General features: G+C 71.8%; 45 protein-coding genes and 3 tRNA genes (1 of these 48 only partly in view). 27 read left to right on the forward strand and 21 right to left on the reverse strand.

The window, feature by feature from the left end; genetic code table 11:
* Positions 1-444: 444 nt before the first annotated feature.
* Positions 445-1,917 (forward strand): MDR family MFS transporter, encoded by a 1,473-nt coding sequence (locus ACFCZN_RS01630; RefSeq protein ID WP_430555688.1) that lies wholly within the window; start codon positions 445-447, stop codon positions 1,915-1,917.
* A gap of 84 nt (positions 1,918-2,001) precedes the next feature.
* Here ACFCZN_RS01630 and ACFCZN_RS01635 read toward each other — a convergent pair whose 3' ends face one another.
* Both ACFCZN_RS01635 and ACFCZN_RS01640 read right to left on the reverse strand, forming a co-directional pair.
* On the reverse strand, positions 2,002-3,357 hold the full coding sequence (locus ACFCZN_RS01635) for an MFS transporter (RefSeq protein ID WP_430555604.1): 1,356 nt from the start codon (positions 3,355-3,357) through the stop codon (positions 2,002-2,004).
* A 94-nt stretch (positions 3,358-3,451) separates the two neighbouring features.
* Entirely contained in the window at positions 3,452-4,954 is a 1,503-nt protein-coding gene (locus tag ACFCZN_RS01640; protein ID WP_429762823.1) for a CCA tRNA nucleotidyltransferase, read from the reverse strand.
* An 82-nt stretch (positions 4,955-5,036) separates the two neighbouring features.
* On the opposite strand from ACFCZN_RS01640, the gene ACFCZN_RS01645 reads away from it, so the two are divergent.
* The 6 genes from ACFCZN_RS01645 to trxA all read left to right on the forward strand — a co-directional run bounded on the left by ACFCZN_RS01645 (position 5,037) and on the right by trxA (position 13,494).
* Positions 5,037-5,687, forward strand: a complete 651-nt coding sequence (locus tag ACFCZN_RS01645) for an NUDIX hydrolase (RefSeq protein WP_429762822.1) — start codon at positions 5,037-5,039, stop codon at positions 5,685-5,687.
* Positions 5,688-5,697: 10 nt separating this feature from the next.
* Complete coding sequence (locus tag ACFCZN_RS01650) at positions 5,698-8,079, forward strand: DUF6049 family protein (RefSeq protein ID WP_430555605.1); 2,382 nt, start codon at positions 5,698-5,700, stop codon at positions 8,077-8,079.
* Complete coding sequence (murJ, locus tag ACFCZN_RS01655) at positions 8,076-9,905, forward strand: murein biosynthesis integral membrane protein MurJ (protein WP_430555606.1); 1,830 nt, start codon at positions 8,076-8,078, stop codon at positions 9,903-9,905. The genes ACFCZN_RS01650 and murJ overlap by 4 nt, the downstream gene beginning before the upstream one ends.
* A gap of 148 nt (positions 9,906-10,053) precedes the next feature.
* Positions 10,054-11,982 carry a hypothetical protein gene (locus ACFCZN_RS01660; RefSeq protein ID WP_430555607.1) on the forward strand — a complete coding sequence of 643 codons (1,929 nt, stop codon included), beginning with the start codon at positions 10,054-10,056 and terminating at the stop codon, positions 11,980-11,982.
* A gap of 107 nt (positions 11,983-12,089) precedes the next feature.
* A complete protein-coding gene (gene trxB, locus ACFCZN_RS01665) occupies positions 12,090-13,130 on the forward strand; it encodes a thioredoxin-disulfide reductase (RefSeq protein ID WP_430555608.1) in 1,041 nt (346 codons plus the stop codon).
* 31 nt (positions 13,131-13,161) lie between these two features.
* Positions 13,162-13,494, forward strand: a complete 333-nt coding sequence (gene trxA, locus ACFCZN_RS01670) for a thioredoxin (protein WP_429762817.1) — start codon at positions 13,162-13,164, stop codon at positions 13,492-13,494.
* A 2,531-nt stretch (positions 13,495-16,025) separates the two neighbouring features.
* Here trxA and ACFCZN_RS01675 read toward each other — a convergent pair.
* From ACFCZN_RS01675 to rpmH, 8 genes are all read right to left on the reverse strand, one after another.
* Positions 16,026-17,444, reverse strand: a complete 1,419-nt coding sequence (locus ACFCZN_RS01675; RefSeq protein WP_430555609.1) for a ParB/RepB/Spo0J family partition protein — start codon at positions 17,442-17,444, stop codon at positions 16,026-16,028.
* A 163-nt stretch (positions 17,445-17,607) separates the two neighbouring features.
* Positions 17,608-18,549, reverse strand: coding sequence for a ParA family protein (locus tag ACFCZN_RS01680; protein ID WP_429763209.1), 942 nt, complete (start codon positions 18,547-18,549; stop codon positions 17,608-17,610).
* Between the two features lie 294 nt (positions 18,550-18,843).
* Positions 18,844-19,509, reverse strand: coding sequence for a 16S rRNA (guanine(527)-N(7))-methyltransferase RsmG (rsmG, locus tag ACFCZN_RS01685; RefSeq protein ID WP_430555610.1), 666 nt, complete (start codon positions 19,507-19,509; stop codon positions 18,844-18,846).
* 76 nt (positions 19,510-19,585) lie between these two features.
* On the reverse strand, positions 19,586-20,116 hold the full coding sequence (locus tag ACFCZN_RS01690) for a protein jag (protein ID WP_429762814.1): 531 nt from the start codon (positions 20,114-20,116) through the stop codon (positions 19,586-19,588).
* Positions 20,117-20,139: 23 nt separating this feature from the next.
* The gene (gene yidC / locus ACFCZN_RS01695; protein WP_430544843.1) at positions 20,140-21,075 is read right to left on the reverse strand and encodes a membrane protein insertase YidC; all 936 of its coding nucleotides are present in this window, start codon (positions 21,073-21,075) and stop codon (positions 20,140-20,142) included.
* Between the two features lie 57 nt (positions 21,076-21,132).
* Positions 21,133-21,456: a membrane protein insertion efficiency factor YidD gene (gene yidD / locus ACFCZN_RS01700; RefSeq protein WP_429762812.1), complete on the reverse strand. Its 324-nt coding sequence runs from the start codon at positions 21,454-21,456 to the stop codon at positions 21,133-21,135.
* Entirely contained in the window at positions 21,453-21,842 is a 390-nt protein-coding gene (gene rnpA, locus ACFCZN_RS01705; RefSeq protein WP_430555611.1) for a ribonuclease P protein component, read from the reverse strand. Before rnpA ends, yidD begins: the two co-directional genes overlap by 4 nt.
* Before the next feature lie 3 nt (positions 21,843-21,845).
* Positions 21,846-21,983 carry a 50S ribosomal protein L34 gene (rpmH, locus tag ACFCZN_RS01710; RefSeq protein WP_013840089.1) on the reverse strand — a complete coding sequence of 46 codons (138 nt, stop codon included), beginning with the start codon at positions 21,981-21,983 and terminating at the stop codon, positions 21,846-21,848.
* Between the two features lie 406 nt (positions 21,984-22,389).
* On the opposite strand from rpmH, the gene dnaA reads away from it, so the two are divergent.
* The 5 genes from dnaA to ACFCZN_RS01735 all read left to right on the forward strand — a co-directional run bounded on the left by dnaA (position 22,390) and on the right by ACFCZN_RS01735 (position 28,347).
* A complete protein-coding gene (dnaA, locus tag ACFCZN_RS01715; RefSeq protein ID WP_429762809.1) occupies positions 22,390-23,805 on the forward strand; it encodes a chromosomal replication initiator protein DnaA in 1,416 nt (471 codons plus the stop codon).
* A gap of 650 nt (positions 23,806-24,455) precedes the next feature.
* Positions 24,456-25,589 carry a DNA polymerase III subunit beta gene (dnaN, locus tag ACFCZN_RS01720; protein WP_430555612.1) on the forward strand — a complete coding sequence of 378 codons (1,134 nt, stop codon included), beginning with the start codon at positions 24,456-24,458 and terminating at the stop codon, positions 25,587-25,589.
* Between the two features lie 43 nt (positions 25,590-25,632).
* The gene (gnd, locus tag ACFCZN_RS01725) at positions 25,633-26,526 is read left to right on the forward strand and encodes a phosphogluconate dehydrogenase (NAD(+)-dependent, decarboxylating) (RefSeq protein ID WP_429762807.1); all 894 of its coding nucleotides are present in this window, start codon (positions 25,633-25,635) and stop codon (positions 26,524-26,526) included.
* Positions 26,527-26,558: 32 nt separating this feature from the next.
* Positions 26,559-27,749, forward strand: a complete 1,191-nt coding sequence (gene recF, locus ACFCZN_RS01730) for a DNA replication/repair protein RecF (RefSeq protein WP_429762806.1) — start codon at positions 26,559-26,561, stop codon at positions 27,747-27,749.
* A 103-nt stretch (positions 27,750-27,852) separates the two neighbouring features.
* Positions 27,853-28,347 carry a DUF721 domain-containing protein gene (locus ACFCZN_RS01735; protein WP_429763208.1) on the forward strand — a complete coding sequence of 165 codons (495 nt, stop codon included), beginning with the start codon at positions 27,853-27,855 and terminating at the stop codon, positions 28,345-28,347.
* A 78-nt stretch (positions 28,348-28,425) separates the two neighbouring features.
* Here ACFCZN_RS01735 and ACFCZN_RS01740 read toward each other — a convergent pair whose 3' ends face one another.
* Entirely contained in the window at positions 28,426-29,979 is a 1,554-nt protein-coding gene (locus ACFCZN_RS01740; protein ID WP_430555613.1) for an LPXTG cell wall anchor domain-containing protein, read from the reverse strand.
* Positions 29,980-30,422: 443 nt separating this feature from the next.
* Between ACFCZN_RS01740 and gyrB the strand changes: the two genes are divergently transcribed.
* The 7 genes from gyrB to ACFCZN_RS01775 all read left to right on the forward strand — a co-directional run bounded on the left by gyrB (position 30,423) and on the right by ACFCZN_RS01775 (position 37,113).
* Positions 30,423-32,534 carry a DNA topoisomerase (ATP-hydrolyzing) subunit B gene (gyrB, locus tag ACFCZN_RS01745; RefSeq protein WP_430555614.1) on the forward strand — a complete coding sequence of 704 codons (2,112 nt, stop codon included), beginning with the start codon at positions 30,423-30,425 and terminating at the stop codon, positions 32,532-32,534.
* Positions 32,535-32,649: 115 nt separating this feature from the next.
* Positions 32,650-35,271 carry a DNA gyrase subunit A gene (gene gyrA, locus ACFCZN_RS01750; protein WP_430555615.1) on the forward strand — a complete coding sequence of 874 codons (2,622 nt, stop codon included), beginning with the start codon at positions 32,650-32,652 and terminating at the stop codon, positions 35,269-35,271.
* A complete protein-coding gene (locus tag ACFCZN_RS01755; protein ID WP_430555616.1) occupies positions 35,271-36,122 on the forward strand; it encodes a DUF3566 domain-containing protein in 852 nt (283 codons plus the stop codon). The genes gyrA and ACFCZN_RS01755 overlap by 1 nt, the downstream gene beginning before the upstream one ends.
* A 116-nt stretch (positions 36,123-36,238) precedes the next feature.
* Positions 36,239-36,312 (forward strand) — tRNA-Ile (locus ACFCZN_RS01760).
* Between the two features lie 63 nt (positions 36,313-36,375).
* Positions 36,376-36,495: a DLW-39 family protein gene (locus tag ACFCZN_RS01765; RefSeq protein ID WP_217700772.1), complete on the forward strand. Its 120-nt coding sequence runs from the start codon at positions 36,376-36,378 to the stop codon at positions 36,493-36,495.
* A 30-nt stretch (positions 36,496-36,525) separates the two neighbouring features.
* Positions 36,526-36,601: transfer RNA gene (locus ACFCZN_RS01770), tRNA-Ala, on the forward strand.
* 143 nt (positions 36,602-36,744) lie between these two features.
* Positions 36,745-37,113 (forward strand): YciI family protein, encoded by a 369-nt coding sequence (locus ACFCZN_RS01775; RefSeq protein ID WP_430555617.1) that lies wholly within the window; start codon positions 36,745-36,747, stop codon positions 37,111-37,113.
* Between the two features lie 83 nt (positions 37,114-37,196).
* Here ACFCZN_RS01775 and ACFCZN_RS01780 read toward each other — a convergent pair whose 3' ends face one another.
* The gene (locus tag ACFCZN_RS01780; protein ID WP_429762800.1) at positions 37,197-38,219 is read right to left on the reverse strand and encodes a hypothetical protein; all 1,023 of its coding nucleotides are present in this window, start codon (positions 38,217-38,219) and stop codon (positions 37,197-37,199) included.
* Positions 38,220-38,312: 93 nt separating this feature from the next.
* Between ACFCZN_RS01780 and ACFCZN_RS01785 the strand changes: the two genes are divergently transcribed.
* Both ACFCZN_RS01785 and ACFCZN_RS01790 read left to right on the forward strand, forming a co-directional pair.
* Positions 38,313-38,852 (forward strand): peptidylprolyl isomerase, encoded by a 540-nt coding sequence (locus ACFCZN_RS01785; RefSeq protein WP_429762799.1) that lies wholly within the window; start codon positions 38,313-38,315, stop codon positions 38,850-38,852.
* A 321-nt stretch (positions 38,853-39,173) separates the two neighbouring features.
* On the forward strand, positions 39,174-39,857 hold the full coding sequence (locus ACFCZN_RS01790) for a rhomboid family intramembrane serine protease (RefSeq protein WP_429762798.1): 684 nt from the start codon (positions 39,174-39,176) through the stop codon (positions 39,855-39,857).
* Positions 39,858-39,917: 60 nt separating this feature from the next.
* Here the strand turns inward: ACFCZN_RS01790 and ACFCZN_RS01795 are convergent, their stop codons facing one another.
* Positions 39,918-40,178, reverse strand: a complete 261-nt coding sequence (locus ACFCZN_RS01795) for a cell division protein CrgA (RefSeq protein ID WP_429762797.1) — start codon at positions 40,176-40,178, stop codon at positions 39,918-39,920.
* 129 nt (positions 40,179-40,307) lie between these two features.
* On the opposite strand from ACFCZN_RS01795, the gene ACFCZN_RS01800 reads away from it, so the two are divergent.
* Positions 40,308-41,039 carry a DUF881 domain-containing protein gene (locus ACFCZN_RS01800; protein ID WP_429762796.1) on the forward strand — a complete coding sequence of 244 codons (732 nt, stop codon included), beginning with the start codon at positions 40,308-40,310 and terminating at the stop codon, positions 41,037-41,039.
* Positions 41,040-41,140: 101 nt separating this feature from the next.
* Positions 41,141-41,821 carry an aminodeoxychorismate/anthranilate synthase component II gene (locus ACFCZN_RS01805; protein ID WP_430555618.1) on the forward strand — a complete coding sequence of 227 codons (681 nt, stop codon included), beginning with the start codon at positions 41,141-41,143 and terminating at the stop codon, positions 41,819-41,821.
* Between the two features lie 64 nt (positions 41,822-41,885).
* On the opposite strand, the gene pknB is transcribed toward ACFCZN_RS01805, so the two are convergent.
* From pknB to ACFCZN_RS01840, 7 genes are read right to left on the reverse strand one after another with little or no spacing between them, the layout of a single operon-like run.
* A complete protein-coding gene (pknB, locus tag ACFCZN_RS01810) occupies positions 41,886-43,895 on the reverse strand; it encodes a Stk1 family PASTA domain-containing Ser/Thr kinase (RefSeq protein ID WP_430555619.1) in 2,010 nt (669 codons plus the stop codon).
* The gene (locus ACFCZN_RS01815; protein ID WP_430555620.1) at positions 43,896-45,422 is read right to left on the reverse strand and encodes a serine/threonine-protein kinase; all 1,527 of its coding nucleotides are present in this window, start codon (positions 45,420-45,422) and stop codon (positions 43,896-43,898) included.
* A complete protein-coding gene (locus tag ACFCZN_RS01820; RefSeq protein ID WP_430555621.1) occupies positions 45,419-46,882 on the reverse strand; it encodes a peptidoglycan D,D-transpeptidase FtsI family protein in 1,464 nt (487 codons plus the stop codon). Before ACFCZN_RS01820 ends, ACFCZN_RS01815 begins: the two co-directional genes overlap by 4 nt.
* On the reverse strand, positions 46,879-48,453 hold the full coding sequence (locus ACFCZN_RS01825) for an FtsW/RodA/SpoVE family cell cycle protein (protein ID WP_430555622.1): 1,575 nt from the start codon (positions 48,451-48,453) through the stop codon (positions 46,879-46,881). Before ACFCZN_RS01825 ends, ACFCZN_RS01820 begins: the two co-directional genes overlap by 4 nt.
* The gene (locus ACFCZN_RS01830; RefSeq protein ID WP_430555623.1) at positions 48,450-49,841 is read right to left on the reverse strand and encodes a Stp1/IreP family PP2C-type Ser/Thr phosphatase; all 1,392 of its coding nucleotides are present in this window, start codon (positions 49,839-49,841) and stop codon (positions 48,450-48,452) included. Before ACFCZN_RS01830 ends, ACFCZN_RS01825 begins: the two co-directional genes overlap by 4 nt.
* A gap of 7 nt (positions 49,842-49,848) precedes the next feature.
* A complete protein-coding gene (locus ACFCZN_RS01835; protein WP_430555624.1) occupies positions 49,849-50,349 on the reverse strand; it encodes an FHA domain-containing protein in 501 nt (166 codons plus the stop codon).
* Between the two features lie 10 nt (positions 50,350-50,359).
* On the reverse strand, positions 50,360-51,079 hold the full coding sequence (locus ACFCZN_RS01840) for an FhaA domain-containing protein (protein WP_429762788.1): 720 nt from the start codon (positions 51,077-51,079) through the stop codon (positions 50,360-50,362).
* Positions 51,080-51,333: 254 nt separating this feature from the next.
* On the opposite strand from ACFCZN_RS01840, the gene ACFCZN_RS01845 reads away from it, so the two are divergent.
* Both ACFCZN_RS01845 and ACFCZN_RS01850 read left to right on the forward strand, forming a co-directional pair.
* Positions 51,334-51,417, forward strand: a tRNA-Leu gene (locus ACFCZN_RS01845).
* 1,095 nt (positions 51,418-52,512) lie between these two features.
* Positions 52,513-53,289, forward strand: coding sequence for a hypothetical protein (locus ACFCZN_RS01850; protein WP_429762787.1), 777 nt, complete (start codon positions 52,513-52,515; stop codon positions 53,287-53,289).
* Positions 53,290-53,471: 182 nt separating this feature from the next.
* Here the strand turns inward: ACFCZN_RS01850 and ACFCZN_RS01855 are convergent, their stop codons facing one another.
* Entirely contained in the window at positions 53,472-54,029 is a 558-nt protein-coding gene (locus ACFCZN_RS01855; RefSeq protein ID WP_430555625.1) for a small multidrug efflux protein, read from the reverse strand.
* 188 nt (positions 54,030-54,217) lie between these two features.
* Here ACFCZN_RS01855 and ACFCZN_RS01860 point away from each other — a divergent pair, with 188 nt between their 5' ends.
* Positions 54,218-55,072 (forward strand): DUF3800 domain-containing protein, encoded by an 855-nt coding sequence (locus ACFCZN_RS01860; RefSeq protein WP_430555626.1) that lies wholly within the window; start codon positions 54,218-54,220, stop codon positions 55,070-55,072.
* 213 nt (positions 55,073-55,285) lie between these two features.
* Positions 55,286-57,671 carry the 5' portion of a polysaccharide lyase family 1 protein gene (locus ACFCZN_RS01865; RefSeq protein WP_430555627.1) on the forward strand. 326 nt of this gene lie beyond the right edge of the window, so only the first 2,386 of its 2,712 coding nucleotides appear in the window; it begins with the start codon at positions 55,286-55,288; its stop codon lies off the right edge, out of view.

The raw sequence follows: 57,671 nt of genomic DNA on the forward strand, positions 1-57,671 counted from the left end.
CGCGGATCGTGAACCGACGGTTCACGACCGTTCCCGGACCGGTCGTTGTTCCGGCCCCTGCCCGAGCCGCAGGCTGAGTTCCCGCGCTCGTCCTGACCCGCTCTCGCGACGACCGACGAGTTCCGACCGAAAATCAGGTCGTCACGGGAAGCGGGAATATCGCAGGATGGTTCGTGGTCGTACACAGTACGGTCTCGCCCGTCCGGTGACCGCACGATGATCGCACCGGGGTGACCTCCGGACCACGACCGACCACGACGACGTGCCGCGCCCACCGGCGTCGGCCCTCCCCTGCCCTCCGCCGGGTTCCCCGGCACGACGCGAGCGGAGCACAGAGTGCCAGCCCCCCGACCGACAGACACCACCGTCACACCCGACGCGCAGACCCCGGAGGCCACCCTGACGACTCCCGCCACCGCATCTCCCGGCACGGCCGACACGACGCTGCCCGCCCGCGGCATCGTCATCGACGAGGCGGTGCCCCAGCGCCTCACGCGCCAGCAGTTCACCGTCATCGCGCTGCTGCTGGGCTCCGCGTTCGTCGTCATCCTCAACGAGACGACGATGAGCGTGGCCCTGGCCCCGCTCATGACCGACCTCGGCATCACGGCGAGCACCGGCCAGTGGCTGACCACCGCGTTCATGCTCACGATGTCGGTCATCATCCCGGCCACCGGGTTCCTGCTGCAGCGGCTCGGCACCCGCGGCGCCTACCTGCTCGCGATGTCGCTGTTCAGCGCGGGCACTCTCCTCGCGGCGCTCTCCCCCGGCTTCGGGTGGCTGCTGGGCGGCCGCATCGTGCAGGCGTCGGGCACCGCGATCATGATGCCGCTGCTCATGACCACGATCATGACGGTCGTGCCGCCGGCGATCCGCGGCAAGGTGATGGGCAACATCTCCATCGTCATGGCGGCCGCGCCGGCGCTCGGCCCGGCCATCTCGGGCATCATCCTCGACGCGCTGAGTTGGCGCTGGGTCTTCGGCATCGTGCTCCCGATCGCCCTGCTCGCGCTGGTCATGGGCTTCTTGTACGTCCGGGACGTCGCCGACCGTACACACTCGCGCCTCGACCCGCTGTCGCTGTTCCTCGCGGCCGTGGCGTTCGGCGGACTCGTGTACGGCCTGTCCAGCATCGGCGAGGCCGCGCGGCACGCCCCGCCCGTCGCGCCGTGGATCCCGATCGTCGTCGGTGTCGCGGTGCTCGGCCTCTTCGCGTGGCGCCAGCTCCTCCTGGCCCGCGACGACCGCGCGCTGCTCGACCTGAGCGTGTTCCGGTTCCGCGGGTTCTCGGTCGGCCTCGCCATCATGGCGGTCGGCATGCTCGCGATGTTCGGCTCGCTGATCCTGCTGCCGCTGTTCCTGCAGGACGCGATGGGCCTCGAGCCGCTGGCCACCGGCCTCATCGTGCTCCCGGGCGGCCTGCTCATGGGCCTGCTCGGCCCGACGGTCGGCCGCCTGTACGACCGGGTGGGCCCGCGCCCGCTGGTCACGCCGGGCCTGGTCGTCGTGACGATCGCGCTGGCCCTGTTCACGCAGGTGCACGCGGACTCGTCGCCCTGGTACATCCTGGCGCTGCACGTGACGCTCAGCCTCGGCCTCGCGTTCATGTTCACGCCGCTGTTCACCTCGGCGCTGTCGTCGCTCACCCCGCCCCTGTACTCGCACGGGTCGGCCGCGATCGGCACGGTGCAGCAGCTCGCCGGCGCGGCCGGCACCGCGATGTTCGTCGCGGTGATGACGACGCGGTCCGTCGCCCTCCTGGAGGACGGCGCGACGGCGCAGGTCGCGCTGGCGGAGGGCGTCGGCGACGCGTTCGTCTGGGGCGCGGCGATCATGCTCGTCGCGGTGGGGCTGTCGCTCCTGCTGCGGCGCGTGCCCGCCTCCCCCGAGGGCGAGGGCATGCCGGCGGCGCACTGACCGGTCGGCCCCGTCACGGGCCGGGGGCGCCGCCACGGGCGGTCACCGTCGCACGACGGTGGCCGCCCGACGTCGTCCCCGACGTCAGGGCGCGACGGCAGGAGAGGCGACGCCGTCGCGCGCCGCGACCTTGAAGGCGGGCGCCAGTGCGATCACGCCGAGTGCCAGCAGCGCGGGGACCGCGAAGGCGAGCCGCAGGCTCAGCAGCTCGGCGACGCCACCGATCAGGCCCGCCCCCACGACGAACCCCACGTAGTTGAAGAGGTTCACGCGCGCGACCGCGACACCCGTCCCCTCGGGGTCGAGCCGGCCCGCCACCGAGAACGCCAGCGGCACCACGACGCTCAGCCCGAGCCCGGTGAGCCCGAAGCCGACGACGGCGACCCACGGCCCGGGGGCGAGCGTCACGGCGGCGAGGCCGGCCGCCCCCACGATCCCGCCGACGGCCACGGGCGCCACCGGCCCGAACCGGTTGACCTGCCGGTCCGCCGCGAGCCGCCCCAGGAGCTGGCACCCGAGGTAGGCGGCAAGCCCCAGCGGCGCGACGTTCGCCGCCGCGCCCAGCGCGTCCTGGATGTACTTGGTGGACCAGTTCGACGTCGCCGAGTCCGCGACGTACACGATCGTCACGGCGAGCCCGACGAGGACCAGCGGGCCCCACGGCGGGCGGGCGGCGCGCGACGCGCCGGCGTCGGCCCGCTCCCGGCCCGCCGGCCCCGCCGGCTCGGGCACGCCGGTCACCGTGCGCAGCGGGGGTTCCGCCGTCACCACGCCTGGTACCGCCTCCCGCGCGTCCGGGCGCGGCGCGCCGTCCTCGGACGCCGCGGCCGTCGCCACGAGGTCGACGGCGACGCCCACGGCGGCGACGAGCCCCAGCCCGGCGGCGAGCGACCAGCCCAGCGAGTGCGCCAGCACGGCGGCCAGGGACCCGAGGATGCCGCCCACGCTCCACGCGCCGTGGAAGGAGTTGAGCAGGCTGCGGCCGTACCGCTGCTCCACCTCCACGCCCTGCATGTTCATGCTCGCGTCGACCAGGCCGAGCAGCAGCCCCACCGCCGCGACCACGGGGTAGAGGATCGTGACGGTCGGCGCCAGGCCCGCACCCAGGACGGCGAGCGCCACGAGCGGCCCGCACACGTGCAGCAGGCGGGCGCTGCCGACCCGCGGGGCGAGCGCACCGGCGAGCACGCTGCCGACGCCGGCCACGACCGGCACCAGCAGCAGGATCAGCGTCAGCGTGCCGTCCGAGATGCCCAGGTCGTGCTGCAGCGTCGGCACCTGCGCGAGCAGTCCGGCGAAGCACATGCCCTGCACCAGGTAGAACGCCGTCACCACGAGGCGCGCCCGCCGGTCGCGCGCCCCCGCGTCGCCGCCCGCTCCGCTCACGCCACCGGCCGTCCCGCCCGGCGCACCACCCGCCGTCATACCGGAACCGCTCATGCCCAGCCTCCGCTCGTCGCGCTCCGGGGCTCGCCGTCGGGCCCGCGCGCAAGCGTGAGGATAGACCCGCGGCCGTCCCCCGAGGGAGGATCGGTCAGGCCTCGCGGGCCGCCCACCAGGCGCGCAGCTCCTGCTCCGCGCGCTCCGCGCCGAGCGGGCCGTGCTCCATCCGCAGCGCGAGCAGGTGCTTGTACGCCTGCCCGACGGCGGGCCCGGGCGCGATGCCGAGGATCGCCATGATCTGCGAGCCGTCCAGGTCCGGGCGGATCGCGTCGATCTCCTCCTGCTCGCGCAGGGCGGCGATGCGGTGCTCGAGGTCGGTGTACGAGTCGGCGAGTCGCTGCGCCTTGCGCTTGTTCCTCGTGGTGGAGTCGGCGCGCGTGAGCCGGTGCAGCCGCTCCAGCAGCGGGCCGGCGTCGGTGACGTAGCGACGCACCGCCGAGTCCGTCCACTGCCCCTCGCCGTAGCCGTGGAAGCGCAGGTGCAGCTCCACCAGGCGGGCGACGTCCTTGACCACCTGCTTCTCGTACTTCAGGGCGCGCAGCCGCTTGGCCACCAGCTTGGCGCCGACGACCTCGTGGTGGTGGAAGCTCACGCCCCCGCCCGGCTCGAAGCGTCGCGTGGCCGGCTTGCCGACGTCGTGGAGCAGCGAGGCGAGCCGCAGCACCAGGTCGGGCGCGGGCACGGGGCCGTCCGGCCCGGTCTCCTGCGCGATCGCCTGCTCCAGCACCGTCAGCGAGTGCTGGTAGACGTCCTTGTGGCGGTGGTGCTCGTCGATCTCCAGCCGCAGCGCGGGCAGCTCGGGCAGCACGTGGTCGGCCAGGCCGGTGTCGACCAGCACCTCGAGGCCGGCGCGGGGCCGGTCGCTCAGCAGCAACTTGGAGATCTCCGCCTGCACCCGCTCGGCGGAGACGATGTCGATCCGGCCCGCCATGTCGACGATCGCCTGCCGGGTCGCGGGCTCGACGTCGAAGCCGAGCTGGCCGGCGAACCGCGCCGCGCGCATCATGCGCAGCGGGTCGTCGTCGAACGACCGCTCCGGCGCGATGGGGGTGCGCAGCACGCCGCGGGCCAGGTCGGACAGCCCGTCGAACGGGTCGACGAACGTGAGGTCCGGCAGCCGCACCGCCATCGCGTTCACCGTGAAGTCGCGCCGCGACAGGTCGCCGTCGAGCGTGTCCCCGAAGGCGACGACGGGCTTGCGCGAGGCGGGGTCGTACTCGTCGCTGCGGTACGTGGTGACCTCGACGACGACGTCGCCCGTCGCGGCCGCGGTCCCGGGGCCCGACCCGCCCCCGGTGCGCGCGAACCGCCGCGCGCCGATCGTGCCGAACTCCTTGCCGATGTCCCAGTGGGCGTCGCCCCAGCGGGCCAGCAGGGCCTGCGTCTCGTCGGGCGAGGCCGACGTCGCGAAGTCCAGGTCGTTGCTGGCGCGGCCGAGGAAGGCGTCCCGGACGGGCCCGCCGACCAGGGCGAGCTCGTGCCCGGCGGCGCGGAACACCTCGCCCAGCTCGACGGCCGCGGGGGCCATCTCGGTCAGCACGGCGAGGGCGCGGCGCAGCAGCGCGGCAGGGGCCTGGGGTTCAGGGGTCGACACGGCGTCCCATCCTCCCAGATCCCGCGCGTCGGCGCCCCGGCGGCTGGGCCGGCGGGGTGTCTCCACTCGGTAGGGTGGGCGCATGTCATCCCCGGCCCCGGTTCCCGGCCCGCGGCGCCGGCGCCCGGCCGCGCCGGTCCCCGTGCCACCGGGAGGACACCCCCTCAAGGTCGACCCCGCGCGCCTCGCCGGGCCGCGCGGCACCGCGACGCCCGCCGTCGTGGGCGTCGCCCCGTCGGGCACGACGACGCACCTGCCGGTCAACGAGGAGACGTCGGCGGGCGGGCTCGTCGTCCAGGTCGCCGCCGCCGGTCCCGAGGCCGCCGTCATCGTGCGGCGCAACCGCGGCGGGCGCCTCGAGTGGTGCCTGCCCAAGGGGCACCTCGAGGGCGAGGAGACGCCGGAGCAGGCGGCCGTCCGCGAGATCCACGAGGAGACGGGCATCCTCGGCACGATCCGCACCCGCCTGGGCGTCATCGACTACTGGTTCAGCGGAGAGGACCACCGCGTCCACAAGGTGGTGCACCACTTCCTCCTGCGCGCGGAGGGCGGCACCATCACCGCGGAGGGCGACCCCGACGGCGAGGCGGAGGACGCCCTCTGGGTCCCGGTCGAGCAGCTGACGGAGCGGCTCTCCTACCCCAACGAGCAGCGGCTCGCCGTCGTCGCGCAGCAGGTGCTGCGCCGCACGCCCGAGGTGCTCGGGCACCCCGGTCTCGGAGCGGTCGAGTGAGGCCCGCCGCGTGACCACGTCCCGACCCTCGGGTGCCGGAGCCGCACCCGCGCCCCCGCCCGCCCGGGCGGCCCGCCTCGTCACGGCGCTGACGCTGCTCGCCGGGCTGCTCCTGGCAGGTGCGCTCGTCGCGCTGCCCGGCGCGTCGGCGTCGGCCGTCACCTCGCCGTCCCTCCTGCCCGCCGCCCGCGACGGGAAGGCGACGGTCGAGCTCGTGAGCTCCGCGCCCACGCTCGCCTCCCCGGGCTCCACCGTGACGCTCGTCCTCCGGGTCACCAACGGCACCGACGCGGCGCTCGACGGCACCCAGCTCGACCTCGGCGTCTCGTGGCGCCCGGTCACCTCGCGCGAGGACCTGGCTGCCTGGGCCGACGACGACGGCACCAGCACCGCAGGGCTGCGCCAGGATGCCGAGCCCGTCGACCGCCTCGCGCCCGGGGACAGCGCGCAGGTCACGATGGAGCTCGACGTCGACACCCTCGGCCTCAGCGCGGAGAACCCCTGGGGGCCCCGGGAGATGTCCGTCGCGCTCACCCGCGGCGGGTCCACGCTCGACGTCGTCCACACCTTCCTCCTGTTCGCGCCGGAGGGCGACGCGCCGGACCCGGTCTCGGTGAGCGTCGCCGCCCCTGTCACAGGCCCGGCCGTCGACCCGCTGGACCCGGACGGCTACGACCTGGAGCTCGGCACGGCGACCGCGACCGGTGGACGGCTGAACCGCCTGCTCGACGCCGCGTCGGTCACCGGCACGTCTCCCGGAATGTCGCTCGCCGTCGACCCGGCCCTCGTGTCGGCCGCGGCCGGGGCGGACGACGACGACGCCCAGGCGTGGGCGACCCGGCTCACGGGTGCGCCGGTCACGGGCGACGCCGACGCCACCGACGCCACCGACGCGGGCACCTCGGCGAGCCTGGCGAGCACCGCAGGCACCGCAGGCACCGCCGGCGCCGCGGCGACCGGCGAGCCCGCCGACGTCGCCGTCCTGCCCGGCTACGACCCCGACCTCGCGGCGGTCGCGCACGCCGACCCGTCCCGGGCGGACGTCGCGGCCGCGACCGGCGGGGAGGCCGCGCTCGGGGCGGCCTGGCAGCGGCCCGAGGGCTGGGACCTCACCGTCGCCTGGCCGGAGGGTCGGCCCGACGCCGCCACCCTCGCCGCCGGACGCGAAGCGCCCGTCGACCAGGTGGTGGTGGCCGACGGGCTCGCGCCCGCCGACGGGGCCGCCGCCTCAGCCCGCACCGCCGTCGAGACGCCGTCGGGCAAGGTGTCCGCGCTGGTCGCCGACGAGGGACTGTCGTCGGCGTTCGCCGCCCTCACCGACGGTGACGACGCCCCGTCGGCCGCCGAGGCGTCCGCCCGCGTGCTCGCCGACGCCGCGCTCGTCGCGCTCCAGCAGCAGGACTCCGGGCAGCAGGACCTGCACCTGCTCGCCGCGCTCCCGCGGAGCTGGTCGCCCGACCCGGCCCTGGTGGGCACGGTGCTCGGCGACCTCCACGACGCGTCGTGGGCCGACGTCGTGCCGCTGTCCGAGACCGTCGCCGCCCCCGCCTCCCGCGCGCCGCGCGCCGACCCCGCACGAGGCGAGCGGGCCGGTCGGTCCAAGGGCGAGCTGGCGCCCTCCTCCGTCCGCCGGCTCCTCGACTCCCACCGCGACCTCGCCGCGTTCTCCACCGTGGCCAGCGACCCCGTCGAGCTGAGCGGCGACACCGACCAGGCGCTCGTCGCCCCCCTCGCCGTCGCCGCCCGCACCGAACCCGACGCCCGCGACAACGCCGTCGACCTCGCCGTGGAGCAGTCCGACGCCCTCCAGCGGGGCATCGGCGTCGCGGACCGGTCCAACGTCACGCTCGTCAGCGACACCGGCAGGCTGCCCGTCACCGTCTCCAACGACCTGCCCGTGGACGCCACGGTCACGGTGGTGCTCCGGCCCGACGCGTCCCGGCTGGTCGTCGAGTCTCGGCCGACCGTCGTCGTGCCCGCCGGCACGTCGTCCAACGTGCACGTCCCCGTGCGCGCCATCGGCTCCGGCGACGTCACCGTGCAGGTCGAGGTGCTCGCACCGAGCGGCACGGTCGTCGCGGGGCCCACGAGCTTCTCCCTCCGCGTCCGCGCCGGCTGGGAGACCGCGGGCACCGCCGTCGTCGCCGCCCTGGTCGCCCTCCTCTTCATCGGGGGCATCTGGCGTACGGTGCGTCGGGGGCGGTCCTCGGCGCGGACCACCGACGAGGGCGTCGCGGACGCCGCCGCCGACCCCCAGGGCCCCGACGCCGCCGCACCCGACGACAGTCCGCCACGCGACCCGCACGACGACGACCCGACCGACCCGGGCGGCGGCGGCATCCCTGCCGCCCGCACGCCGCCCGCCCAGGCCACGGAGACCGACCCCTCATGACTTCGACGTCCGCCTTCCCTGACGACGGCCGGCCCGACCTGCCCGGCGAGGGCGACGCGACCGACCCCGCGAGCCCGACCGGCGCACCCGGGGCGAGCTGGCACCCGGTCGGCGACCCCGGCGGTGCCCGCGCCGGTCAGGACGACGGCACCGGCAGCGCCGGCAGCGCCGACGAAGGCGCCGCCGGTGGCGTGCGGCGCACCAGCCTGGGCCGCGGCTCAGTCGTGATGACGCTGGGGACCGTCGCGTCCCGTGCCTCCGGGCTGATCCGCGCGATGCTGCTGGTCGCGTGCGTCGGCGCCGTCGGTACGGTCGCCAACGCGTTCGACATCGCAAACAAGCTCCCGAACATGCTGTTCGCGCTCATCTCGGCCGGCGTCCTCCAGGCTGTGCTCATCCCGCAGATCCTGCGGGCGATGAACGCCCACAACGCCCGCGAGCGGCTCGACAAGCTCCTCACCCTCTCCGGCCTCGGGCTGCTGCTGCTCACGGCGGTGCTGGTCGTCGCTGCCCCGCTCATCATCTGGCTCTCGACGCTCAGCGGTGCCTGGGACGCCGACGCGCGCCACCTCGCCGTCGTCTTCGCGTACTGGTGCATCCCCCAGGTCTTCTTCTACGGCCTGTACATGCTGCTCGGTCAGGTGCTCAACGCGCAGGGACGCTTCGGCGCCTACGGCGTCGCCCCGGTCGCGAACAACATCGTCTCCCTGATCGGCTTCGGGGCTTTCATCGCCATGTGGGGCACCGCCCCGTCCCGCGGCATCTCCGACCTGTCGACCTGGTCGACGGCGCAGACGGCGGTGCTCGCCGGCACGGCGACCCTGGGTATCGCAGCCCAGGCCCTGGTGCTCGTGTTCGCACTGCGACGCACCGGCTTCCAGTGGCGGTTCCGCCTCGGCCTGCGGGGCATCGGGCTCCGTGCTGCCGGGACGGTCGTCGGCTGGACCATCGGCGCCGTCGCCCTGGAGCAGGTCGGCGTCCTGTTCCTCACCAACGTCCTCGGCGCCGCCGGACAGACCGGCACGGACCTCGACGAGGTGTTCGCCGGCAACGCCGCGTACACCAACGCGATGACGATCTACCTGCTGCCCCACTCCCTGGTGGTCGTCTCCATCGTCACGGTCCTGTTCCCCCGCATGACGGCGGCCGTCCAGGCCGGCGATCTCCCCGGAGTGCGCCGCGACATGTCGCTCGGCATGCGGTCCGCGGGCGTCTTCTCGGTGTTCTCCGCCGTCGCGCTCATCGTCCTCGCCGTCCCGCTCACGGCGTCCCTGCTGCCGTCGCTCGACGCGGAAGGGGTCGGCGCCGTCGCGCCGATCATCCAGGCGATGTCGATCGGCATCGTCGCCCTCGGGGCGACGGTGCTGGTCCGCCGCATGTACTTCGCGTTCGAGGACGGCCGCAGCATCTTCGGCATCCAGGTCATCGCGACCGTCTCGATGGTCGTCGTCCTGTGGGGCGCGACCCGCTTGCTGCCGCCCCAGTGGTGGGCCGTCGCCGCCGGCGGGGCGTACGCGCTGTCGACGTGGATCTCGCTGCTGCTGCGCGTGCGCGGCATGCGCCGCAAGCTCCAGGGCATGGACGGCCGGCGCGTCCTCCAGCTCTATGTCCGCGCCCTGGTCGGCGCACTGATCGCCGCCCTCCTGGGGTGGCTGACCGTCCGCCTCCTCGACGGCTACGACGTCACGTCGTGGGGCCACTCCGTGCTGGTCACGGCCATCGCAGGCATCGTGATGGTGGTCGGCTACGTGCTCGCGCTGAAGGTCCTGCACGTGCGCGAGCTCGACGACGCGCTGGCCCCCGTCCTTCGGCGGCTCAAGCGATGACGACGGTCGCGTGCCCGGCTCGCGGGGGTTCCGTGAGGGCCCTGCGGGCACGCCCGCCAGGCGCGACCTCGCGGGCACCGGCCCGCCCGTACCATGGTCCGATGGACCGGAGGACCCTCTCCCCCCGCACCCCCACCGAGGAGCACAGGTGAGCACCGCCCATCCCGGGACCGTCATGGTCGATCGCTATCGGCTCGTGCAGCTCGCGGCCACCGACCTCGCCGCAGCCGAGTCGTGGGAAGCGCACGACCAGATCCTGGACCGTCCCGTCCGGGTGACGTTCGTCGACGGCCCGTACGCGTCCGCAGCGCTCGACGCCGCGCGCCGGGCCGCGCTCGTCGCCGACCCGCGGCTCTCCCGCGTGCTCGACGTCGGCAGCACCGACCTCGGCACGGGCCAGCGCAGCTACATCATCTCCGAGCCGTACCGGGGGTCGTCCCTCACGGAGGTCGTCTCCGGCGGCCTGGTCGACGCCCAGCAGGCGCGTGCCGTCGTCGGCGAGGCTGCCGCGGCGCTCGAGGCCGCCGGGCAGCGCGGCGTGCACCACCTGGCGCTGCGCCCCGAGGCCGTACGGATCGACGGCCACCGCGTCGTCGTCACCGGGCTCGGCATCGACGCCGCGCTCGCCGGGGTCGACGGCGGGCGGGATCACATCACGGGCGCCGGCGCGGCAGCCGCGGACGCCCGCGACCTCGTCGCCCTCGCCTACTACGCGCTCACCGCCCGCTGGCCGGGCGACTCGCTCGACGAGCCGTGGATCGCCCCTGACGCCGTGCGCCCGCTGCCCGCGCAGCGCGACGAGCGCGGCGTCGTCCCGGTGTCGACGCTGGTGCCGCACGTCGACGCCGAGCTCGACTCCCTGGTACGGCGGACCTTCGGCTCCGACTCTCCCGACGCACCCACCACGCCCGGCGACGTCGTCGCCGCACTGGCGCCGTGGGGCGAGGTCTCCGTCGTCGCGGCGCTCCCGCAGTTCGTGCAGCCGTCGACCGAGCCGCCGGTGCGCTCCTCCGTCATGGGCGCGGTCGGGGCGGGTGCCGCCCTGCCGGGGACGCCGCCGCCCGCCCCGCCCGTCCGCCGGCCGGCCAGCGGTCGCATCGCCCGCTCCGCCGCCGTCGGCGGTGCCGCCGGTGCGGCGGCCGGCGTCGCGGCACCGCAGTCCACGCAGGCGATCCCGCCGGCCACGGCCACCGCGGCTCAGGCTCCCGTGCCGCCCGTGCAGGCGACGGCTGCGATGGCCCCCGTCCAGCAGCAGCCCGCCCCCGCGCAGCAGCCCGCAGCGGCGTACGGCGCCGCCCCCGCGGCCGCCTACGGCAGCCAGGCCTACCCCACCGCACAGGGCGCCCCGGTCCAGCAGCCGACCGCGCACGCCCCCGTGCCTCCGCCGCCAGGGGGCGGCGAGCCCCGCACGGACACCGGCGGCTTCGCGTCGTCGCCGGCGCCCAAGCGTCGCGGCGTGAACCCGACGCCGATCGTGCTCGGGCTCGTCGTCGTACTCGTGCTCGCGGGCGCCCTGTGGGCCGTCTCCAAGGTGATGTCGCCGTCGCCGCCGCCCGTGGCGGAGAGCCCGGTGGCCAGCGAGGACGCGGGCGGCGGCGCCGCGGCCGAGGAGCCCACGGACGACGAGTCCAGCGAACCGTCGGAGACCCCCGAGGTCCGGCCCGTCATCTCGTCGGGCGACCAGCTCGACCCCGAGGGCGACGGCCAGCACCCCGAGGCGGTGGACCTCGCCTACGACGGCGACCCGTCGACGTTCTGGTACACCCAGTGGTTCAACGGTCCGGACTTCGCCGGGCTGCGCAGCGGCCTCGGCTACGTCATCGAGCTCGAGGAGCCGGCACCGGTCACGTCGATCACGCTGAACACCAACTCCGAGGGTGGCCACGTCGAGGTCCGCGCGACCTCGCGGGACAAGCCGACCGACGGCCCGGTGCTCGCCGAGGGGTCGTTCAGCTCGGAGACGACGCTCGACCTCAAGGAGGAGACCGTCGCCGACTCCTTCGTCATCTGGGTCACCGAGCTCCCGCAGACCCGGGACAAGTACTACCTGGAGCTCAACGAGATCGTCCTCTCGTGACCGTTCCCGGGCGACGACCCGTCGCCCGGGAACACCACACCCCCTCGGGATGTTGAGGGCGATGGCGCCTCAGGACGCGAAAGACCACCAGACGAGCAGGAGAGAACGTGACCGATCAGCCGACCAACACCACCGGTGAGGCCACCGTGCACGACATCGTCATCGTGGGTTCGGGCCCGGCGGGCTACACCGCGGCCGTCTACGCCGCGCGGGCTGGTCTGGCGCCCGTGGTCGTCGCGGGCTCCGTCACCGCGGGTGGCGCGCTCATGAACACCACCGAGGTGGAGAACTTCCCCGGCTTCCCCACCGGCATCCAGGGTCCTGACCTCATGGAGGCGATGCGCGAGCAGGCCGAGAAGTTCGGCGCGCGCGTGCTCTGGGACGACGCCGAGCAGGTCGAGCTCGCCGGCGACATCAAGACGGTCGTCACCGGTGGCGGCGAGACCTTCAAGGCCCGTGCCGTGATCCTCGCGACCGGCTCCGCGTACCGCGAGCTCGGCCTGCCCGAGGAGAAGCAGCTCTCCGGCCGCGGCGTCTCGTGGTGCGCCACCTGCGACGGGTTCTTCTTCCGCGACCAGCACATCGCCGTCGTCGGCGGTGGCGACTCCGCGATGGAGGAGGCGACCTTCCTCACGCGCTTCGCGTCCAAGGTGACGATCGTGCACCGCCGCGACTCGCTCCGCGCCTCGAAGATCATGGCCGACCGCGCCCAGGCCGACCCGAAGATCGAGTTCGCCTGGAACAGCGAGGTCGCCGGCATCTCCGGCGAGGACAAGGTCACCGGGCTGACGCTGCGCGACACCGTCACCGGTGAGGAGCGCGAGCTCGACACCACCGGCCTGTTCGTCGCGATCGGTCACGACCCCCGTACCGACCTGGTCAAGGGCCAGATCGACCTGGACGACGAGGGCTACATCCTCGTCGAGGGCCGTTCCACCCGCACCAACCTGCCGGGCGTCTTCGCCTGCGGCGACGCGGTGGACCACACCTACCGGCAGGCGATCACCGCCGCCGGGTCCGGCTGCGCCGCCGCGCTCGACGCGCAGTCGTACCTCACCGAGGTGGCCGACGCCGAGGGCGAGCAGTCCCTCGCCGGCACCCCGGCCGCGCCCAACCCGGACGGGCTCCCCGCCGCGCTCGCCGGCTGACCTTTCTCCACCGATCCCTAAGGAGCGACACATGGCTACCGTCGCCGTCACCGACGACACGTTCAAGGCCGAGGTTCTCGAGTCCGACGTCCCTGTTCTCGTCGACTTCTGGGCGACCTGGTGCGGCCCCTGCCGCATGGTGGCCCCGATCCTCGAGGAGCTCTCGGACGAGTACGAGGGCAAGATCAAGATCGTGAAGCTGGACACCGACGCCAACCAGGCCACCACGATGGCGTACGGCATCACCTCGATCCCGACGCTCAACGTCTACTCCGGCGGCGAGCTCGTGAAGTCCGTGATCGGCGCCCGGCCGAAGCGCGCCCTGCAGGAGGAGATCGAGGCGGTGCTCGCGCCGAGCGCCTGATCTCCTCCGCGAAGGCCGCTGGTGTTTCACGTGAAACACCCGCGGCCTTCGTCATGCCCGGCTGACAGAGCCCGCGGGTACCGCGCAGGAGGCCTCGCCGGTCCGGTATCAGTCCTCCGCACCTCCGCCGTGCCGAACGACAAGGTTTCCCCGTGGGTCACGCCACGGAAGTCCGTCGCACTGCGCCCTTCGGCACGGCGAGCATCCCGTTCGTCACCGGTGCCGTTGGCCCGCGGCGCTGTGCACCGTGGTCGAGCGTGAGGTCGACCCGCGGCAAGGGCCCCGTCACTCGCCCCCGGGCCCATGACGGCACCTCATCCGGGTGCGACCTGACGTGCCACTCAGCGCACAGGTCTACTCTCGACAGTCCTCGACTGCGCCCGACCGAGCGAGCGCGTTCTGGTTTGCCGGATGTGACCGTGTCGCTCCGATTCTCCTGAGAGTGGCGGATGGCGCGGTACGCCCCGGCCATCGCCCTCGCGGGGGCGGTGGCGGGCGATGGCGGCACGTCGCGCGACGATCGACTCCGGCCCGCGTCCCGGCAGCGTGTCGGGATGAGCCGCTCGGCGGGGCGTCCGCGCCCGCCCGACGACTTCTCGATCCGCCCACCACACATGATGTCAAGGGCGACCCAGCGAGGCCGGCCGATCCAGTGTCGCTACCCCTCGGACCGTGCGCGACGTGCCGAAGCCCGGACTTCACGTGGGCTGGCTCGTCCACGCTCCCCTCCACGCGGTGTGGCCGTGGAATGTCGCCGTCCCGACCCAGGGCCCCGGACCTCGAGATTCTCCGACCGTTCGACGCCTCGACCGGTCAAGGCGACCGAGCCTTCCCCGCTCTTCTCCGATGGCCCCGCGCCGCCCCGCTCCTCGGACCCCGGCGCCCGAACGTCGGGCCGCCGATCACCGTGTATGTCCGCTCTTCAGTGCGCCAACAGGCCTGTGAACTGCGACGATCCAAGGCGCCTGGCTGATGGCGAGCTAGTCCGCGATGTGTCCCCAGCACCAATGCCGGCCTCGGCCTGGCCGTCATCGGAGGCGCGATACCCGCGTCGTCGACGTCTCCGCACCCTCGCACCGAGACCACACTGAGTTCGACCACTCCGGTCCTCAGCGACCGCTGGGATCACCAAAGTCGGCGAACCGGACACCGGGACACCGGGACACCGGGACACCGGGACACCGGGACGAGAGTGCGTGCCTCAGCGCTGACCCTGCTACCTCGGCACCTCGGCACAATGCTGCGGCGGGCTTGCCCTACACCCTGAGCAAGGGTGCCACCCCATCGAGGTGGTGCCACGTCCGTCTCTGGCGTGGACCAGGCAGCGCTCGGTGGCGGGCGCCCCCCCCTCCCCCGCCCCCGTGGCCGTGGGGTCTATGGCGGCTCCTGGCTCCCCTGGATGGCGCATCCTCGCCTGCCGATCCAGTACCGGCCGCGTCAGCAACCGTTGCGCGCCGCGGGGCGTCGTCCTCCTGCGCTCTCGTTGGGTCGCTCGCCGTCGTGGATGGCGGGCGCGCCCTCGCCATGTGGATCTGGGTCACGACGTCCGCAAGTGGCCTCGTCGGCACGATGCGCCGTTTCACGTGAAACGGGACGGCCCGCTCTCGCGTGACGGGCGTCGCGTCGCCTCAGAGATCGCTGGATACGGTGCCGATCGATGTTTCACGTGGAACGGGTCGTGAACCGAAGTGCCGTGGGCCCGCCGCAACGGCACCCTGGTGCATCCGCCGCTTCACGCTCCGCGCTGGAACGGCCCTGGCGAACCTCGCGCGCGCCTCACCCTGACGCTCGACCCCTCCGTCGAGATCGAGCTGCGCTGTCGATCGAAGGTGCCGACGCCGACCTGCCTCTCCCTTCGCGCCGACCATCGACGGCCTCATGCACGCCGGGGACCGGCAGAAATGGCGTCACACGCTCACGTCGTGCACAGCGCGTGTGTCGCCGCTCAAGGACCCGCTCCGGCGCCCAGCCAGATGAGTCGACAACCGGCGTGCCGCCCACCCGATTCCTACGGGTAGGAGACACGCGCTTGACTCTGGCCCTGTCTTTCGCCAGACAGCACGCGGTGCCCTTGCCGTGGGCAAGGCAGGTCCGGCGACCGCCCTTCCGTGCGTCCACCACCCCGCCAGCGGCACCCCCCGCTCTTGGCTCGACACCGCTCGCCTCGCCCTCACGTGCGCGGCCGCGTCTCTGCTCCCTCGAGCGCCCCGCCCGCCGGGAGCCTCCCGGGCCTTGTCGTCGCGCGGCCACACCCTGGGCTCCTCGCGGGGCTCCCTGCCCCGACCACACCCTCGGTCTCGTCCGACTCCGGGACGCCCACGCGTTTCACGTGAAACATGAATCCCGGCGGGCTCCGACGACGAGCCACGATAGGCCACCGAACCTCACGATGCGGCGCGCGCGGGACCAGACGACTCACCGGGTACTCACCCGAGCGCTATGTCGCCGCCGCTGGCGGTTCTGGGTCGTCCCTGGCACGCAGAACGGGCATCACTCCTCCGAGGAGCGATGCCCGTCCATAGCAACCAGTGTCAGGCAGGTCCCGAACGCAGGAGCCCAGGGTCCTCGGGCGCCATCACGCCCAGGATCCTGTTCAGGTCCTCGACCGAGGCGAACTCCACAGTGAGCCGCCCCTTTGTCTTCCCGATGCTCACCTTCACGCGGGTCTCGAACCGGTCAGCAAGTCGGGTCGCGAGCTCGTCCATCGCCTCGCTGCGCTGACCCGCGCGCGGCGCGCGGCGCGTCGGTGAATCGGTGTCGCCGCTGGTCAGCAGCGTGACGATCTCCTCCGTGGCCCGCACAGAGAGGCCCTCGGACACGATCCGCTGCGCCAGTCGCTCGATCTCCGCGCCGTCACTGAGCGAGAGGAGAGCTCGCGCATGACCGGCCGAAAGCACACCTGCGGCGACCCGTCGCTGCACCAACGGGGGCAGCTTCAGGAGACGCAGCGTGTTCGAGATCTGCGGGCGCGACCGGGCGATCCGCGATGCAAGCTCCTCATGAGTGCACCCGAAATCGTCCAGCAGCTGCCGGTAGGCGGCGGCCTCCTCCAAGGGATTCAGCGCCGCACGGTGAAGGTTCTCCAGGAGCGCGTCCCGCAACATGTCGCTGTCGTCGGTCTCGCGGACGATCGCAGGGATCGTCTCGAGTCCTGCAGTCTGGCTGGCGCGCCACCGCCGCTCCCCCATGATGAGCTCGTAGTGCTCGGGATCGGAGGCGTCGGGTCGAACCACGATCGGCTGGAGCACACCGATCTCCGAGATCGACGCCACCAGCTCGTCGAGATCACCGTCGTCGAAGACGGTCCGCGGCTGCCAGGTGTTGGGACGGATCGACTCCACAGGGAGCTCAGCGAACCGGGCCCCAGGCACCGGCTTGAGCTCCGTTTCACGTGAAACGTCGTTTGCAGACCCGACATCCAGGGACGTCGCAGCCTCCGACGCGGCCGACTCCACAGCGGGCGCTGCCGCTTCCGACTCTCCGTGTGCGGACGTAGAATCAGCGGGTTCGTCGACATCCGGGAACTCGATGCTGGTGATCAGGCCCAACGAGAGACCGTCGGCGCCGAGGGACTCCTCCTCGACACGCTCCGCACCTGGGCCGCCGGCGTCGGTCGGAGCATCGGGCTCGTCGGTGAGGACCGAGGCCGAAGCGGCAGAACCTGCGGGTCCGGGCGCCCTCACCTGCGGCTCGCCGCCCGTCCGGATACTCAGGCGACCACCCGCGATCGCCGAGTCCCACGACGCAGACCGTCGCGAAGCGCGTCCGCCGTCCTCTCCATTCTCAGCTGCCGAACGCTCGGCATAGCCGAGAGCGGCAGCACTGCCGCTCTCGGTCGTGTCACGACCCTCACCCGCAGGGAAGAAGACGTCGACCGGACGATCACCTTCCGGCCCGGAAGGGATCAGTGCGCCGAGCCCGCGACCCAGACCACGCTTCTTCTGACTCATGCCCCAGCCTCCTGAACCATCTGGCTCCGCGCTTCCCTGTTCGTGCTGAAGTTACCGCCCCGCCCCCATACAGACGGAGAACCTTCCACATCCCCGCTGCAGGGCCGGGCGCCCCACGTCGCCGCCGCGCGCAATCGCCCTGTCGGCACGCCGCCCCCGACCGTCATCGCAGGTCAGCGCGCTGCGGCGCGCGCTCGGCGAGCTCCCGGGCGGCCTCGAGGTAGGCCAGAGATCCCGTCGAGCTCGGGTCGTAGGTCAGGACGGTCTGCGCGTGGCTCGGAGCCTCGGAGATGCGGACCGAGCGCGGGACAGTGGTACGGAGCGTCTGATCTGGGAAGTGCTCCCGCACCTCCGCCGCGACCTGCTGCGCGAGATTCGTCCGGCCGTCATACATCGTGAGGAGGATCGTCGAGACGCGAAGCACAGGATTCAGGTGCGCCTTGATCAGCTCGATCGACTTGAGCAGCTGGCTGAGGCCCTCGAGCGCGTAGTACTCGCACTGGATCGGGATCAACACCTCGCGGCCCACCACGAACGCGTTCACGGTCAGCAGGCCGAGGCTGGGGGGACAGTCGACAAGCACGTAGTCGATCTGGTCCTCTCCCCGCTCCTCTCTCTCGGCGAGATAGGCGTCGAGCGCACGCCGCAGACGTGTTTCACGTGAAACGAGCGAGACGAGCTCGATCTCCGCACCGGAGAGATCGATCGTCGCGGGCACACCGTAGAGTCCTGGAACGGTCGGGCACTCCTGGACCGTGTTGGCGAGCGGCTCGTCCTCGACCAGGACCTCGTAGATCGAAGGCGTCCCGGCACGATGCTCCAAGCCGAGCGCCGTGGACGCGTTCCCCTGCGGGTCGTTGTCGATGACCAGCACCTTCAGGCCCGACTGGGCCAGCCCGGCGGCGATGTTCACTGTGGTCGTCGTCTTCCCGACGCCGCCCTTCTGGTTCGCCACCGTGATGATGCGGGTGCGGGCAGGGCGGGGGAACTGCCGTCCCTGCAGCTCGATCCGACGCCGCGCGTCGATCGCGAGCTGCGCGGCGAGAGGCGTGGACTCGTCGGCCTCGGGGACAGACGCGACGAGCGCAGCCCTGTGTCCGTCGATGGCAGGAGGAAGCCCACCCTGCGCCCAGGACAAGGCCGGCGCGGTTTCACGTGAAACGTGCGGATCACCCGTCGCGGTCCCATCGTTCTGCGGGACGTCGTCGACGTGCTCCGTACTCGTGCTCACGTGCCACTCCTCCGGTTCGTCACAGGGACTGTGCACCCGAGTCGCCGCACGTACGACGCCACGGCCCGGTGCTCCGCGCTCACTCTACGGCCTCACCGGCGTCGTGACGGGTCAAAACTCCGGCCCGTGGACAGGCAGAACGTCCACGTGCCGGAGCGCTAGCGACAGTCAGGCACGCCGCACGCGGAGGATCGTGGTGGGTTCGACGTTGTCGACCGTGCGCCCCTCAAGGATCTCCGGCTCAGCGGTCTTGAAGGACCGCAGCACCTTGCGAGCCGGCTCGATCTCCCGCTCGACATTGCGACCCTTCAGCACGACCATCGCGCCGCCCTTGCGTACGAGCGGGAGGCTCATCCGCGCGAGCTTGCTCAACGCCGCCACCGCACGCGAGGTCACGGCGTCCACCTCGAAGGCGCCGTGGTACTCCTCCGCGCGCCCGCGCTTCACCAGCACGTTCTCCAGGCCCAGGTTCTCGACGCACTCCTGCAGCCACGCCGTCCGACGTTCCATCGGCTCGATGAGGTGGACCTCGACCTCCGGTCGCTGGATCGCCAGCACGAGGCCGGGGAGACCGGCACCCGAGCCGATGTCTGCCACAGAACGCACGTCGCCCAGGTAGGGCGTCACGGCGGCCGAGTTGAGGATGTGGCGTTCCCACAGGCGCGCGACCTCGCGCGGTCCGATGAGGCCACGCAGCTCGCCCTCGTCCCTCAGGCTCGCGGCATACCGAGCCACCAGCTCGTAGCGGTCACCGAAGTACTCGCGGACGGCGTCGCTCTGACCGAGCTCCGCGTCCCCGTCATCGCCCGTGGGGACCTGTGTCTCGTCGCTCACGATCTCTCCCTTGCATTCCCACCACATGCCGAGAGCCCGTCGTTTCACGTGAAACAACGGGCTCTCGAGACGTCCTTCAGGACTCCGACGCGCCGTCCTGCTCCGCGGCCGGCTGCACCACCACGTACCGTGCCGGCTCCACGCCACGCGAGTCGCTGATCAGGCCCGCCGCCGCGACGGCGTCGTGCACGACCTTGCGCTCGAAGGCGTTGAGCGGGTCGAGCTCGACCTCGCGACCGGACTCGCGCACGGTGCGAATCGCGTCCTCCGCCAGCGCCGTGAGCTCCTGCCGCCGAGCCGCACGGAACCCGGCGATGTCGAGCATCAGCCGGCTCCGCTCCCCCGTCCGCGCCTGAACGGCCAGGCGGGTGAGCTCCTGCAGCGCCTCCAGCACCTCACCGTCACGCCCGACCAGAGCAGAAAGGTCCTCGTCCTCGTCCGCCACGACCTCGACCGCGGCGCGGTCGTGCTGGATGTCGAGGTCGATGTCCCCATCGAGGTCGGCGATGTCGAGCAGCTCTTCGAGGTAGTCCGCCGCGATCTCGCCCTCCTCCTCGAGGCGCTTCGTACGGTCGGGACCGTGCTCCACCGGAGTGTCCGTCGTCATCGGTGTTCGATTCCTCTCGCTGCTCAACGGCGCTTCTGGCGGTTCTTGCGCTTGGGCTGCTCACGCTGCCCGCGGGGCTTCTCGGGCTCGGGCTCCGGGGTCGCCTCGATGGCGCCCTTGGCCGCTGCCTTCCGCGCCTGCTTCTCCTTCAGGAGACGCTCCGCCTCCGAGCCGGGAGCCGGCATCTTCTTGATCGTGTAGAACTGCTGGCCCATCGACCAGAGGTTCGAGATGACCCAGTAGATCAGCACGCCGACAGGGAAGTTGATGCCCGAGATCAGGAAGATCACCGGAAGGATGTAGAGCATCATCTTCTGCGTGCTCGCCATCGGCCCCTCGAGGGCAGCCTTGGGCATGTTCTTCATCGTGAGCTGACGCTGGGTGAAGAACATCGTGGCGCTCATCAGGACGATGAGGCAGATGACGACGACGCGCGACGTCATCGAGTCGGTCGTCCGGAAGACGTCGGAGAGCTGCGCTCCGAAGAGGCTCGACGACTCGATGTCGCCGGCGATCCTCTGGTCGATCGGACCGATGGCCTTGTGCGTACCCTCTGCGATGCCCTGCAGATTGTTGAGGACCCGGAACAGCGCGAAGAAGATCGGGGACTGCAGAAGGATCGGCAGGCACGACGCCATGGGGTTCGTGCCGTGCTTGCGGTAGAGCTCCATGGTCTCGCGGCCCATGGCCTCGCGGGACGCGGGATCGGTCTTGCCCTTGTACTTCTTCTGCACCGCCTGCAGCTCGGGCTGCATCATCTGCATCCCGCGCGAGGCCTTGATCTGCTTGAAGAAGAGCGGGATCAGTGCGATACGGATGACGACCGTCAGGGCGACGATCGAGAACACCCATGCCCAGCCAGGGCCGTCCTGCATCCCGAGGGTCGTGAACAGGGCGTGCGCCCCGTACATGATCCAGGCCACGACCCACTCGATGGGGTAGAGGATGGTGTCGAACATCCCGAATTGTCTCCTCTGTCGGAAAGTCTGCGTCCCCGGCGGCGCGGTCCGGGAGGGTCAGTGGTGTGCTGCGCCGCGGTGCTCGTGACCTGCCGCGTCGACATCGACATGGCGAGAACGAGCGGGTGGGACGTCGTCGACTCCGCCGAGGCTCCACGGGTTGCACCGCAGGATCCGCCACAGAGCGAGGCCGGTTCCCCGTAGCGTCCCGTGCGTACGGATCGCGATGATCGCGTACTGGGAGCACGACGGGTAGTACTTGCAGGTGGGCCCCGTCAGCGGGGAGATCACCGACTGGTAGACGCGCAGGACGCCGATGAGGACGGTCGCCGGGAGGTTCCGCAGCGCGTCGCGCCCGCGGTCGAACGTCGAGGCGGTCACGTCGTCCTCCGGGCGCGCGCGAGGGCGCGCTCGAGGCTGCTCGTGAGGTCCTTGTCGAGCTCCGCATAGGTGGCGCCGCTCGAGGCGGGCAGAGCGCGAACGACCATCCGGGACCCAGGGGGGATGGCGGGAAGGTGCGCCGCGGCGATGTGCCGCAGGCGGCGCTTCACCTGGTTCCGGTGCACGGCGTTCCCCACGGCCTTGGATACGACAAGACCGACCTGTGGCGGGGCATCGCCCGCGACAGCACCGACGCCGGCCTCAAGGCCGGCGTCGGGGTCGACGAGGAGATGCACCACCACGGTCGATCGACCTGCACGCGTGCCACGGCGCACCGTCCGTTCGAAGTCGACGGAACGGCGCAGTCGGTGCGCCGCGGGCAACATCCGTCAGGCAGAGAGCTCGGCGCGACCCTTGCGCCGACGGTTCGCCAGGATGGCGCGGCCGGCGCGGGTGCGCATGCGCAGCCGGAAGCCGTGGGTCTTGGCACGACGGCGGTTGTTCGGCTGGAAAGTCCGCTTGCTCACGAGGTACTCCAAGAAACGTCGGGGAGGCACACCGTCAGTTCCTCGACGATGCAGGTCTTGTCGCAGGTCGGGCTCGCGTACGAGACGTGGAAGCACCGACCGGGCCGACCCGAGGACCGGCAGCCCTGTTAAGGGCGCGCGAAAGGACCTGGAACGGCTGTCCGACGTTACGCCGTGGAGGCCCCTCAGGTCAAACCCGCCCGGGGGCGACCCGGACCGGCTGGTGGCTACGATGTGGAGGACCTCACGCACCTCGGCGCGATGGCGCGCCGTTCGCCCGGTCCGGTCATCGCCCACAGCATTGTCCACAGGTTCCACAGCATGTGGACAACGCTGTGGACGGAGATCTGGCGTGGCAGACTCGCGACCTCGCTGACCATCCCGAACGACCCGAAGGACGACGCCCGTGGCCCAGCCGGACGAGAACATCACCGACGTCTGGGCACACACGCTCGCCACTCTCGAGGCACGGCCGGACATGAGCGCCCGGCAGCTCGCGTTCATCAAGCTCGCGAAGCCGATGGCCATCCTCGAGGACACCGTGTTCATCGCGGTGCCGCACGAGCAGACACGCGCCTACCTCGAGACCAGCGTGCGCGACCAGCTCGTGTCCGCGATGGCCTCCACGCTCGGGCGCGACATCCGCTTCGGCATCACCGTGGACCCGGAGCTGAGCAGCGACACCCTCACCGGACCGTCGCAGGACTACACGGCTCCCCCGGAGCCCGGCATCCCCGACGAGCCGGAGGCGCCCCCGCTGCCGCCGAGCCCCAAGCAGTCGGCCGAGCCGACCCGTCTCAACCCGAAGTACATCTTCGAGACCTTCGTCATCGGATCGTCCAACCGGTTCGCCCACGCCGCCGCCGTCGCCGTCGCCGAGGCCCCGGCCAAGGCGTACAACCCGCTGTTCATCTACGGCGACTCCGGGCTCGGCAAGACGCACCTGCTCCACGCCATCGGCCACTACGCCCACAACCTCTATCCCCATGTGCGCGTGCGGTACGTGAACTCGGAGGAGTTCACCAACGACTTCATCAACAGCATCGGCGAGGGGCGCGCCGGGGCCTTCCAGCGTCGCTACCGCGACGTCGACGTCCTCCTCATCGACGACATCCAGTTCCTCGAGGGCAAGGAACAGACGATGGAGGAGTTCTTCCACACCTTCAACGCCCTCCACAACGCGGACAAGCAGGTGGTGATCACCTCCGACGTCCCGCCCAAGCAGCTGAACGGCTTCGAGGACCGGCTGCGCTCGCGCTTCGAGTGGGGCCTCATCACGGACGTCCAGCCGCCGGACCTCGAGACCCGCATCGCGATCCTGCGCAAGAAGGCCGCGAGCGAGCGGCTCGACGTCCCTGCCGAGGTGCTCAGCTACATCGGCTCGCGCATCTCCACGAACATCCGCGAGCTCGAGGGGGCGCTCATCCGCGTCACGGCCTTCGCGAACCTCAACCGGCAGGCCGTGGACCTGGCCCTCGCGGAGATCGTCCTCAAGGACCTCATCACCGACGACGACACGCAGGAGATCACCCCGTCGATGGTGATCGCCCAGACGGCCGCCTACTTCGGGCTCACGATCGACGACCTGTGCGGTTCCTCCCGCTCGCGCGTGCTCGTCACCGCCCGTCAGATCGCCATGTACCTGTGCCGGGAGCTCACCGACCTGTCGTTGCCGAAGATCGGCCAGCAGTTCGGCGGCCGTGACCACACCACCGTGATGCACGCGAACAAGAAGATCGCGGGCCAGATGGCCGAGCGTCGTTCCACCTACAACCAGGTGACCGAGCTCACGAGCCGCATCAAGCAGCAGCACCGCGGCTGACCTCTTTCCGCACGACGAACCGCCTCACGGGCCCGACCACGCTCTCCACAGGGCTGTGGATCCGGGCCCGTCGGCGTCTCTCCACATGCCTGCCCACAGGGAGATGCCCGGAAACGGCCAGTTGCGCTGCATCTGTCCCCAGGCCTGTGGAGCAATACCGTGGACAAGCGGCGCTGCGCGGACACGGGAGAGATTCACACCTGTGGATAACTCTGTGGACGCGTGTGGACCACCGCGGCAGATCCGTGGACGACGACGCCCCGATCGGTGGACGGCTGTGGGTACAGATTCCGTCGCCCACAGGCACAAGGTGTTGTCCACAGCGGCGCCCCCACGGCCTCCACACCCTGAACAGCCCTCTGACCTGCACAAACGTCCGTCATCCCCAGATTCCACAACCCCGATGACGATGACGAACGTTTGATCATCAAGAAATTCCCCACACCTTCATCAGGGCGGCGAGGCGATCCAGGGCGGTCCCGCCCCTCAGCCTGAGGATCACGTGCCGAAGAGCCCCTGTCTCGCGTAGGGTTTGGCTCGGACGACGAGGCAGGTCGGGTCATGACGACGGTCCGGGCCGGTCCCGGGCCAACGGCCCCACGCCCGCACGTCCGCTTCGATCGACAAGGGTCGACAACGCGAGGAGTGGGATGAAGTTCCGGGTTGAGCGTGACGTCCTGGCCGAGGCCGTGACCTGGACGGCGCGCACGCTCCCCACGCGCCCTCCGGCACCGGTGCTCGCGGGCGTACGCATCGAGGTCGACACGGCCGGCACGATCTGGCTGTCCAGCTTCGACTACGAGGTGTCCGCGCGGGCGGAGATCCCCGCCGAGGTCTCCGAGCCGGGGACGGTGCTCGTCTCAGGACGGCTGCTGGCCGAGATCTCCCGGGCCCTGCCCCACAAGCCTGTGGACGTCACCCTCGAGGGCACGAAGGTGGTCCTGACGTGCGGCGCCTCGCGCTTCACCCTGCTGACCATGCCGGTGGAGGACTACCCGACGCTGCCGCAGATGCCCGAGCTGAGCGGCACGGTGACCGGCGACGCGCTCACGCACGCCGTCGCCCAGGTCAGCGTGGCCGCGAGCCGCGACGACACGCTCCCCCTGCTCACCGGCGTGAGGATGGAGATCGAGGGCGAGCGCATCACCCTCATCGCCACCGACCGGTACCGACTGGCACTGCGTGAGCTCACCTGGACGCCGGCCACGCCGGGCTACTCGGCCGTCGCGCTCGTGCGCGCCCGCACCCTGACCGACGTCGCGAAGTCGCTCGGTGGGGGCGGGGGCCTCGTCAACGTAGGCCTGTCCACGGGCCAGGGCGTCGACCTCATCGGCTTCGAGGCCGGCGGCCGCCACACGACGTCGCAGCTCGTCGACGGCGACTACCCGCCCGTGCGGCGTCTCTTCCCGGACGCGACGCCGATCCACGCCGTCGTCGCCACCGCGCCGCTCATCGAGGCCGCCAAGCGCGTGTCCCTCGTGGCGGAGCGCAACACGCCGATCCGGCTGTCGTTCACGGACGGTCAGGTCGTGCTCGACGCAGGGCAGGGCGACGACGCGCAGGCGTCCGAGGCCCTCGAGGCGGTGCTGGTGGGCGAGGACATCCAGGTCGCGTTCAACCCGCAGTTCCTGCTGGACGGGCTCGGGGCGCTCGGTACCGACTTCGTCCGGCTGTCGTTCACGCACCCGAACAAGCCTGTGGAGTTCACCGGCCAGGAGTCGCTCGACGGCGAGGACTCGTCGGAGTACCGCTACCTGCTCGTGCCGATCCGCTTCGCCGGCTGAGCTCGTCCCCGCCCGCTCGCCCGTACCGCACCCGGAGGAACCCATGGTCAGCCACATCGGACTCGTCGGTCTGGGCAAGATGGGCAACAACATGCGCGAGCGGCTGCGCCGCGGCGGCATCGAGGTCACCGGGTACGACCCGCGGCCCGAGGTGTCGGACGTCGCGTCGCTCGCGGATCTCGTGGCCGCGCTGCCCGCGGACCGTCGCGTCGTGTGGGTGATGGTGCCGGCCGGCGACCCGACGCGCGGCGTGGTGCAGGAGCTGGGCACGCTGCTGGGCGAGGGTGACGTCGTCGTCGAGGGCGGGAACTCGCACTACCCCGAGGACCAGGCGCGCGCGGCAGAGCTGGCCGAGCACGGTATCGGCTACGTCGACGTGGGCGTCTCCGGCGGCGTGTGGGGTCTGGAGAACGGGTACGGCCTGATGTGCGGCGGCGACCGCGCGCACGTCGAGACGCTCATGCCCGTCTTCGACGCGCTGCGGCCCGAGGGCCCCCGCGAGGAGGGTTTCGTGCACGCCGGCGAGGTGGGCGCGGGGCACTTCGCGAAGATGGTCCACAACGGCATCGAGTACGGCCTCATGCAGAGCTACGCGGAGGGCTACGAGCTGCTCGCCGCCAAGGACATCGTCACGGACGTGCACGGCACGATGAAGGCGTGGATGCGCGGCACGGTCGTGCGGTCGTGGCTGCTCGACCTCATGGTGAAGGCGCTCGAGGAGGACCCGGCGCTGGCGGCGATCGACGACTGGGTGGACGACTCGGGCGAGGGCCGCTGGACGGTCGACGAGGCCATCGACAACGCGGTGCCGCTGCCCGTGATCTCCGCGGCGCTGTTCGCGCGCTTCGCGTCCCGGCAGGACGAGTCCCCGGCGATGAAGGCCGTGGCCGCGCTGCGCCAGCAGTTCGGCGGGCACGCGGTCAAGCCCGCGCAGTGAGGCCGGCGGTGGCAGGCCGCCGAGCAGGGTAGATGTACGTCTCCCACCTCTCCCTCCTCGACTTCCGCTCGTACGCCGCGGCCGACGTCGAGCTCGAGCCTGGCCCGAACGCGTTCGTCGGGCGCAACGGCCAGGGCAAGACCAACCTCGTCGAGGCGATCGGCTACGTGGCGACCCTCGGCAGCCACCGGGTCGCGAACGACACCCCCCTCATCAAGGCGGGCGCGGAGCGGGCGGTCGTCCGGACGCGGATCGTGCGCGGGGACCGGGCGTCGACCGTCGAGCTGGAGATCACCGCCGGCAAGGCGAACCGGGCCCGCGTGAACCGTGGGCAGCTCGGACGGGCGCGTGACGTGCTCGGCATCCTGCGGACGGTGCTCTTCGCGCCCGAGGACCTCGCGCTCGTCAAGGGCGACCCCGACGGCCGGCGCCGCTTCCTCGACCAGCTGGTCGTGCAGCTCCTCCCCCGCGCTGCCGGCCTGCTGGGCGACTACGAGCGCGTGGTGCGGCAGCGGTCGGCGCTGCTCAAGTCGCTCCGCGGGGCGCGCCGGTCCGGCGCAGGCGCTGTGGACACCAGCACCCTCGAGGTCTGGGACGCCCGGGCGGCGCAGCTCGGCGGGCAGATCCTCGCGATGCGCCTCGCGCTGGTGGAGGCCCTGCGACCGCACGTCGCGGCCGCGTACGAGCAGGTCAGCGACGCCGACGGCGACGCGCAGCTCGCGTACCGCTCGAGCGTCCCCGGCGCCACGGACGGCGCGACGCCCGCCGCGGAGGACCTGGAGAAGGCGATCCTCGCGGCGATGGCGGAGGCGCGTGCCCAGGAGCTGGAACGCGGCGTCAGCCTCGTCGGGCCGCACCGCGACGACCTGGTCCTCACCCTCGGTGGGCTGCCGGCCAAGGGGTACGCGAGCCACGGGGAGTCGTGGTCATTCGCGCTGGCGCTGCGGCTCGCGTCGTACCGGCTGCTCGGCGGCGGCGACGACCCGGAGCACGTGCCGGACGCCGCGTTCTGGGACCCCGACCTCGACACGGACGCCGACCCCGTGCTGATCCTGGACGACGTGTTCGCCGAGCTGGACGTGCGACGTCGCGAGCGGCTGGCGGAGCTCGTCGCGCCGGCTCGCCAGGTGCTCGTCACGGCCGCCGTGCCCGACGACGTCCCGCCGGGGCTGCTCGGTGCGCGGTACGAAGTCACCCCCGGCCAGGTGCGTCGTGCGACGTGACGACGGCGCGACCGTCGAGGGCGACCTCCCCGAGGACGACGGGAGCACGGGCGGCCCGTCGTCCCGCGCCGAGGACCCGCGCCCGGTCACGGACCGCACCGAGCTGACGCCGCCGTCGGCGGTCGCGCGAGAGGCCCTCAACCGCGCGAAGGCGGCGGCGCGGGCCAAGGGACTCCGGCCCGGCTCGCCGGCGCGCCGCTCCCCCCTCGCAGAGCCACGTCTGTCCGGGCAGGGGCCCGGCGCCCGCGACCCGCAGCTCCTGTCGGAGGTGCTGGGGCGCCTCATGCGGGACAAGGGGTGGACGGCGGACGTGTCCGTCGGCGGCGTGATCGGGCGCTGGCGCGAGGTGGTGGGCGACCAGGTCGCCGACCACTGTCAGCCGGAGACCTTCGAGCAGAAGGTGCTCGTGGTGCGGGCCGACTCGACCGCCTGGGCCACGCAGGTGAGGCTGCTGGTGCCGACCCTGCTCCGCCGGCTCGAGGAAGAGGTCGGCGAGGGCGTCGTCGAGCAGGTCACCGTGCTCGGGCCCGCCGGGCCGGGCTTTCGCCGCGGACGACGCACGGTGCGCGGCCCGGGACCGCGCGACACGTACGGCTGAGGGTTCGGGACCGCGCGGACATGACGACGGGGCCCGGCCGCTGGTGCGGCCGGGCCCCGTCGTCGTGCTCGCGGGACGTCAGCGCTGGATGCGGCGACGCAGCCAGAACAGCACGCCGCCGCCGACGATCAGCAGCGCGGCGATCCCGGCGAAGACGCCGACCGTCGCACCCGTCTGCGGGAGCTCGTCGGCCGTCTCCGCCGCGGCCGGCGGGACCTCGGCGTCGTCCGCGACGACGTCCACGTCCGCGCCGCCGGCGCCGACCGGGTTGGCGCACTCGGTGCTCGCCTCCGGGTAGCTCACGAGCTGCGAGTACTCGGGGTTGACCTCGAAGAGCACCTCGACGCCCTCACGGGTCCAGGCGTAGTTGCCGTCCGTCTCGGCGTAGGAGCCGTCGTCCTGCTGCTCCCAGCCCGGCCACTGCTTCGGCGCCGTGTCCGAGGCACCCGGCCACAGCAGCTGGCCCTCCAGCGGCTGGTCGGTGGCGACGTAGTTCTCGCCACCCTCCGGGTGGATGAACGTGATGGTCAGCGGGGTCTCGTCGTCGACCTCGATGCCCTCGGGCAGCGAGACGCCGTAGTCGAGGTAGGGCGTGTCGCCCACGCACACGGCACCGATGTCACCCGGGATCAGCGCGCACGACTCCTCCGACGGGACGAGCTGCTCGATCGGGAAGATCACGTCGCCACCCTCGGTGCGGGTGTAGCCGCCCAGGTCGTCGCCGAACGTGCGTCCCTCGGTCGGCACCGCGAGCACGCCCTGCTCGGTGGTCAGGTAGGTGACGTCCGCGGTGTCCGCGGGGAGGATGACGTCCGACGCGACCGCGCCGCAGACGTCGAGGGCGTCCGGGGCCCGCGGAACGACGGTCTGAGGCTCCTCGACGACCGGGACCTCCGGCTCGGTCGGGGTGGCGCAGTCCTCGGCGGACGGCAGCTCGATGCCGAAGTCGCTGAGCTCCTGGTGCTGCCAGTCGACCAGGTGCCCGTCCATGGACGAGCCGTCGGGGTAGGTGATCGTCTCCGGCATCGTGTACTCGTCCACGCCGCCGCGCACCAGGTCCTGCTGGATGCCCCACCCGGTGCACAGGTCGATGTCGTCGAGCGCGTCCGTCTCCGGGAGCTCGGTGTACCAGTGCTGGTCGTTCTTGAGCTCGTCCTCGGGAACGGTGAGCGGCGTCGTGCCGAGGAGCTGCTGCTCGCCGGAGTTCTCCCACGCGGCAGGCTTGTCCTTGTCGAGCTTCGGGTACAGGTAGATGCCGACCTGGACGTCGGTGACCTCCGGAGCCGGGCACGCCTTGGTGCTCTCGCCGTAGGACCAGTCGTACTGGGTGCCGTTGTGGCCGTCCCATGCATCGACCTCGACGGTCCACCGGGAACTGCCGGAGATGTCGATCTTGTCGTTGTGGTACCCGGTCCCGAAGGACTCCTCGACCACGGTCTTGTCGTCGACCTTCACCTTCACGGTGTTGGTCCGGCCGTCGTGGCCGTTGGCGTATGCCGCCAGGTTCACGGTGAGCGTGTCGCAAGTGGCCGACGCTCCGGGGGTGTGGGCGGAGGCCGGCGCCGCGGTGGCGACGAGCATCCCTCCGACGGCGAGCGTCGTCGCGGCGACGCCGGCCAGAGTCCTCTTCACTGTGGGGTTGTCCCTTCGGTGGTGACCGGTGCACGGGCGCGCGCCAGTCGACGTGCGAAACGGGGAGTCGTGGGGTAGTACACCAGTTTTTGGAGTAAATCGGGAGAGCCGTTGATAACGGTCAGAGCACAAAAAACCGACGTTCCGGAAGAGCCGCTCCGATCACCCCCCCAACTGTGGACAACCTTGGGGACAAGCCTGTGGACAAGGCTGTGGAGAGCGCGCTTTCCACGACCTGTGGACAACGTGTGCGGAACTTCCCTCCAGCGGCGTCAATCCGCCGTTTCCTTGCCTCCGGCAGGTAGACTGGGACGGTCATTCCGGGTCGTGCTGCGACCTCTCGCACGGCTCGGTCGAGCGCAGCCCGGAACCTGAGAGCCGCGCCGCCTGCACACCGCACGAAGCGTCGGCACGTGCACGACGACCGAGGAGCAGCTCCGCCTGTGGCAGACCGAACCGACACCCCCCGTCCCGACACTGTCGCCAACGGAGCCAACGAAGCAGCCGGACCGGGGAACGGGTACGACGCCGGCAACATCACCGTCCTGGAGGGCCTCGAGGCCGTCCGCAAGCGCCCGGGCATGTACATCGGCTCCACGGGCGAGCGGGGCCTGCACCACCTGGTCTACGAGATTGTGGACAACTCTGTGGACGAGGCCCTCGCGGGTCACGCCGACAGCGTCGAGGTGACCCTCCTCGCCGACGGCGGTGTCCGGGTCCGCGACAACGGCCGAGGCATCCCCGTCGCGATGCACCCCACCGAGGGCAAGCCCACGCTCGAGGTCGTCATGACGATCCTGCACGCGGGCGGGAAGTTCGGCGGCGGCGGTTACGCCGTCTCCGGCGGCCTGCACGGCGTGGGCATGTCGGTCGTGAACGCGCTGTCCACCCGCTTCGTGTCCCAGGTGAAGCGCGACGGCTTCCACTGGCAGCAGGAGTACCGCGACGGCGGCGAGCCCGTCACCGAGGTGCAGAAGCTCGAGCCGCTGGCCGAGGACGAGGCCACCGGGACCACGCAGACGTTCTGGGCCGACGACTCGATCTTCGAGACCACGGAGTACGACTTCGAGACGCTGCGCTCGCGCTTCCAGCAGTACGCCTTCCTCAACAAGGGCCTGAAGATCACGCTGCGCGACGAGCGCGCCGGTCACGCCGTCGCGGACGACGAGGTCGCGGGCCGGGCCCCGGACGGCGCGGACACCGACGTCACGGCCGCAGACGGTGCCGCCGACGTCGAGGACGCGAACCCCGTCCGTACGGTGACGTACCGCTACGACAACGGCCTCACGGACTATGTGGCGCACATCAACGCGGCCAAGAAGTCCGAGCTCATCCACCCCGAGATCATCGACGTGGAGTCGGAGGACACGGAGCGGAAGATCTCGGTGGAGATCGCGATGCAGTGGACCAGCGCGTACAGCGAGTCGGTGCACACGTTCGCGAACACGATCTCGACCACCGAGGGCGGCACGCACGAGGAGGGCTTCCGTGCGGCGCTCACCACCCTGGTGAACAGCTACGCCCGCGACAAGCAGATCATCAAGGAGAAGGACGACAACCTCACGGGCGACGACATCCGCGAGGGCCTCACCGCCGTCATCTCCGTCAAGCTCGGCGAGCCCCAGTTCGAGGGCCAGACCAAGACGAAGCTCGGCAACACCGAGGCGAAGACGTTCGTGCAGCGCGTGGTGCGCGAGAAGCTCGTGGACTGGTTCGACGCCCACCCCACCGAGGCGCGCGACATCATCCGCAAGGCCATCCAGGCGTCGCAGGCCCGCATCGCGGCCCGCAAGGCGCGCGAGGCCACGCGACGCAAGGGGATCCTCAGCTCGGGCGGGATGCCCGGCAAGCTCAAGGACTGCCAGTCGAACCGCGCCGAGGACTGCGAGGTCTACATCGTCGAGGGCGACTCGGCCGGCGGCTCCGCCGTCCGTGGTCGCAACCCGCACAACCAGGCGATCCTGCCGCTGCGCGGCAAGATCCTCAACGTCGAGCGGGCCCGGCTGGACAAGGCTCTCTCCAACCAGGAGATCCAGTCCCTCATCACGGCGTTCGGCACGGGCATCGGGGAGGACTTCGACATCTCGAAGCTCCGGTACCACAAGATCGTGCTGATGGCCGACGCCGACGTCGACGGCCAGCACATCTGCACGCTGCTGCTCACCCTGCTGTTCCGCTACATGCGCCCGCTCATCGAGCACGGCCACGTGTACCTGGCGCAGCCGCCCCTGTACCGGCTCAAGTGGTCGAACGCGCCGCACGACTACGTGTACTCCGACCGTGAGCGGGACGCGTTCCTCAAGGAGGGCCTGGCGGCCGGCAAGCGGATCCCCAAGGAGAACGGCATCCAGCGCTACAAGGGCTTGGGCGAGATGGACTACACCGAGCTCTGGGACACCACCATGGACCCGGAGCACCGCACGCTGCTGCAGGTGACCATGGACGACGCGGCCGCGGCCGACGAGATCTTCTCGGTGCTCATGGGCGAGGACGTCGAGTCCCGCCGCAGCTTCATCCAGCGCAACGCCAAGGACGTCCGTTTCCTCGACATCTAGCGGCGGACGACGACGTCGTACAACCCGTACGCACGTCGTTGTACACCAGCCGAGCACGATCTCGAGGACGACGGAACCCGCGCCCCGGCGGCGCAGGACAGGAAGAAGGTAGACGGTGACGGACGAGACCCCCGGTCCCGACATGACGGACGGCGCCCCGGACGGCGAGGCGATCGACACGACCGACGGTGCGGTGACGGTGCAGCACGGCCGCATCGACCAGGTAGACCTGCAGCTGGAGATGCAGCGCAGCTACCTCGACTACGCGATGAGCGTCATCGTCGGTCGCGCGCTCCCCGACGTGCGGGACGGCCTCAAGCCGGTGCACCGCCGCGTGCTCTACGCGATGTACGACGGCGGCTACCGCCCCGACCGCGCGTACTCGAAGTGCTCGCGCGTCGTGGGCGACGTCATGGGCAAATTCCACCCGCACGGTGACACGGCGATCTACGACACCCTCGTGCGCCTGGTGCAGGACTGGGTGCTGCGGTACCCGCTCGTCGCCGGGCAGGGGAACTTCGGCTCGCCCGGCAACGACCCGGCCGCCGCTCCCCGGTACACCGAGTGCCGCATGGCCCCGCTGGCCATGGAGATGGTCCGGGACATCGAGAAGAACACGGTCGACTTCCAGGACAACTACGACGGCCGCACGCAGGAGCCCGTCGTCCTGCCCGCCCGCTTCCCGAACCTCCTGGTCAACGGCTCCGCCGGCATCGCGGTGGGCATGGCGACCAACATCCCGCCGCACAACCTGCGCGAGGTCGCCGAGGGCGTGCGCTGGCACCTCGCCAACCCGGACGCGTCGCGCGAGGAGCTCCTCGCCGCACTGATGCTGCGGATCAAGGGACCGGACTTCCCGACCGGCGCCACGATCCTCGGCACCAAGGGCATCGAGGAGGCGTACCGCACCGGCCGCGGTTCCATCACGATGCGTGCCGTCGTGAACGTCGAGGAGATCCAGAACCGGATCTGCCTCGTCATCACCGAGCTGCCCTACCAGGTCAACCCGGACAACCTGGCCAGCAAGATCGCGGACCTCGTCAACGACGGGAAGCTCGCCGGCATCGCGGACATCCGCGACGAGACGTCGGGCCGCACCGGCCAGCGCCTCGTCATCGTGCTCAAGCGCGACGCGATCGCCAAGGTCGTGCTGAACAACCTGTACAAGCACACGCCGCTGCAGTTCAGCTTCGGCGCGAACATGGTGGCGCTCGTCGACGACGTGCCGCGCACGCTCAGCCTCGACGCCTTCGTGCGGCACTGGACCACGCACCAGATCGAGGTCGTGCGTCGTCGCACCGAGTACCTGCTGGCCGAGGCCGAGCGTCAGATCCACATCCTGCGCGGCTACCTCAAGGCCCTCGACGCGCTGGACGAGGTCATCGCACTCATCCGCCGCTCCCCCGACGTCGAGGAGGCCCGCACCGGCCTCATGGAGCTGCTCGACGTCGACGAGCAGCAGGCCAACGCGATCCTGGCCCTGCAGCTGCGTCGTCTCGCGGCACTCGAGCGGCAGAAGATCATCGACGAGCACGACGGCCTGCAGCGCGAGATCGAGGACTACAAGGACATCCTCGCGAAGCCGGAGCGCCAGCGGACCATCGTCCAGGACGAGCTCGACGACATCGTCGCCCGCTACGGCGACGAGCGGCGCACCACGGTGCTGCCGTTCGACGGCGACATGTCGGTCGAGGACCTCATCCCCGAGGAGGAGGTCGTCGTCACGATCACGCGCGGCGGGTACGCCAAGCGCACGCGCTCGGACAGCTACCGGGCGCAGCGGCGCGGCGGCAAGGGCGTTCGCGGCGCCGCGCTGCGCGAGGACGACATCGTCGAGCACTTCTTCGTCACGACGACGCACCACTGGCTGCTGTTCTTCACGAACCTGGGCCGCGTGTACCGCGCCAAGGGCTACGAGCTGCCCGAGGGCGGTCGCGACGCCAAGGGCCAGCACGTGGCGAACATGCTGGCGTTCCAGCCCGGCGAGCACATCGCGCAGGTGCTCGACCTGCCGGACTACGAGGCCGCGGACTACCTGGTGCTCGCCACGCGCCGCGGGCTCGTGAAGAAGACCCGCCTCGGCGAGTACAACTCGCCGCGCTCGGGCGGCCTCATCGCGATCAACCTGCGCGAGGACGACGAGGGGCACCCCGACGAGCTCGTCGCGGCGCGCCTCGTGAACGCGGACGACCACCTCATCCTCGTGTCCCGCAAGGGCCAGTCGATCCGCTTCCCCGCCGACGACGACACGCTGCGCCCGATGGGCCGTGCGACGTCCGGCGTCACCGGCATGAAGTTCCGCGAGGAGGACGAGCTGCTCAACGCGGACGTCGTCACGCCGGGGACGGACCTGTTCGTCGTGACGGAGGGCGGCTTCGCGAAGCGCACCGCGATCACGGAGTACCGCGTCCAGGGTCGCGCCGGCTACGGCATCAAGGTCGCCAACCTGGTCGAGGCTCGTGGAGACCTCGTGGGGGCCTTGGTCACGGAGGCGGACGACGAGGTGCTGGTCATCATGGAGCGTGGCAAGATCGTGCGCTCGGCGGTCGCGGAGGTGAACCTCACCGGCCGCACCACGCAGGGCGTGACGTTCGCCAAGCCCGACCGCGGGGACCGCATCATCGCCGTCGCCCGCAACGTCGAACGTCGGGACGTCGACGAGGCAAGCGGCGACGAGTCGGTTAGCGTGGACGAGCAGGCCGCCGACGAGCAGACCACGAGCGGGGACGAGGACTGATGACGGAGAACAGCGCGTCGACCCGGGCGTCGGCGCCTCCCACGCGGGAGGCGGAGATCGACGAGTCGACCCACCGCCGCAGCCCGGCAGCGGGCGCGGCACCGATCGGCGTCGTCCGCGTCGGCGAGGTGCCGGCCCCGCCCGCCCCACCGGTCGCCGCCCCGGCGCCCGCTCCCTCGGTCGCCTCGGACGGCACCGCCGTCCAGGGCGCGTCGCCCGTCAAGGAGGGCGCGGTGAAGGCGGCCGCCGCCGCGCTCGCCGCCGCGCGGAGCGCGGCGAAGAAGGTCCAGTCGGTCATGCCGGACGCCCAGGGCAAGGGGCAGGACGGCGCGGGCAGCACGAGCGGCACGGGCACGACCAAGAGCGCCGCGAAGCCCGCCGAGCCGCGCCCGGAGATGCACTACTCGGCCGGCGGCGTGCACGGGACGGCAGCCCCCGCCGCCGCGGCTCCCGTGGGGAGCCCGATGGTCGGGGCCGTCCAGCCCGGTGCCGGCGCGCGCCGCGTGCGGCTGTCGGTCTCCCGGGTCGACCCGTGGTCGATCATGAAGCTCGCGTTCCTGCTGTCCGTCGCGATCGGCTTCATCACCGTCGTCGCGACGATGGTGGTCTGGTACGTGCTCAACGACATGGGCACGTTCGCGAAGATCCAGGGCTTCCTGAGCGAGACGATCGGCCCGCAGGCCGTGAACCTCATGCAGTTCATCGAGTTCGACCGCGTCGTCTCGTTGTCGGTGCTGATCGCCATCGTCAACGTGGTGCTGCTGACCGCGCTCGCCACGATCATGGCCATCCTGTACAACATCACGGCCGCACTCGTCGGCGGCGTGCACCTCACGCTGACGGACGAATGAACCCCGTCCCGACCGGGACCGACGTCACACCGCGTGACGGCTCTCCCGGTTTGGGAACGGACCCGCGCGTACGGTAATGTTCCGTGCTGCACGCGCTCCCTCGTGGGGGCGCGCTCGGGGCTATAGCTCAGACGGTTAGAGCGCTTCCCTGATAAGGAAGAGGTCGGAGGTTCAAGTCCTCCTAGCCCCACTCCAGGCCACCTCAGGCCCGGGCCCGAGACGCACGACGACGGTCGTGACGAGGAGGCAGAAGATGAAGAAGCTGTTCGTCCTCCTGCTCGCGCTGGGCGCGGGATACCTGGTCTGGCGCCGTCTCAACGAGGACTCGGCCGACCGGGACCTGTGGTCCGAGGTCACCGACACCATCGACTGAGGACGCCCGGCCCGTCTGACGAGGCCGCCAGGGGCCATGGCGCAATTGGTAGCGCACCTGCTTTGCAAGCAGGGGGTTAGGGGTTCGAGTCCCCTTGGCTCCACCACCGAAGACCCCGTACGCCCGTCGGCGTGCGGGGTCTCGTCGTCCGGTGACGAGCGCGCCCGGAGGTGTTGAGCTCAGGCGCCCGGTCCCGCATGGTGGATGGTGGGCCGCCGATCGGCCGGCCGTCACGACGAGGGGGTCACGATGACGCTCTACCTGCTGTCCGTGCCGCACGACTCCGAGAGCGAACCCACGATGGCGACGATGGACCCGGCGGAGCTGGAGGCGACGCTCGCGGCGGTGGGCGCCTTCAACGAGTCGCTGGAGGCCGCGGACGCGCTCCGGTGCGCCGGCGGGCTGCACCCGCCGAGCACGGCCACGACGATCGACGGTTCCGGTGAGCCGGCGACCGTCTCCCCCGGTCCGTTCGTGGAGGCCCCGGAGTACCTCGGCGGCCTCTGGGTGATCGAGGCGGCGGACGACGCCGCGGCCATCGCGTGGGGCACGCTGGCGGCCGAGGCGCTCGGCGGCCGGGTCGAGGTCCGCGCCTTCCAGGACGTGCCGCAGGTCTGAGCCCGGGGACGCCGCAGGGCCCCGTCCCTGTGGACGAGGCCCTGCGGTGATCGGTGCGGTGCCGTCCCGGGACGGCGAGCTGGTCAGGCCTTGTCGCCCTCCCCCGCATCCTTCGCGGCGTCGGCGACGTCCCCGGCGGCGTCCTCCGTCTTGCGGGCGGCGGAGCGCGTACGGTTCGTGGCCTTCTTGGCGGCGTCGGTCGCCTTGTCCTTGGCCTTGTCCACGGCCTCGGTGACCTCCTCGCCGAGCTCGGCGGCCTTCTCGGAGGCGCGCTCGGCGGCCTCGCGACCCTTCGCGACGGCGTGCCCCGCGGCCTCGCCGACGGCCTCCGCCGCGTCGGCGACGGCGTGCCGCGCGTCTCGCGCCGCGCCGTCGTAGTCGGGTCCGGACTGCTGCTCCCAGGGCTCGGCCCACGGGTCGTTCTGCGGCTGGGCCCGGCGCCAGAAGGCGTAGCCGGCCACAGCCGCCCCGGCGAGCGCGAGGAACCAGAACAGCCCCTTGCCCTTGCCGGACTTCTCTGCCTCCTTGGCGGCCTTCTCCGCCGCCTTCTCGGCCGCGGCCTGGGCCTTGGCGGCCTCCTTGGCCGCCTTCTTCGCGGCCTTCTTGCCCGCACGACCGGCCTTCTCCGCGGCGTCGCGCGCGGCGTCCGCCGCCAGGACACCGGCCGCACCCGCGGCCGCCCCGGCGCGCGTCGCGGCCTCGTTGAACGCGGAGACGACCCGCGGCAGGTAGTCGTCCACGATCTTGTCGTGCGCGGTGTCCACGAGCGGGCCCGCCTTGTCGGCGGCCTTCTCGACCCGCGGCGCCGCCGCGAGCACGCTCTCGCGCCACGCCTTCTCGGCGCGTGGCACGAGCCACTCGAGGAAGGAGTCGACGCGCGGCTCGGCCCAGTCCTTGGCCTGGTTCGCGGCGTCCTTCGCCCCACCGGCGGCCCGGGCGCCGACGTCGACCAGGACGGCGGCCGCCTCGGTCGCGGAGCCCTTGAGCTTCTCGGTGTCGATGTCGTTGATCGTCGAGCTCACCTTGTCGGAGACCTTCGAGGAGAGCTTCTCGGCCTGGTCCTTGGCAGCGTCCTTGACGCTGTCGCCCACGTTCTTTCGCACCATGGACCCACTGTGCCACCAGGTGCCCTGGCCTGCAGCGCTACGCGCGGGCCGCGTCGTGAGAGTCCAGGGAAGGGAGAGTGAGAGGATGAGGGCATGTTCGCAACCCTCCACACCACCGCCGGTGACATCCGCATCGAGCTGCTGCCGAACCACGCGCCCAAGACCGTCGCGAACTTCGTCGGGCTGGCCAAGGGCACCACGACGTGGACGGACCCGGCCACGGGCGCCGAGCGCAACGACCCTCTGTACGACGGCGTGATCTTCCACCGCGTCATCGACAACTTCATGATCCAGGGCGGGGACCCGCTGGGCACCGGCACCGGTGGCCCCGGCTACACCTTCGACGACGAGATCCACCCCGAGCTCCAGTTCGACGACAAGTACATCCTCGCGATGGCGAACGCCGGCAAGCGCCGCAACCCCGTCACGGGCGCCGTCGAGGGCACCAACGGCTCGCAGTTCTTCATCACCACCGGCGCCACGCCGTGGCTGAACGGCAAGCACAGCATCTTCGGCAAGGTGGCCGACGACGAGTCGCGCGCCGTCGTCGACGCGATCGGCACCACGCCGACCCGCCCCGGCGACCGTCCCGTCCAGGACATCGTCATCAACAGCGTGACCATCGAGGACTGAGCTCCGGTCCAGGTCACGGTCGGGGTCGAGAATCTCGACGCAGTCCCGTTCACGCGCCCCAGGGGGCGCGCCACGTCGGGAAAGAGCGTACTGCGACGAGATTCTCGACCCCGACCTCTCTCTCGCCTCACGGAGGGCTGACCCATCTCGACCCCAACTCCCGGTCCGCAGCCGACGGCTCCTCCCGTGTGCCCGCGGCACCCCGACCGTGTGTCCTACGTGCGCTGCCAGCGCTGCGGGCGGCCGACGTGCCCCGAGTGCCAACGACCTGCCGCCGTCGGGATCCAGTGCGTCGACTGCGTCAAGGAGGCATCGCGCGCGGTGCCGAGCGCCCGGACGATGTTCGGCGGCACGGTCCGTGGCGGGCGGCCGGTCGTCACGCTGACGATCGTCGGCCTGTGCGTGGTGAGCTGGGTGCTGCAGCTCGTCACGGGCGGCGAGTGGACGCAGCGGTGGGCCTTCGCCCCCTCGGTGGGGCTCGACGAGCCGTGGCGGTTCCTCACCGCCGCGTTCCTGCACTCCACCAGCCCGCTGCACATCCTGTTCAACATGTACGCGCTGTGGCTCACCGGCCCGTTCCTCGAGCAGGCGTTCGGACGCGGCCGCTTCATCGCGCTCTACGTGCTGTCCGCGATCGCGGGGTCCGTGGGCTACCTGCTGCTCGCCGACCCGACGAGCTACTCCTGGATCACCGCCGTCGTGGGTGCCTCCGGGGCCGTCTTCGGGCTGTTCGGCGCGATCATCCCGGTCCTGCGCCGCACCGGGCGCAGCGCCGCGCAGATCGTCGTGCTCATCGCCATCAACATGGCGATCCCGTTCTTCGTCGGCGGGATCGCGTGGCAGGCGCACCTGGGCGGCCTGGCGGTCGGTCTGGCGATGGGTGCCGGGTTCGCCTTCGCGCCCCGCGAGCGGCAGGCGCTCGTGGGGTGGCTGGTCCCGGCGGGCGTGGCCGTCGTCCTCGTCGCCGCGACCCTGTGGAAGTACGCCTCGGTGGGGATGCTCTGAGCGCCGCCCACAGGGTTGTCCACAGGTGTGGAACGAACTACACGGGTGGAAGACCCGGCGTCAGCGCCAGCGGGTGGTGAGCCCGAAGCCCGCGATGATCAGCACGAACCCGACGGCGAGGTTCCAGGCGCCGAGCGCCGGGATCGGCAGGCCCAGCCCCTGCGCCGTGAGGTAGTACAGGACGATCCATGCGAGGCCCAGCAGCATGAGCGTGAGCATCGTCGGCACCAGCCAGCGCGGGTTGCCCTGCGGCTTCGCCTTCGGCGTCGCCGGCTGCTCGGCGGGCGTGCTCTTCTTCTTGCGGGACTTCGACTCGGGCACGGGGAGGTCTCCTGTCCGGACGGGTGGGCGGCGGCCGCGGGCCGGATGCCCGCCACCGTCGGCGATTCTGTCGACTAGCGTAGTCGTCAGCAGGCTCGAGAAGGACAGCCGCGACCGACCGGAGGGCCGATGAACCGCCGACTGCGCCAGAGCGCGACCGTCGCGTGCGTCCTCGCCGCGTCCGGGCTCCTCTTCACCGCCAGCGCGCAGCTCGCGGACACCAAGGACGGTCGGGACCCGCAGGACCTCGCCGAGCTCGTCACCACGGAGTCCGACCGCGTCGCGGGGCTCACCGACCGGATGAACGAGCTCGAGGCCGAGATCGACGACCTCGGCAAGCAGGCCGGCACCGACCTGCCCACGCGGAGCGCCGACCTCGTGGCCGACGAGTCGGTCGTCACGGGTGCCGCGCCGGTCTCGGGGCCCGGGCTGCGGGTGGCGCTCGACGACGCGCCCGCGTCCAGCCAGTCGATCAGCGGGGCGCGGCCGGACGACCTGGTCGTGCACCAGCAGGACGTGCAGCACGTGATCAACGCGCTGTGGGCGGGCGGGGCCGAGGCGATGACGCTGCAGGGCGAGCGCGTCACCGCGACGTCGGCGTTCCGCTGCTCCGGCAACATCCTGCTGCTGCACGGCAAGGTCTTCTCCCCGCCGTACGTGATCGAGGCCGTGGGCGACCCCCAGCAGCTCCGGGCGTCGCTGGACGCGGACCCGGGCGTCGCGATCTACCAGCAGTACGTCGACTGGGTCGCCCTCGGGTGGTCGGTCAAGGACGCGGGCACCCTCGAGCTCCCCGCCTACACCGGCAGCTCCGAGATGAAGTACGCGACCGTCCCCGCCGGCACGGACGTGTTCTCGTGAGCGCCGCGACCGTCGTGAGCTCCGCGCTGCCGGGCCGGCGATGGCGTGGCCGCCGTCCCGCCCCGCAGCCCGCCTGACCACTTCCCCGAAGCGAGACAGCCATGACCAGCCCCACCACCACGACCGCCGGCCCGCGCATCCTCGTGGTCGACAACTACGACTCGTTCGTCTACACGATCGTCGGCTACCTGGACCAGCTCGGGGCGCGCACCGTCGTCGTGCGCAACGACGCGGTGCCCGAGCCCGACGCGGACGGCGTCTTCCACGACGCGGACGGTGCGCCCTTCGACGGCGTCCTCGTCTCCCCCGGCCCCGGCACCCCGAAGGAGGCGGGCTCGTCGGAGGACGTCATCCGTGCGTGTGCGCGCTCCCGCACGCCGATGCTCGGCGTCTGCCTGGGCCACCAGGCCCTCGCGGAGGTGTACGGCGCCACGGTGGCGCACGCGCCAGAGCTCATGCACGGCAAGACCAGCCTGGTGGAGCACGACGGCGAGGGCGTGCTCGACGGTCTGGCGTCGCCGTTCACAGCGACGCGCTATCACTCGCTCGCGGTGCTCCCGGAGAGCGTGCCCGCCGAGCTCGAGGTGACGGGCGCGACGGCGAGCGGCGTCGTCATGGGGCTGCAGCACCGCGACCTGCCGCTGCACGGGGTGCAGTTCCATCCCGAGTCCGTGCTCACCGAGGGCGGGCACCGGCTCCTCGCCAACTGGCTCGCCGTGTGCGGCGACGACGGCGCGGTGGAGCGGTCCGCCGGCATGGCGCCGCTGGTGCACCAGGGCTGACGCCAGCACGCACGACGGAGCCCGCCGGGACCACGGTTCCGGCGGGCTCCGTCGTGCGGCTCGCTCAGTCGTCCAGGATGCCGAGCGGGTCGCCCGCGTCGTCGGTCGCGCCGTCCGTGGGGTCGCCGGACGGATCGCCCGTGGGCGTCTCCTCGGCCTCCGGCCCGCTGGACACCACGACGGCGACGTTCGAGCCGACCTCGGCCTCGCCACCCTCCGGGTCCTGGGAGATCACGGTGCCGTTCGGCACGTCGTCCGAGGGCTCGAAGCTGATCTGCGGGCTCAGGTTGGCACCGGTGATGGCCGCCTGGGCGTCGGCGGCCGACTGGCCGACCACGTTCGGCACCGTCGTCATCTCCGGGGCCTTCTCCTTGGCGATGACGATCGAGACCTCGCTGCGCTGCGGCACGTTGCCGGCCTCGGGGCTCTGTCGGATGACCGTGCCGGCCTTCTTGTCGCTCTCCTCGGTGCTGGTGGAGTAGCTCAGGTCGAGGCCGGTCAAGGTGTCCTTGGCCTGCTGCTCCGACCTGCCCACGAGGTTCGGCAGCTCGACGCGGCCGTCCGAGACGACGATGGCGACCGAGGAGCCCTCGCTCACCGCCTTGCCCTCGGCCGGGTCCGACTTGATGACGCGACCCTCCTCGACGTCCTTGCTGTGCGCCTGGGACACGTCTCCGAGGGTGAGGTTCGCGTCCTCGAGCTCCGCCTTGGCCTCGTCCTCCGTCATGCCGGCGAGGTTCGGGACGCCGATCGTGTCGGGCCCCGCGGAGAAGGTCACGGTGACGGTGGTGCCGCGGTCCACCTCGGTGCCGCCCGTCGGGTTCTGGCCGAGGAACGTGTTCTCCGGCTCCGTGGACTCCGTGTCGGTGGCCTGCTCGTACTCGAGCCCCGCGGCGGTGATCGCACGCTCCGCCTCGGCGGGGGTGACGTTGGACTGGAGCTCGGGCACGGTCGTCTTCGCCTCGGCGCCGTTCATGACGAGGAACGTGATGATCGCGGCCAGCGCGACGGCGCCGATCGCGATGAGCGTCCACATGAGGCCCTTGCGGCTCTTCTTCTCGTCCTCGGGCTCGCCGTTCGCGCCCTGCACCCCGGTGGTGCCCCACTGCGACGTGCTCGCGGGGTCCATCACCTGGGTGCCCTGGGGCTGGCCCATGACCTGCGTCGCCGCGGCGCCGGCGGCGGCCGCTCCGAGGAGCGGCGCGGTGACGTCGCCGCCGCGCAGCGCCGTCTCGAGGTCCGCGCGGAACTCCGCCGCCGTCGAGTAGCGGGCGTCGCGGTCCTTCGTGAGGGCCTTGAGCACGATGCGGTCGAGCACCTCGGGCACGTCCGAGGCGAGCTCGCTGGGGCGCTGCGGCGCCTGCCCGACGTGCTGGTACGCCACGGCGACCGGGGAGTCGCCCATGAACGGCGGGCGCCCGGTGAGCAGCTCGAACAGCACGCAGCCCGTGGAGTACAGGTCGCTGCGGGCGTCCACGGTCTCGCCGCGGGCCTGCTCGGGCGACAGGTACTGGGCCGTGCCGATGACGGCGTGCGTCTGCGTCATCGTCGCGGCGGAGTCCGCCATCGCGCGGGCGATGCCGAAGTCCATCACCTTGACCGCACCCGTGGGCGTGATCATCACGTTCGCGGGCTTGATGTCGCGGTGCACGATGCCGGCCTGGTGCGAGTACTCCAGCGCGCTGAGGATGCCCGCCGTGATCTCGACGGCCTCCTCGATCGGCACGGCCGCGCCGTCCTGCAGGATGTCGCGGACCGTGTGCCCCTCGACGTACTCCATGACGATGAACGGGACGTGCACGGACGCGCCCTGCGTGTCCGTGTGCGTGTCCTCGCCGGTGTCGTAGACGGCGACGATGGCGGGGTGGTTCAGCGCGGCGGCAGACTGGGCCTCGCGACGGAACCGCGCCAGGAAGGACGGGTCGCGGGCGAGGTCGGACCGCAGCACCTTGATCGCGACGGTGCGACCCAGGCGCGTGTCGTGCCCGATGTGCACCTCGGCCATGCCGCCGCGGCCGATGAGCTCACCGACCTCGTAGCGGCCGGCGAGTACCCGGGGCGTGTTGTCCACCACTCAGAAGTCCTTCTCGGTCATGGCCGCGCGCGGGGCGCGCGGCGTGTCTCGGAGCATCATCCCAGAGGAGGGACGCGCACCCGTGCGGGAGGGGCGGGAGACCGCGAGGGCCGGTCCCACCAGGAGGGCCGCCGCGTGGCCCTCGGCGTCGGCCGCCATGGCCTGCACGAGGGTGGCGAGCAGCAGGACGACGAGGAGGCCGAGCAGCGCGATCAACGGCCAGGAGAGGCGTCCGAGCGGGCCGAAGCGCTGGCCCGTCGAGGTCGACGTGCGGCGCGCCGGCTTGGCCTCGGGCGCGGAGCGCGACGTCGAACGGCGCCGGGTGCCGGTCGACGGGGCCTTGCGCACCGGGGGACGGCGGGCGTCGTGGGTGCCGGCGCGCACCTCGCGGCGCCGCGGGTACGCACGTCCGGCGGCGAGGCCGTCGACCGGGGTCTGCGGGGTGGGCTCGTCGCCGGGGACGACCGCCGCGGGCTCGGCGGGCGTCGCACGCTCGTCCTCGGACGGCGTCACCGCAGTCCACGCGACCGGCATCGCGGCCGACGGCGGGGTGGAAGGGCTCCCAGGGCCGGCAGGAGCGGCAGGTCCGGCGGGTCGTGGCGCCGTGGGCGCGGCGTGCGCGGGGACGGCACGCGCCGGGCGGGCGCCCTGGCGCGCCGCCGCGGCACGCCGCGCGGACCGGGACCGGGCGCCGAGCGGGTCCTCCGCGATCTCGCGGGCGAGCGAGTCGAGCTCCCCCGCGAGGGCGGCGGCCGACTCGGGCCGACGCGACGGGTCCTTCTCGAGCATGCGCCCGATGACGTCCGCGAGCCCAGGGTGCACGTGCGTGGGCAGCGGCGGTACCGGCGCGTTGACGTGCGCGACGGCGATGTCGACCGGCGTCGAGCCCGTGAACGGGCGCTTGCCCGCCGTCGCCTCGTACGCGACGACCCCGAGCGCGTAGACGTCGGACGCCGCCGTCGCGGGCTGCCCCACCGCCTGCTCGGGCGACAGGTACTGCGCCGTGCCCATGACCATGCCGGTCGCCGTCATGGGGGCCTGGTTGGCGGCGAGCGAGACGCCGAAGTCGGTGATCTTCACGCTGCCGCCGTGCTCCAGCAGGATGTTGCCGGGCTTGACGTCGCGGTGCACGACCTTGGCCAGGTGCGCGTGGTGCAGCCCCCGCGCCGTGGCGGCGAGGATCGGCAGCAGCTTGCGGGGCGCGACGACGGGCTCACGCTCGAGCAGGTCGGCCAGCGGCTCGCCCAGCACCAGCTCCATGACGAGGAAGCCGGCGCCGTCCTGCTCGCCGTAGTCGTACATCTGCGCGATGTTCGGGTGCGACAGGGCGGCGCTGTTGCGCGCTTCCGTGCGCAGGCGGCGCAGGAAGTCCTCGTTGCCGGTGTACTCCTCGCGGAGCACCTTCACCGCGACCTCGCGGCCCAGGTAGCCGTCGTCGGCCACCCAGACCTCGCCCATGCCGCCGATGGCGATACGGCGCGTAAGGCGGTACCGCTCGCCGAGCGCGAGCCCCGTGGCCGGCCTCATCCGTTCAGCACCGCTTCCATGACGGCCTTGGCGATCGGCGCGGAGACCGAGCCGCCGGTGGCCTGGCCGCCGAGGTCGCCGCCGTTCTTGACGACGACGGCGACCGCGACCTGCGGGTCCTCCGCCGGCGCGAAGCCGGTGAACCACACGTGCGGCGGCTGGGAGTTGTCGCCGTGCTGGGCGGTGCCGGTCTTGCCGGCGACGGTGACGCCGGGGATCTGGGCGCTCGTACCCGACCCGGACTCGACGACGCTCTTCATCATGTCCGTGAGCTGGCCCGCGGTCTTCTCCGAGACGGCGCGGCCGAGGCTCGACGGCGAGGTCTCACGGACCACCTCGAGCTGCGGGTCCCGCACGGTGTCCACCGAGAAGGGCTGCATGACCTCGCCGCCGTTCGCGATCGCCGCGGAGATCATGGCGACCTGCAGCGGCGTGGTGGCGACGCTGCCCTGGCCGATGCCGGACAGCTCGACCTGCGCCGTGTTCATCTCGTCCGGGTCCGGGTCGTACTGGCTCGCCGCGGTCGAGAACGGGACCTCGAACCGCCTGCCGACCCCGAACTTCTCGGCCTGCTCGTTCATCGCATCGGCGCCGAGCTCGCCGCCCAGGCCGAGGAAGGCGGTGTTGCAGGAGATCCGCAGAGCGTCGGCCAGCGTCATCTTCCCCGACGACGCGCACGACGTGCCGGCGAAGTTGCCGACCTGCGTGTTCGTGCCCGTCAGGGTGTACGAGGACGGCGCGTCGATCACCGTGTCAGGCGTGTAGTCGCCGCTCTCGAGCGCAGCGGCGGTCGTGACGAGCTTGAACGTCGACCCGGGGGGCGGGTTCCAGGACGTCGCGCGGTTCACCAGCGGTTCGTCGTCGTCGTTGAGCAGGTCGGTGTACGCCTGCCCGGCCTTCTTGGTGGAGTGCGACGCGAGGTCGTTGGGGTCGAAGGACGGCTTGGACACCATCGCGAGGACGGCGCCCGTCTTGGGGTCGAGGGCGACGACGGCGCCTTCCTGGTCGCCCAGGGCGTCCCACGCGGCCTTCTGCGCCTTCGGGTCGATGGTGAGCTCGACGGACGAGCCCTCCGGGTCGCTACCGGTGAGCAGGTTCTGCAGGCGGTCCACCCAGAGGGCGTCGGCCTGCCCGTTGAGGTAGTCGTTCTCCGCGTGCTCGATCGCCGTCGTGCCGTTGGCCAGCGAGAAGAACCCGGTGAGCGGCGAGTAGAGCTTGCCGTTCGTGTACTCGCGCTGGTAGCCGAACTCGTCGTCGACCGGCTTGGACAGCGCGACGGCCTCGCCGCCGACGACGATCGGGCCGCGGGCGCGCCCGTACTCGGCGTAGATCGAGCGGATGTTGCGGGTGTCGCTGTTCAGCTCGTCGGCGTGGAAGAACTGGATCCACGTGGTCGACACCATGAGCGCCAGGAACATGACCATGACGACGCTCGCGAGCCGGCGCAGGGTCGTGTTCACAGGTGCTCACCTCCAGTCGTTCCTCGGGGATCGTCGCGGCGCGGGTCCAGCGGCCCGCCGAACGCCTCGGTGGGGTGCGACGGCGTCGACCCGCGCGACGGCGCGTCCGCGGCCGACCGCCGGACGGGGACGCCGCCGCCCGGCGTCGTCCCGTCGTGCGCGCCGACCACGATGGGGTCGTGCATGCCGCCGCCCTGCGCGACCGTGCCGCGCATCGGCAGCGCCGACGGGCGCCTGGCGTTGTCGGAGACGCGCAGCAGCAGCGCGATGACGATCCAGTTGGCCAGCAGCGACGACCCGCCCTGCGCCATGAACGGCAGCGTCAGGCCGGTCAGCGGGATGATGCGCGTGATGCCGCCGACGACGACGAAGAGCTGCAGCGCCATGACGAACGCGAGACCGCCGGCCAGCAGCTTGCCGAAGCCGTCGCGCACGGCGATGGCGGTGCGCAGGCCGCGCTGCACGATGAGGAGGTACGTCAGCAGGATCGCGAGCAGGCCGGTGAGGCCGAGCTCCTCCCCCAGCGACGAGTAGATGAAGTCGGAGAAGGCGTACGGCACGAGGTACGGGTAGCCCTCGCCCCAGCCGGTGCCGAACAGGCCGCCCGCGGCCAGCGCGAACGTGCCCTGCACGATCTGGTAGGACCCGCCGACCGCGTTGTACAGCTCGTTGTCGAACGGGTGCAGCCACACGTCCATGCGGGCGCCGACGTGCGGGAACACGCTCGCGGCGACGAGCGCGCCGGCCGCGAACAGCACGAGCCCGATGAGCACCCAGCTGAACCGCTCGGTGGCGAGGTACAGCATCGCGACGAACAGGCCGAAGAACAGCAGCGAGGTGCCCAGGTCGCGCTCGAAGACGAGGACGGCCAGGGACGCCGCCCACACGATGATGATCGGGCCGAGGTCGCGGATGCGCGGCAGCTGCAGCCCGAGCACCTTCTTGCCCGCGAGGGCCAGGGTGTCGCGGTTGGTCACGAGGTACCCGGCGAAGAAGATCGCGAACGCGATCTTGGCGAACTCGGCAGGCTGCAGGGAGAAGCCGGCGATGTTCACCCAGATGCGGGCGCCGTTGATCTCCCGCCCGATGACGGGCAGGAGCGGCAGCACGACGAGCCCGAGGCCCACGAGCATCGCCGTGTACGTGAGGCGGCGGATCCACCGGTGGTCGCGCAGGAACCAGACGAGGAGGATCGCGATGACCGCGCCGAGCGCGGTGTACATCATCTGCGACCAGGCGTCGGCGCCCTTGGTGTCCGCGAGCTGGAGCCGCAGGATCATGGCCAGGCCGAGGCCGTTGAGCAGCACCACGGCGGGCAGGATCACCTGGTCGGCCCACGGCGCGCGGAGGCGCAGCACGACGTGCGCCGCCGCGGCGATGCCCACCAGGAGCAGGCTGACGGCCCAGAAGTCGCCGGGCAGCTCGCCCGTGACGCTGCGGCCGACCATCGCGAACGCGCTGATGCCCGCGGCCAGGGCGAGGATCAGCAGGAACAGCTCGGCCAGGCGGGCGGGACGGCGTTCGGTGGGCTCGACCGTGCGCCCGGCGGGGGTCTCGACGTCGACGCTCACCCCTTCGACCCCCCGTCGGCCTTGCTGTCGGCGTCGGCGGGCTGCTTCGTGGGCTTCGCGGTCGACGTGCTCTTCGAGGGGGACGGCGAGCTCGAGGGGCTCGCGGAGGGGGTGGGAGACGGTGACGGCTCGGGGGCGGCCTCGGCGATGAGCCGGTCCGCGCGCTCGCGAGCCTCGGCCTCGGACGACGCCCGGATGGAGCCGTCGAGGCGGTCCGCCCAGTAGTCCGGCAGGTCGGAGACCGGGGTGCCGGTGAGCTCCACCGGGGTGGAGAGGGTCAGGGGGCCGGCGCTGGCCGGGATGCCCTGGAAGACCGCGACCTCGCCGTCGGCGACGCCGACGTAGTACTGCTCCTGCGTCCACCCGTACGCGCGCCACAGGCCGTACCCGACGCCGCCGAGCACCACGAGCACCACGAGCACCGTGATCCACGGACGGCGCTTGCGGGCGGGCCGCGCGTCGTCGTCGGTGTCGTCGTCCTCGGGGTCGTCCGGGTCGTCGGCCGCGCCCTGCTCGGTCGGCACGGGGTCGTCGGCCGGGTCGTCGGCCGGGGTCTGGAGGACCGCGGGGAGCTCGCCCGTGGCGGCCGCGCCCACGACCTGCGGCACGGTCGCGCCCTCGACCGGGGCCGCCGTCGCGCCCTCCGCCGCGGGGGCGTCGCCGTCCTCCACGACGTCGGCGACGACGACGGTGATGTTGTCGGTGCTGCCGGCCGTCATGGACAGGGTGATCAGCAGGTCGGCGGCCTCGTCGGGCGCCGCGGTCTCGGTGAGCACCTCGGTGATCTGCTCGGGCGAGACGAACCCGGACAGCCCGTCGGAGCAGAGCAGCCACCGGTCGCCGGCGCGCGCCTCGCGCACCGACATGTCGGGCGTGAGGTCGACGTCGAAGTCGCCCAGCACCCGCATGACGACGTTGCGCTGCGGGTGGTGCTCCGCCTCCTCCGGCGAGATGCGGCCCGTGTCCACCAGGTGCTGCACGAAGGTGTGGTCCACCGTGACCTGCGTCAGGCGGCCGTCGCGCAGCAGGTAGGCGCGCGAGTCGCCGAGATGGGCCATCACCAGGGTGGTGCCCGTGTGCAGCAGGGCGGTGACAGTGGTGCCCATGCCGACCAGCTCCGGGTCGGCGTCGCTGACGCGCACCAGGTCCTGCCGGGCGCGCTCCACCGTGTGCTCGAGGTCGGTCAGCGCCTCCTCGGGGCCGTGCTCGGTGCGGTCGAGCGGGGCGAGGGCGGCGATCGCGAGGCGCGACGCGACGTCGCCGCCCGCGTGCCCGCCCATGCCGTCGGCGACGGCCAGCAGGTGCGGCCCGGCGTACGCGGAGTCCTGGTTGTTGGACCGCACGAGCCCGACGTCGGACCGCGCGGCGTAGCGCAGGGTGAGGGTCACGGAGCGGTCACCCCTGGAGCTCGACGACGGACTGGCCGATCCGGACGCCGACACCCGGCGCCAGCGGCTGCGGTCCCGACACCTGGGCGTCCCCGATGAAGGTGCCGTTCGTCGACCCGAGGTCCTCCACGTACCACTGGTCGCCCTGCGGGAAGATGCGGGCGTGGCGCGACGACGAGTAGTCGTCGTCGAGCACGAGGGTGCAGCCCGGCGACCGGCCGATGAGGATCGACGCCGAGGACAGCGGAAGGGTCGTGCCGGCCAGCGGGCCGGTCGTCACGACCAGGCGCGTGGGCCCGCCGCGCCGGGCGGGCGCGGGTGCTGCTGCGGCCGCGGCGCCCGCGGAGGGTGCGGGTGCGGCCTCCGCGCGACGGCGTTCGGACTTGGAGGCGCGCGGGGCGCCCCGGGGCGCCAGGTCGCGCCGCAGCACCGCGATCGCGGAGAGCACGAACACCCAGAGCAGCACCAGGTAGCCCAGCCGCAGCAGGGTGATCGTCAGCTCACTCATCCTGGGGGGATCACCAGCCTTCGTTCTGCTGGCCCGAGGCGCTGCCGGTCCAGAACATGATGCGGGTACGGCCGATGGTCAGGGTGTTCCCGTCGAGCAGCGTGGCCGCGGGCACCTGGTGGCCCTCGACGAACAGTCCGTTCGTGGAGCCGAGGTCGGTCGCGACGACGCCGTCCGGCGTCACGCGGATCTCCAGGTGGCGGCGCGAGACGCCCGGGTCGTCGACGACGATGTCGGCCTCGGCGTCGCGGCCGATGACCGTCACGGGGCCGGTGAGCAGGTAGCGCTGGCCGTCGATGTCGATGAGGGGGTGGCGGGTGGACGGCGCCGCCGACGTGGCGGGGGCGACGTTGCCGCGCACGGTCGCGGAGCGCAGCTGGAAGCGACCGCCCGGCAGGTCCTCGTGCTCCTCGAACGACACGCTGACCGGGCCCACGAAGGCGTAGTGCTGCGAGGCGGCGTACTCGGTGAGGTTCGTGGCCAGCTCGTCGGCCATCGTCTCCGCGCCCCAGGCGTCGATCTGCGAGAAGTCCGCGGACGACAGCTCGATCGTGAACTCGTTCGGCACGACCGTGCGGTCGCGCCCGACGACGGCAGCGCGGTCGTCGATCTCGCGCCGCAGGCGGCTCGCCAGCTCGACCGGCTTGATCTCGCTGTTGCGACCCACCTTCGCGAACGCGTTGTTCATCACGCGCTCCACGCCTTTCTCGAAGCGATCCAGGGCGCCCATGCCACCTCCTCCCATTGGCCCGACACGTCCGCGGGCAGACTATCTAGATCGTAGGCAGCGCCGCAGCACCACTCCTCCGCGCGGTGTGGATTTCCTGCGAACGCTCGGCGCAGAAGCGGGACCGGCAGGTCACGGTGCGGTGACGGCCGCCACGCTCGCCACCAGTGGCGGGACCATGCCCTTTCCGGGGTGCGCGAGGCCCTCGCCAGGCGATTGGGGAGCACCCCCCGCGCCGTGCTAATCTTCTGCGGCACGCGCGAGTGGCGGAATAGGCAGACGCGCACGGTTCAGGTCCGTGTGCCCGAGAGGGCGTGGGGGTTCAACTCCCCCCTCGCGCACGTGAGGAGGGTTTCGGCTTCAGGGTCGGAACACCTTCGGAAAGTCCCGGTCAGGTTCTCCTGGCCGGGACTTTCTGCGTTCCGCGGGGTGCGATCTGGCTGGGCGACGGCGCGGGCCCCGCTTCCCGGCGTCGAACCGGGGTGAAGTCCCGTCGTGCGGGCAGCGGGAGGATGACGTTGACGAGGCGGTCGTCGGGTAGACCGTGCTCCGAGCGAGAGTTGTCCATGCACCCGCGCCGAGATGGCCCGCCATGGCGCCCTGACCCTGGCCACGAGGCTGCCGGTCTACTTCGCCGACCCCCGCTCGCCCTGGCGGCGACCCTCCACGAGAAGCCTGGAGCATGTGCCAACAGCGAGGACGGGGTGCCATGGCCTCAGCCCATGGAGTTGTCCGGCGGGGCAACGCCGCGACCGTCTGCGGTGGTCGCGTGGCCACGTGGAGGCGCCGTCGAGTCGCCGGCTTCGGAACGCTGCAACACAGCTCGCCACGCTGACCGTCGCGGGGCTGGCGGCTCTCCGTCGTCGCTGCACCCCCTCCTGGTGTGCCGCCGGGGTCCAGGGGTGTCTGACGATCCGGTCAGGGTGTGCTCGACGCTCCCGGGGCTCAGCAGTTGCGCCAGGCCAGAGCATTTCGTCGTTACCGGCGAGCTGGTGCCGTCCCGACCGGCGTGTGCCCGCTGAAGACGCCGCTCAGCAGGCAGCGATTCGGACCGTCGGACCGTTTCAGGCGGTGAAGGTCGAAGAACCGACGCCTCATGCCTACCGATCGGTGAGGAAGCGGGTGTCTGTCTGGCCCGGGCCCTCTGCGCACCCACGGAGGCGGCTGAGCGTGCGCTGAGCGGGTGAAATCTTCGGCCCTCGGGCGACGGCAGCGTGCCGCGCGGGAGGGCGGCGCGGGAGGCGGGGGCCGATCGATCAGCCCCCGCGAGGCCCGGCATCCCGGGCCTGCGCGACCTGTCGGCCCGCCGGCGAGGCCGCTCTCCGGTATCCGCTACTGCAGGTCCTGGGCGGTCCGGGCGGTGGTTTCGGCGGGCACATATCACGGGCACCTGAATAGGATCCGCGCGGCTCACTTCTCCCCTCGAAAGGGTCCCCATGCGCATCCTGTCCAAGCTCGCGGTCACTACGGTGGCGGCGGCCTCGCTCTTGCTCGGCACCGCCGTCGCTCCCGCGACCGCAGCCACCGCCCCGGCGATCGACGTGACCTCGATCAAGGTCACGCCCTCCAACGGCAGCACGGGGACCAACTCCGCGACGAAGTACTACGACGTCCGCACGAGCGTGAAGCTCGGCAACCTCAGCGGCTACGGCCAGTACTGGTGGGCCGACATCTCCGCCGACGTCTACCGCGGCAGCACCCGCGTCGCGAAGAACCTCGACCTGGGCTCGGTCGCCTCGCAGAACTACAAGAGCCTGGACACCTACATCGCCGCGAAGTCGTCCTGGGGCCGCGGCACCTTCAAGGTGAAGAACGTGCGCGTGGTGGTCGACACCGACTACAACTCGACCACGCCGGACGTCACGCTCAAGGACGCCTCGTACTCCAGCGGCACCTTCATGATGAAGTCCTCGATCGACGGCAAGCTCAAGTACGGCAACGTCATCCAGGTGACCTCGAGCGGCAGCCACAAGACCGTCAAGATCGGCCTGAAGAGGTACACCCCGTCCGGCTGGCACTCGTACTCGTACGCCAAGGTGAAGGTGCAGTACAAGAACTCCACCGGCTGGCACACGCGCAAGACGATCACCCTGGACAAGTACGGCCTGAAGACCTACAAGTTCACGGCCTCGCACAAGTACAACTACCGTGTCACGATCGCTCCGACCACGACCAACGGGGGCGGCACGACCACCGCGACCCCGAAGGTCTGACGCGTCGCACCATTCAGCAAGGGCCTCCGGCCCGGGACGTCCCTCCCACGTCCCCGGGCCGGAGGCCCTTCTCGCACCCGAGATCAGCGCCTCCGCGCGACGTGTCCGTCAACTCTCGTGCGCGAACGGCGTGGTCAAGCTCGTCTACGACGTCGTGCGCTGACGGCGTCCCAGGAGACGGTTCAGTAGACGAGGTTCAGCAACCGGCTGGCGACGACGGCGGTGACCGTGGTCCAGCCGACGATCGCCACCGCCTGCCAGACGAGCACACGGGCCTTGCCGACGCCGGACGCCACCAGCATCGAGGCCGTGAAGTGGGTCGGCAGCAGCAGCGGGCCGAGGAGGCTGACGCCGGGGACGCCGTAGCGCTCGTACGCGCGCTGGAACTTCGCCCGGCGGGCGCTGCGTCGGTCGTCCGCCGGCTCGGCCGGGATCGTCGCGTCCTTCACGGCACCGGAACCCACCGGGACGGCGCTGCGCTGCCGGGTCTTCGCGCGACGGCGGTTCACGACCGCGTCGCGGGCGCCGGCGCTGGCCAGCACGACGGTGGTCACGGCGAGGAAGTTGCCGACCATCGCGGCGCCGGCCGCGACGGCGGGGTGGATCCCGCCGAGGATGCCGATGGTCGCGCCGCCCTCCCCCTCGATGAAGGGGATCATGGCCGCGACCGCGACGATCAGCGGCTGGGCGAGCTCGGGGACCTGGGCGACCAGGTCCTGGAACGTGTCGACGAGGTTCACGGTGTTCTCCCTGGGTGTCGGGCGTCATGGGCTTGTCCCCAGTCCACCCGGGGCGGGGAGCACCTGGTAGTGCCCCCCGTCACCGGCTCCTGTGTCGACCGCACGTCTGGGCCATGACATGTGTCATGCGGTGCGGGCGTCGGCGGGACGAGGTGGTGGCACGCGGGCGGCCGCGCCACGATGACGTCATGCCCGCGCCCGCCGTCGTGGAGATCGCGTGCGACGAGTCGGGGTTCTCCGGGACGAACCTGCTGGACCCGGCGTCGCCGGTGATCGCGCACGCGGGGGTGGACCTCACCCGCGAGGAGGCGGCGGCGGTGCTCGGCACGCTGCGGTCGCGGTTCAACCACCGTCGGACACGGGAGCACAAGGCCCACCTGCTCCTGCGGCCGGGGCAGCCGGAGGCGTTGGAGTGGTTCCTGGCGGAGCTGGCGGGCCGCTCGACGGTGCACGTCGTCGACAAGCGCGACCACGTCGCCGGGCGGGTGCTCGACCTGCTCACGGGCGAGCCGTCGTACCTCGACGGGTCGCGCCTCGGCCGCGACCACGGCCGCGCGGTCGCGGTCCTGCGAGGCCGGGGCGACGTCCTCGCCGCGTTCGTCGCGATGACGCACCTCAAGCACCGGCGCCGGCCGGACCCTGCTGCCGTCGGCCGGTTCCTCGCACTCGTCCCGGGCGTGGTGGCCGACGGCGTGCCGGAGCTGGCCGGCCTGACCCTGCGGGACGTCGTGGCGGTCCTGGACCGGCTGCTCGACGGCGACCCCGCCGTCCCGCCGCCGCTCGAGCCGCTGGTGCCGGCCCTGGCCGAGACGGTGCTGCGATGGAGCGACGGCTACCGCTCGGTCGTCGTCGTGCACGACGAGCAGAGCGCGCTCACGCGGCAGCGGATCGCGGTCCTGGCCGCGAGCCTCGCCGCCGCGGCGTCGCCCGCTCCTCCGCCCCTCCTCGGGGTGCGGCAGGTGGACTCCCGCCACGATCCGCGCGTGCAGGTCGCCGACCTCCTGGCCGGGTGGGCCCGGAGCTCTGCGGAGCCCGCTGCCTGACGCCCGGCGGCGCCGTCAACCGTCAGCCCCACCCGGCACCGGGTGAAATTGGGGGTTGCGCTCCGGGAAACCGGTCCCCTACGGTCAAGAAACCGGTTGCTGTGATCTGTTCGTAACCAATGTGGGTGGCGGACAGCGGCCGTACCGCCGTGCGGAGCGGCCTCGGCACCGGCTGCAAGTCCCGCGTTCGACGACGAAGGTGAGGCAGCAACGATGAGACGGCAAGCAGCGCGACGACTCCTGGCGGCGGGGGTGACGACGTCCTTGGCCGCCGCGATCGGAGTGACCGCCCTGACGCTCCCCGGCGCTCAGGCGGCAGAGACCGGCCCGACCGGGTTCGCCACCCAGAACGGTGGCACGACGGGCGGCTCCGGCGGCGCCGTCGTGAAGGCGACGACCGGCACCCAGATCCACGAGGCGCTGTGCGGCCGCGCCTCGGAGGACACCCCGATCACCATCCAGGTCGAGGGCACGATCAACCACGGCAACACGAGCAAGGTCTCGGGAGACAGCTGCAACACCGCGGACGGCGTGATCGAGCTGAAGCAGATCAGCAACGTCACGCTCGTCGGGGTGGGCAGCGGCGCCACGTTCGACCAGGTGGGCATCCACATCCGCGAGGCCAGCAACATCATCATCCAGAACGTCACGGTCAAGAACGTCAAGAAGTCGGGCTCCCCGACGTCCAACGGCGGCGACGCGATCGGCATGGAGTCCGGCGTCTCGAACGTGTGGGCCGACCACGTGACGCTCGAGGCCTCGGGCGGCGAGTCCGAGGGCTACGACGGCCTCTTCGACATGAAGGGCGACACGAAGTACGTGACGCTCTCCTACAGCATCCTCCGCGGCTCCGGCCGCGGCGGACTCGTCGGCTCGGGCGACAGCGACCTGGGCAACGGGCCGGTCACCTACCACCACAACCTCTACGAGAACATCGACTCTCGCCTCCCCTTGCTGCGCGGGGCGACGGCCCACATCTACAACAACCACTACGTCGACATCCACGAGTCGGGGATCAACGCGCGCGCCGGCGGCAAGGCGAAGGTCGACAACAACTACTTCCAGGACTCGAAGGACGTGCTCGGCACGTTCTACACCGACCTGCCGGGCTACTGGCAGGTCGCCGGGAACACCTTCGACAACGTCACGTGGTCGGAGCCGGGCGAGGACAACAACCCCGCCGGCCCGAACCCGACGTCCACGACGACGGTCAGCATCCCCTACGACTACTCGCTCGACGACGCCGGCTGCGTGCCGGACGTCGTCGCCGCGACCGCCGGGGCGAACAAGGGCCTCAAGGTGTCCGACGGCTCGTGCGAGGCGACGACGCCGGACCCGACCGACCCCACGGACCCGCCGACCGAGGAGCCCACCGACCCGCCGACCGGTGAGCCGACCGACCCGCCGACGGAGGAGCCGAGCGGCACCAACCTCAGCCTGGGCGCCGGCGCGGACGGCTCGACCAAGGCGTCGGGCAGCAGCTTCGGCAACGTGACCGACGGCAACCTGAGCACCTTCTGGTCGCCGACGAGCACCACGGGACGCGTGTCCGTCAAGTGGGCCGCCCCGCAGACGGTGGCGCAGGCCAAGGTCGTCGAGGCGGCCGGCTCCGAGGGCACGATCACCGCGTTCCGCATCGTCAACCACGACAACGGCGCCGTCCTCGCGACCGGCAGCCGCGCGGGGGTCGTCAACCTGCCCACGACCACGCTGAGCAAGCTCGACCTCGAGATCACCGGCGCCTCCGGCACACCGAAGGTGGCCGAGCTCGAGACGTACGCCGGCCAGGGCTCCACGGACCCGACGGACCCGCCGACGGACCCGACGGACCCCACGGACCCGACGGACCCGCCGACCCCGAGCGGTGAGGTCATCTACGCCGCGCCCGACGGCTCGGCCGGCGCGGCCGGCACCGAGGCGGACCCGACGACGGTCGCCGCGGCGATCGCCGCCGTCGAGCGGGGCGGGGCGATCTACCTGCGCGGCGGCCAGTACGACCTGGCCGACACGCTCACGATCGAGCCGGGCAACGACGGGACGTCGTCGGAGCGCACGCTCCTGTCGGCGTACCCGGGCGAGAAGCCGGTGCTCGACTTCTCCGCCCAGGCCGAGGACTCCGCCAACCGCGGCCTCGCCATCGGGGGCAACTTCTGGCACGTGTACGGCATCACCGTGCAGAACTCGGGCGACAACGGCATCCTGCTCGGCGGCGACGACAACGTGATCGAGCGCGTCGTCACCCGCGGGAACGCCGACACGGGCCTGCAGATCGCCCGCCTGGTCGCCGGTGCGCCGAAGGCGGAGTGGCCGTCGGACAACCTGGTGCTCAGCTCGGAGTCCTACGACAACGTCGACTCCGACGGCGAGGACGCGGACGGCTTCGCGGCCAAGCTGACGGTCGGCGAGGGCAACGTGTTCCGCGACTGCGTGGCGCACAACAACATCGACGACGGCTGGGACCTGTACGCCAAGTCCGACACGGGCCCCATCGGCGTGGTGACCATCGAGGACTCGCTCTCCTACGAGAACGGCACCCTGTCGGACGGCTCGCAGGCCGGCAGCGGCGACCGCAACGGCTACAAGCTGGGCGGCGAGGACA

Origin of the sequence: Isoptericola sp. NPDC056134 (assembly GCF_042264825.1) — a bacterium.
Taxonomy (GTDB): Bacteria; Actinomycetota; Actinomycetes; order Actinomycetales; family Cellulomonadaceae; genus Isoptericola; species Isoptericola nanjingensis.

What these genes read in the sequence shown, in the direction of transcription:
- ACFCZN_RS01635 (WP_430555604.1), bottom strand. Translation starts at nt 3,357, where the DNA reads ATGAGCGGTTCCGGTATGACGGCGGGTGGTGCGCCGGGCGGGACGGCC.
- ACFCZN_RS01645 (WP_429762822.1), top strand. Translation starts at nt 5,037, where the DNA reads ATGTCATCCCCGGCCCCGGTTCCCGGCCCGCGGCGCCGGCGCCCGGCC.
- murJ (WP_430555606.1), top strand. Translation starts at nt 8,076, where the DNA reads ATGACTTCGACGTCCGCCTTCCCTGACGACGGCCGGCCCGACCTGCCC.
- trxA (WP_429762817.1), top strand. Translation starts at nt 13,162, where the DNA reads ATGGCTACCGTCGCCGTCACCGACGACACGTTCAAGGCCGAGGTTCTC.
- ACFCZN_RS01675 (WP_430555609.1), bottom strand. Translation starts at nt 17,444, where the DNA reads ATGAGTCAGAAGAAGCGTGGTCTGGGTCGCGGGCTCGGCGCACTGATC.
- ACFCZN_RS01690 (WP_429762814.1), bottom strand. Translation starts at nt 20,116, where the DNA reads ATGACGACGGACACTCCGGTGGAGCACGGTCCCGACCGTACGAAGCGC.
- yidC (WP_430544843.1), bottom strand. Translation starts at nt 21,075, where the DNA reads ATGTTCGACACCATCCTCTACCCCATCGAGTGGGTCGTGGCCTGGATC.
- rnpA (WP_430555611.1), bottom strand. Translation starts at nt 21,842, where the DNA reads ATGTTGCCCGCGGCGCACCGACTGCGCCGTTCCGTCGACTTCGAACGG.
- dnaN (WP_430555612.1), top strand. Translation starts at nt 24,456, where the DNA reads ATGAAGTTCCGGGTTGAGCGTGACGTCCTGGCCGAGGCCGTGACCTGG.
- gnd (WP_429762807.1), top strand. Translation starts at nt 25,633, where the DNA reads ATGGTCAGCCACATCGGACTCGTCGGTCTGGGCAAGATGGGCAACAAC.
- recF (WP_429762806.1), top strand. Translation starts at nt 26,559, where the DNA reads ATGTACGTCTCCCACCTCTCCCTCCTCGACTTCCGCTCGTACGCCGCG.
- ACFCZN_RS01755 (WP_430555616.1), top strand. Translation starts at nt 35,271, where the DNA reads ATGACGGAGAACAGCGCGTCGACCCGGGCGTCGGCGCCTCCCACGCGG.
- ACFCZN_RS01765 (WP_217700772.1), top strand. Translation starts at nt 36,376, where the DNA reads ATGAAGAAGCTGTTCGTCCTCCTGCTCGCGCTGGGCGCGGGATACCTG.
- ACFCZN_RS01775 (WP_430555617.1), top strand. Translation starts at nt 36,745, where the DNA reads ATGACGCTCTACCTGCTGTCCGTGCCGCACGACTCCGAGAGCGAACCC.
- ACFCZN_RS01780 (WP_429762800.1), bottom strand. Translation starts at nt 38,219, where the DNA reads ATGGTGCGAAAGAACGTGGGCGACAGCGTCAAGGACGCTGCCAAGGAC.
- ACFCZN_RS01785 (WP_429762799.1), top strand. Translation starts at nt 38,313, where the DNA reads ATGTTCGCAACCCTCCACACCACCGCCGGTGACATCCGCATCGAGCTG.
- ACFCZN_RS01800 (WP_429762796.1), top strand. Translation starts at nt 40,308, where the DNA reads ATGAACCGCCGACTGCGCCAGAGCGCGACCGTCGCGTGCGTCCTCGCC.
- ACFCZN_RS01805 (WP_430555618.1), top strand. Translation starts at nt 41,141, where the DNA reads ATGACCAGCCCCACCACCACGACCGCCGGCCCGCGCATCCTCGTGGTC.
- ACFCZN_RS01815 (WP_430555620.1), bottom strand. Translation starts at nt 45,422, where the DNA reads ATGAGGCCGGCCACGGGGCTCGCGCTCGGCGAGCGGTACCGCCTTACG.
- ACFCZN_RS01835 (WP_430555624.1), bottom strand. Translation starts at nt 50,349, where the DNA reads ATGAGTGAGCTGACGATCACCCTGCTGCGGCTGGGCTACCTGGTGCTG.
- ACFCZN_RS01840 (WP_429762788.1), bottom strand. Translation starts at nt 51,079, where the DNA reads ATGGGCGCCCTGGATCGCTTCGAGAAAGGCGTGGAGCGCGTGATGAAC.
- ACFCZN_RS01850 (WP_429762787.1), top strand. Translation starts at nt 52,513, where the DNA reads ATGCGCATCCTGTCCAAGCTCGCGGTCACTACGGTGGCGGCGGCCTCG.
- ACFCZN_RS01860 (WP_430555626.1), top strand. Translation starts at nt 54,218, where the DNA reads ATGCCCGCGCCCGCCGTCGTGGAGATCGCGTGCGACGAGTCGGGGTTC.